The organism is Roseovarius tolerans (assembly GCF_900109855.1).
GTDB lineage: Bacteria > Pseudomonadota > Alphaproteobacteria > Rhodobacterales > Rhodobacteraceae > Roseovarius > Roseovarius tolerans.
In genome coordinates this window covers 279,537-335,363 of the sequence record NZ_FOBO01000001.1, presented here as the reverse complement: position 1 = coordinate 335,363, position 55,827 = coordinate 279,537, and the positions used below count along the sequence as shown (strand labels likewise).

The following is a 55,827-nucleotide window of genomic DNA, read 5'->3' as shown; positions in this document are numbered from 1 at the left end:
CTTTTCGTGTCGCGGAAGTCGCAAGTGTCGCAGCCCCCTAGCGCCAAAACCAGAACCGCAGCCTAGGCCCCACTTTTGACAAATACCGAGCTTGTAGTGGGGCGCAGGATTTTGGAGCGGCATGGGCCAGACGGGCGGGATAGGTTGGCATAAGCTGGACGAGGGATTAAGATGAAAAGTAGAGATTTGGACCGCAAGTTTATCCCCGACATCGCGCGCGCGCGGGGTGGGGTATTAGAGCCGCCATCAACTCTATCGCCTTTGAGTGCCATCGTTTGCGGAGCCAAAACTCGGAAGGGAAAGCCCTGCCAAGCAAAGGCCATACCGGGCAAAACGCGATGCAAGTTTCACGGTGGTGCCAGCACCGGACCGCGGACGGACGACGGGAAGGCCCGCATCGCAGAAGCGCAACGCCGGCGGTGGGCCGCGCACAAAGCCTCAAAGAAAAAGACCCAGAAACTTGTTGGTACCAAAACCCAAGCCATAAAGAACTGCTGCGAGTAGTGCTTGCAATGGCAACGATGAAAGTAGAAAATCCCGGTAACTCACCCCCATTTCGCGCAGCCTTTCCACTCGCTCCGGTGGGGTATGCATTCCAATAAAGGTGTTCACGACCGCCAATGGCACTGCGAACCAAATGGAGTATTGCATGAACCCCAAGGCGATCAGTGCGATAAGTGATAGAGTTCCGATCACAATATTTCCACTCTCAAATCCGCCTACTTAGCAGGGCTCGGCTTGCTTGCAGCGACCGCCGCAGAGTTCCTCCAAAAATCATTATTCAACTCGACTGCGGCCGGAGTTCAGTGCAGCGCTCGCCTGCATACTTTCGGGCTGAGAAATTCGGCTGGTTCGATATGGGCGGCAGGCCTTTAATCCACGGGTCGTCGCCAAACGATACATAGCTCTCAAACATCTCATCGGCCGACTTGGCATCATTGGCCTCGAGGAAATCATCGACGATTTTCCGGCAGGCTGTAACTGCCGCATCGTAGCTGTCGAATGTCCCGAGGACGTATCGCTCGTCCTCATCCATGTAGTGGAAATTGTCGTCAACGTAGACGGTCCAAGCGCCCTTTGGATTGTGGAGCAATTCATGCTCGCTGAGGTCGGCGTGTTCTGCCCGAGTTTCGGTGCGTCCTCTGTTCTCTAGAACTTTTCGTTGAAGGTGCATCCAATTCACTTCGTGGACAAGTTCCAACGGGTCCGCATCGTCGTCTCGAACACGGTAAATCGTTGCGTTTCCCGGATAGTCGTTGAAGTGCCATTCCATGACCCCACCGGGCGCTTCGTCACGAACTATCACCGGAAAACCCAACAATAGCCCAGCCCATGCTGCGGCGTGAAGTCGCGCAGTTTTTTCTGCACCGTCAGGTAGCTTGGCCTTAAGCTGGACGATCTGGCTCGGCTGCACCGCGTGCTGAGCAAGCCTTACAAATTGCGCAGTACATGCTGGTGAATGTGTGCCATTTCTTTCAAACAAAAGGTTTTGGATGTCTTGGGCTGCCAGTCTTACAGCGTCACTCAGTACGGATCTTTGGAACAACTGTGTCCAGAAATCTTCCGCTATTGAATAGAAAAAGATCCGCCCTTGGTGCTCAACATAGTATCCCTCCGTTAAGCCAAAGACCGCAGCGTTGCTTAGGATTTCTTGCAGATTAACTTTGCGTTCCGATGTAATCATATCGTCGACCTGAGAAGTTAGTTCACGCATTCTCTCTGGTTTGATGTTCTGAAATGTCTCTCGCAGCTTTTCAGGGTCCATACCTGCCCTTCGACCGCCTTCGAGCAATCCATCCAAGTATTGATTGCCCTCAGGTTCTGATGATCTGTACGAGCTTAATCCTAGCGATTTCCAAGCCTCAGGATTTCTTGCCTCCAGATTCTGCATGATTTTTTTCTTTGCAATGCGAACAATCTCACTGGCTTCTGAATCGCCAAGGCCAAATTTCTCTTCCAGTTCGCTCTTCGCCTGATAGGGGTATGCGTCACTCCTTAATGCTATAATGGCGTACTCGAGAGGGTCGCCATTAGGACCCCCATTCACAGTTGTGAGACCCGCGAAGCCAGAAGTCGCGGCGCTCTCTGGGGGCCTGAAGCTTTTGTTTTCTTGAACAGGAATGGCTGTGCCCAAGAAATGATCGAGGTATATTTCCCATCCCTCGTTTGGTGTGAAAATCTTATCAAAGGGGAGTAACCGTTTGCTAGCACTCCCAAATTGGGATGCGAACGCTTTGCGTGCCTTCAAGTCTGCGTCGTATTCGCGCCGGAGGCTCCGGTTCATTTCCAGCGCATCCCCGATAATCATTGAAGGCAAGGGCTCACCCGAGCGAAGGTAAATCAGATAACCACTGCTGGTTTCGAGATTATCCTTATGTGCAGACGGAAATGGGGATGCAGACGTTAGTCCTGCTTCGATGGAGTTCTCTTCCAAATCCAATAGATGCCTGCAAGCCAAGTGATTTTGCGTTGCTAACTTAACTTGTTCTTTCCATTTTCGCTTTTTCAGAAAACCAAAAATGCTAAATCCCTCCGCTCAATGCGATCGCAAATTAGCATGTTGATGTAGGTATGTCATCCGGAACGTTCCGAGAGGATCTCGGTCGTTGCGGGGGAAGGATTGGGGGAAGTAAATCCTCACCAATCAAATAAAACTAACTATATCAATGGGATACGCAGTCTTTATGGCGGAGAGAGAGGGATTCGAACCCTCGAGACGGTTTCCCGCCTACACACTTTCCAGGCGTGCGCCTTCGACCACTCGGCCACCTCTCCGTTGCGCGGTTTCTAGACGCAGGACCGGGGGATTTGCAAGAGGCTGTCTTTCGCGATGCGGTGATGATTGTATCTTTCCCGCAATTTCCTGATACTCAGGCTGGATAATCCGTCCCACACGCAAAGATGACAGCGACGAGCCCCAAGTGACAGCCCAAAACCCGACACCGCGCACAGACCACCCGCCCGCCTCCGAATTGCAGCGCATTCGCACCGTGGCACAGATCATCATCGCCTTCGCGGTGGTGCTGTTCCTGCTGGTGCAGGCGCGCTTCCTGCTGATCTCGCTGGCCACCGCGATCATCCTGTTCAGCCTGACCTCGGACGCGATCAATTCCATCGCGCGGATGCGGGTCGGACCGGTGCGGGTGCCCAACTGGCTGGCGAGCATCGTGGCCCTGCTGATGATCTCGACTGCCCTGCTCAGCCTGACGGCGATCATATTGTCACAAGCCAATACCGTGCTCTCGACCACGCTGGCCTATACCGACCGCGCGCCGCAGGCGATTTCCGCGATGTTCAAATGGCTCGGGCCCGATGCCGAAGCGGCGGTATTCAACTCGGTGGCGACGCTCGACGTGGCGGGCTATCTGCGCACCATCGCCGGACAGGCGGGCGGCCTGATGCAGGGCACGGTGCTGGTCATTCTCTTCGTGGGCTTTCTCTTTGCCGAACGGGTCTGGTTCGGCACCAAGCTCCAAAGCCTGTTCGGCGATGCCGTGCAGGCCGAGAAAGTGAGCCGCATCATCGGCTCCATCATCCACCGTGTGAACTATTACCTGCTGGTCAAGACACTGGTGAGCGGGGTCACCGGGCTACTGGTCTACGGCATCGCGCGGTTCTTCGAGCTCGATCTGGCTGCGGCCCTCGGGATTCTGACCTTCGTGCTGAATTACATCCCCTCGATCGGCTCGATCATGGCGACGGTCCTGGTGGCGCTGGTGGCCTTCGTGCAGCTGGCGGATGGCACACTGACGCTGGCGATCTTCCTCCTGGTGGGGGCGATCCAGTTCTTCTTCGGCAATATCATCGACCCGATGCTGATGGGCCGCGCGCTGCGGGTGTCGTCCTTCGGCATCATCATCAGCCTCGCCTTCTGGGCGGCAGTCTGGGGAATACCGGGGATGTTTCTGGCGGTGCCGATCATGGTGGCCCTGATGATTGTATGCAGTCACGTGCCGGGCCTGCGCGCCGTCGCGGTGCTTTTGTCACGCGAAGGCTTGCCGGAAACCGACTCCGATCTCGACATCGCGCTGCCCAAGGCCCAGCGGCGGCGGGCGGGCTGAGCGGGGCTGTCGTTGCAAGACGCCAGGATTGAGGGGTTTGAGCGGGCATCGCACTTTGCCAGAAGGTGCCGCGCGGGCAGGCTTCAAAGACGGCTCAACGCCATTCCTCACCCCTCCTAAAAACGGCCGCACCACGCCCCTACCCGTCCAGATGCAGATAGACACGGCGGTTCTGACGCCCCTTCTTCTCGATCTTCCCCAGGCGCAGCGCACCGATTTCGCCGGTGCGCGCCACATGGGTGCCGCCGCAGGGTTGCAGATCGACCTCGCGCTCGCCCTGCCCGATCCGGATGAGCCGGACCTGGCCTGCCCCCTTGGGCGGGCGCACCGACATGGTCTTGACCAGCCCCGGATTGGCGTCGAGATCGGCATCGGTGATCCAGTCTTCGGTCACCGCCAGATCACGGTCCACCAGAAGATTGAGATACTCTTCCAGCGTGTCGCGGTCCTCGGGAGCCTCGGCCATGTCGAAATCCAGCCGCGACCGCGTCTCGCCCACGGCCCCGCCGGTGACCGGCAGCGGAATGACCACCGACAGAAGATGCAGCGCGGTGTGCATCCGCATATGCCGGTGCCGCCGCTCCCAGTCGAGATGCTGGCGCAGGTCCGTCCCGACCGGCGGCAAGACCTGCGGCTCGGCGGGGACCAGCGCGATCTGCGCGCCCTCGCCCTTGACGCTGGTCGCCACGGTCAGACAGCCCTGCCCCCAATCGAGCCGTCCGCTATCGCCCGGCTGACCGCCCCCGGTAGGGTAAAAGAGCGTCCGGTCAAGCACGACGCCACCCTCGGGCGTGTGCGCCACGACACGCGCATCGGTCTCGGCCAGATAGGGATCATCAAGAAACAACCGATCCGTCATCGCCCGTCGCCCTCGCCGCCTGCCGCATCCGCGTCGAAATCGGCCTCGGTCTTCTGCACCGGGGCAGCGCTCGCAGGTGTCGCCCGCGCCGAAGGGGTGGCGGGCGCGCCCGTCTCTCCGGCCATGGCGGCGGGCATGGCATTGCGGAACCACACATCCTGTTGCGGAAAGGGGATCTCGATGCCCGCCTCGCCAAAGCGGCGGGCGATTTCGTGGTTCATGTCGGAATGCACCGTCATCACCCAGTTCACATCGCGCAGTATCGCCCGGATCTCGAAATCAAGCGAACTGGCGCCGAAGCCGCGAAACACGATATTGGGCGGCGGGTTCATCAGAACCATCGGATGCTCCTCGGCCACCTCCTTGAGGATCTGCTCGACCTTGCGGGTGTCGGTGCCATAGGCGACGCCGACCGGCACGATCACCCGGCCGACCGTGTTGCCGCGCGTATAGTTGGTCACCGTGCCACTCACGAAATCGGCATTCGGCACGATCACGTCGGTGCGGTCGAAGGTCTCGATCCGGGTCGAGCGCACCGAGATCGACTTTACATAGCCGTGCTGCCCGCCCACCTCGATCCAATCACCCTCGGAAATCGGCCGCTCGATCAGCAAGATGATGCCCGCGACGAAATTCGACACGATGTTCTGCAGGCCGAAACCGATACCGACGGAAAGCGCACCGGCAACGATGGCGAGCGAACTGAGATCAATGCCCGCACTGGTGATCGCGATCAGCGCAGCCAGGAAAATCCCGACATAGCCAATGCCCGACACGATGGCGTTGCGCCCGCCGGTATCGAGCTTGGTCTTGGGCAGGATCGTGTTCCTGAGCGCACCCTGCAACAGCCGCGTTGCCAGATAGCCAAGTGTGAAGACCAGCGCAAAGGTCAGAAAGATCGCCGGAGAAATCTGTGTACCGCCGAGGGAAACACCCTCGGTGAAGCGTGTCCAGAACTCCAACAGCTGCGCCGGGCGCGCGCCCCAGATCAGCGCGAAAACCGGCAGCGACAGCAGCACAAGCACAAAGCCCGCGAGAACCGGAAGCAGAGATTCCCGCGCCTTCTCGCGATTGCCGGTGATCATCACGTAAAGCTCTGTCAGCAGGCGTTGCAGAACCAGAAGCGACGCCAGCAACATGAGCGACAGCGCGGCAGGCAGCATCATCGCCTGCGCGGCCTTCACATATCCGACGGCGGCCAGAACCGGCGCCAGCAGCGCCAGCGCGGTCAACACGCGTGACAGCAATCGCGCAATGCGGTCCCGAAATCCCGCTTCAGCGTCCGCAACGCTTTCGCTCGCGCGGCTGTGCAGGTTCAGCAGGCTGGCCAATCGCCACAGCAACAGCCCGGTCAGCGCCAGCACCGGGAACACCACGACATTGGTCGCCTCTTCGCTCCAGCTTGCGCCCTCGGCCACCGCTTGAATGAAATAGAAGGCCGCGACCACAAGCCCCATGAGCGCCCCGTAAAGGCGGCCCGAATAGCGGCAGCGGTCATCAAGGTTGAGCACCGGACCACGCGGCTCATGCCTCGGGAAAACCCGCTGCGCCAACCAGCGTGCCAGAAGAAAGATGAACGCGGCAGGCAGCAGGTTGGACAACAGAAGATCGGCATGCGTCCCGGTCAGGCCCGTGGCCTGCACCGCGCGCACCAGCGCATAGACACCGGCATAGGGCAGGAACCATTCACCAAGCGAAATCAGAAACGTGCTGATCCAGCGACCGGCGCTCGGCTCTTCCTGGCTCAGTTGTCGCATCAGGCGGGTCGACCAATGCCGCCCGCGCGCCAGCAGGATAAGCCCCAGAAGCAGCCAGGCCACGACCGCCGGAAGGCTGTCATTCAGCACCGAACGCCCGACCGGGCTGTTCCATTCAAGCACGATCTCGGAGCGCACCGACTCGGCCAACCCATAAGTCGCGCGCAGCGCTTCCGGCCAATGCAGCGGATTGACCGGCATCGGCCCCAGCCGCAGCAACTCGGCCGTTTGCCGGTCACGGATCAGCTGGTCGATCCCATGAATGAGGCCATCGGCCCGGCTTCGGGCAAGATCCGCCGTGCGCACAGGTGCCTCCAGCCGGGTCAGGCGGCGATTCAGCTCCTCGCGCTGCGCGGCCACCTCGTCTGCTTCATTGCCATCCTCGGGCACAGGCCCAAGTGCAGCAAGCTGGTCGCGCACGGTCTTTATCGGGGTTGCGTTGACGCTTTGCGCGTCGATGAACTTCTGTCGGAAATCGACAAGCAGACTGCGCAAATCCTCGAGGATCTTGGTATCGACCCGACCGCTTTCCAACGCATTCTCGACCCGGTCGGCCAGCGCTTCCCAGGCCTCGTAATCAGGTCCGCCCAGCGATTGCTGCGCCTGAGCCATCGGCGCAAAGGACACCGCGCCGATGCCGCCACAGGCCAGGGCCAGAACCAGCGAGAGGAGGCGCAGAAACCGTATCACTCCGCAAACACTCCGGGAATAGAGCGCGGCGCCTGATCGAGCCAGGCAGGCGTCGGCAGACCCTTTTCGCGCAGGAACTCCGGGTTGAACAGTTTCGACTGATAGCGCGTGCCATAGTCGCACAGGATGGTGACGATGGTATGTCCCGGCCCCATCTCGCGCGCCATGCGCATCGCACCCGCCACGTTGACCCCGGTCGAGGCGCCCATGCACAGCCCCTCATGCTCGAGCAGATCAAAGACGATGGGCAGCGCCTCCTCGTCGGGGATCTGGCAGGCGAAATCGGGCGTGAACCCGTCGAGATTGGCGGTGATCCGCACCTGACCGATCCCTTCGGCGATGGACGAGCCTTCGCTCTCCAATTCGCCGCTGGTATAATACGAATAGAGCTTGGCCCCCATCGGATCGGCAATGCCGACCTTCACGCCCTTGGGCTGCAATGCCATGCCGACACCGGCCAGCGTGCCCCCCGAGCCCACGGCACAGACGAACCCGTCGACCTTGCCACCGGTCTGCTCCCAGATCTCGGAACCGGTGGTCTCGACATGCGCCTGACGGTTCGCCACATTGTCGAACTGATTGGCCCAGATCGCGCCATACGGTTCTGTTTTGGCAAGTTCATTCGCCAATCTCTCCGAATAACGGACAAAATTGTTCGGATTTGAATAGGGTGCGGCAGGCACCTGCACCAGGTCCGCCCCCGCAAGACGCAGCATGTCCTTCTTTTCCTGGCTCTGCGTTTCGGGGATGACGATCACCGTCTTGAAACCAAGCGAGGCCCCCACCAGCGCCAGCCCGATCCCGGTATTGCCCGCCGTGCCCTCGACGATCGTGCCACCCGGCTCCAGCTCACCGCGCGCAATGGCGTCGCGGATGATAAAGAGCGCAGCGCGATCCTTGACCGATTGGCCGGGGTTCAGAAACTCGCATTTCCCGAAGACATCGCAGCCGGTTTCCTCACTCGCGCGGCGCAGCCGGAGTAGCGGGGTGTTCCCGACGGCGGCGGCCAGATCCTGTGCAATGCGCATTCCCGTTGCTCCTATGCTCGGCATGTTCCCTCGGGTTTAGGCCCTCAGTTGACGGAACTCAAGCCGATGCGCGCAGCCGTGCGCGTTCCCGCTCCAGCCAGATCAGGCTCAGCACCAGCGGCCCGTTATTGGCCTCGCCACTGTGCAAGAGGGCCATCGCCCGATCGAAATCAATCACATGGCTGCGGATGTCCTCATTCTCGGTCTCCAGCCCGCCCTGTCCCTGCGCGACATCCGGCAGATCACAAAGCCCCAGGAAGAGGTGAAACACTTCGGTGGAATAACCCGGCGTGCAGTAATGCGTCGAAATCTTCTCCAGCCCGCGCAGATCGAGCCGTGCCTCCTCGCGACATTCGCGCAGGGCGGTCTCTTCCGGCGTTTCGCCCGCGTCGATACGGCCCGCCACAGGTTCCAGCATCCAGGGACGCGGATCGCCGCGCCCATAGGGGCCCATCCTGAACTGCTCGATCAGCAACACCCGGTCGCGCAGCGGATCATAGGGCAGCACAAGCGCCGCGTCGGTCGCCACGAACACCTCGCGATGCAGGACGGGGCTGAGCGTGCCGTCAAAACGCGGATGGCGCAGGTGATAGCCCCGCGTGCGAAAGAACCCGGCATGGGGCGTCTCGACACGCAGTGCCTCGACGCTGTCCGCGCCGGTGGCGCTGCGCAACTCGGCAGGCACCGCGTCGCAGGCGGCGACCCGTGCGGCGGCGCGAGACAGGATCATCGCCCGCGTGGTCGCCAGATCGGCCGCCGGACGATGCGCCATATCCTCCACGATCTCGCGCACCGCCTCGCACAGCGTCATCCGCGACGATCCCGACCAGCAATCAGCCTGCCAGGCCAGCGTGCCGGGCCGTCCGGCGAATGCGCGCGCCGGGATATCCTGCCCCTCGCAAGACAGCCGCACCTGCTGCACGGGGCCAAGACCCAACACCTCACCGATATACAGCAACCGCGCGACCGCCTCCGCATCACTGACGATCCGCCCCCGGACAGCCCCGACCCCGCCGCCGAGGCCCGGAAGGGGCAGCGATGCGGGCGCAGCGCTCAGGTCGTGATCGGGCAGCACCGCCTCCGGCACAAGGCCGGGGCGGTCAGCCCCCAAAGCCGCCGTCAGAAAATCCTGTTCTGCCATCGGCCCGTAAAGGAAAAGCGGGACGGTCATGGCCAGCGGCGCGCCACCCACTCCGAGATCACGCCGACCAGCACGCCGCCTGCCAGCAACGCACCAATCAGCGTCCCGTCAACCATGGTCAACGCGTATTCCGTCGCCAGTTCGAACATCGAGGTGATGCCCTCGACCGCGCCGTCATAGCGATTGTCGAGCGCCCGCTTTAGCATTTCGTTCAGGCTCTGCAGGAAGATCGCCCAGAACACCAGCGCTCCCAATCCGGTCAGCCCCGCGCTGAAGCCTTCGGCATAGCCGCGCCCCAGCCGCGTGCCCGTCACCCGCCAACCGCAGACCACACCAAGAACCACATTGACGTAATTGAACCAGCCGAAATTCGTGTCCTCTGGCATCAGAGGGCGAAACAATTCGGACCCGACCCAGCCCACGATGCCGAGCCCGATCGCGGCAGCCAGCTTGCCCATGGTGGGCATACGGTCGGTTACAGGCATCTATCCGGGCCTTGCGATGGTGATCTGTGTCACATCGCAACTACCCCCTTTGAAGGCCCCCGCGCAAGAGGTGAGATAGAAATTCCACATCCGGCGGAACCGCTCGTCAAAGCCCATATCGGCGATCTCGCCCCATTTATCGTTGAAGCTCTGGTGCCAGCGGCGCAACGTCTGGCTATAGCTTTCCCCGAACTCGATAGAGCCCGCGACGGTCAGACCGGCACGCTCGATCTGCTGGCGCAGGACCGTCGGGCTGGGCAGCATGCCCCCCGGAAAGATGTATTTCTGAATGAAATCAACGTCGTTACGGTAACTATCCCACCGGCTGTCCTCAACCGTGATGATCTGCAAGGTCGCCTGCGCCCCGGGGCTGAGCCGGTCGCGCAGGCTCTCGAAAAACACCGGCCAGTAGCGCTCGCCCACGGCCTCGAACATCTCGATACTGGCTATCCCGTCATAAGTGCCGCGCTCGTCGCGGTAATCCTGCAATTTCAGCGTCACCCTGTCCGACAGCCCGGCCCGGGCGATGCGTTCGCGGGCATATTTCAGTTGTTCCTCGCTGATCGTGAGGCCGGTCACGCGCAGCCCGCGCTCTCCCGCCGCATATTCCGCAAAGCCGCCCCAGCCACAGCCGATCTCCAGCACATGATCGCCGGGCTTCACCGCCATCTGATCGACCATGCTGGCATATTTCGCGATCTGCGCCTGCTCCAGACTGTTGCGGCCCTCGTCGAAAATGGCGCTGGAATAGGTCATCGTGTCATCCAGCCACAGCCGGTAGAAATCATTGCCAAGATCGTAGTGATAGCTGATGTTGCGCCGCGCCTGTGCCTTGGAGTTGCGCTTGAACCAAAAGCGGATGCGCTCGTAAAGCTGCGCGATTTTCTGGCCGGGATAGCCGTTGTAGATCCCGTCATCATCATTCAGCAGATCCATGAAGGATTGCAGGTCCGGCGTCGACCAGTCACCGTCGAGATAGGCCTCGCAAAATCCCAGATAGCCCTCGCGCACCAGCCGCGCAAACACCTCCGGGTCGTGGATCTCCAGCACCGCCACCGGGCCGGGGCGCGGCCCTTCGGCGCGAAAGATGCGGCCGTCCGGCAGCACGATATCAAGCCGCCCGGCGCTGATCTGGCGGGCCACGGCGAAAGAGCGAGCGAAATAGCGTGGCAGGTCGGTCTGGCCGGTGGTGTCGGTCAGGATCATGCGGTTGGTTCCTCGTGTGTCATCGTCAAGGCTAAGGGCGTCGGCCCCGGTAGAGCAAGATTTTTCAACTGTGGCGATGCCCATTCAAAACACCCGTGCTTGATAGGCGGCCAGCGCACGTTCGCGCCCCTCTTTCAGCCCCACCACCGGGGCCGGATAGCGATCCTGCGGCGACAGACCCCAGGCACGCGGGATCGCATCAAAGTAGGACAGCGCCGTCTCGCTCGGGCTGCGCGTACCTTCCGCGATCCAGCGGCGGATATAGGCACCTTCGGGATCGAACTTGTGCAGCTGCGTTTCAGGGTTGAAGACCCGGAAATAGGGCGCCGCATCCGGCCCGCAACCCGCCGCCCATTGCCAGCCCATGGCATTCGAGGCCGGATCCCAGTCGGTCAGGCAATCGGCGAACCACTCAAGGCCGATCTTCCAGTGGGTCATCAGATGCTTGGTCAGGTACGACGCCACGATCATCCGGGCGCGGTTATGCATGGTGCCGGTCACATACATCTCGCGCATCGCGGCATCGACAAAGGGCACGCCGGTGCGCCCCTGTTTCCAGGCGATCACCTCGGGGCGCGCCGCATCCTCGTTCCACGGAAACGCATCCCATTCCTCACGCCAGTTGCCGCTCGCGATGCGGGGCGTGTGATAGATCAGGTGATAGGCAAACTCGCGCCACACGAGCTCCTTCAGCCATGTCTCGGCCCCGCCCCTGCCCTCATGCAACGCGCGCAAACCGGCATGCCAGCACTGGCGCGCCGATATCTCGCCATAGGTCAGGTTCTCGGACAGGCCCGAGGTGCCGGGCTTGGCGGGCAGATCGCGGTCTGTGGCATAATCGGCAATCGTTCCGCCAACAAAGGCCCCAAGCCTCCCCTGCGCTGCCGCCTCGCCCACGCATTGATGCGGCAGGCAAACCTCGGCCCCGCGCTGCATGGCGGCCCCAAGGTTCCAATCCTCCAGACGCTCACTTTCAGGCCATGCCTCGGGTGCGGGAATGCGCTGTGGCGTGCTCTCGGGCGCGGGCACATCGCGATCCTTCACCGCGCGCCACATCGGGGTATAGACCTTGTAGAACCCACCCTGCTGCGTCTCGACCGTCCAGGGCTCGAACAGCAGATGCGCGTTGTGGCTCTCGGCCTCGATGCCACGCTCTTTCAGCGCGAATTTGATCGCACTGTCGCGGGCAATCGCCTCGGGGTCATATAACCGGGACCAATGCACCGCCGCTGCCCCCGTTTCCTTGATCAGGTCGAGCAGCACATCGCACGCGTCGCCGCTGCGCAGGATTAAACGGCTGCCCTTCGCCGTCAGCGAGTCCGCGAGGTCACCAAGGGAACGCCCAAGCCGCCATTTCGGGGCCGAGCCAAGCTGCGCAACGCTGTCATCGTGAATGAACACGACAATGACAGGCCCGCCCCGCGCGCAGGCCGCCGTCAAGGCAGGGTTGTCGCTCAGCCGCAAATCACGGCGGAGCCATACGATACTCGGTGTTATGTCGGTCATCCCCTGCCCCGGTGTTTCAGTGTCTTACGCAAGGCCGCCGGGGCCGGATCAAAGAATATCGTCGAGCGCGGTCAGAAGCTTATCCACCTCCGCGCGCGCCGTGTAATGCACAAAGCTGAGCCGCAGCACGCCCTTCTCGGTATCCACGCCCATGGCCTGCAGCGGCCGCACCGCGTAGAAATCGCCGCCCCCCGCCATGATGCCACGCGCAGCAAGATTCGCCGCCGCCTCGGCCCCCGGCCGATTGAGGGCAACGGCCACGGTCGGGGCCTTGGCCGCAGCATCGGTCGGCCCGATCAGGCGCACGGAATTGCGGTCCTTCAGATAATCGAGCAGCGGCTGCAACAGCGCCGTTTCATGCGCGCGCATCAGGTCATGCACGCCCGCATTACGCGCATCCGCCTCGCCCTCGATCCCGTGATGCGCCGCAAGCGCGTCGATGTAATCGGCCATGCCGGCGCTTGCCGCGATCTGCGCGTGATCGGGGCCTGCCGGGGTGAACCGCTTGTAGAGCGCATCGGCGTTGAAATAATGCGCCTGATTGGGCAGCAGGTTGCCCAACTCGCGGCGCATCACCATGATCCCCTGATGCGGCCCGTAGGTCTTGTAGGCCGAAAAGAGATAGATATCAGGGCCCATGCCGCCCACATCCGGCAGACCGTGCGGCGCATAACTCACCCCATCGACGCAGACAAACGCCCCCGCCGCATGGGCCAGCGCGGTGATTTCCACCACCGGGTTGATCGCCCCCACCACGTTCGAGCAATGCGGAAAACACACCAGCCGCACACGCTCATCCAGCAGGCTCTCCAGATCGGCGGGATCGAGCAATCCGCTATCCGGGTCGATCCGCCACTCGCGCAGCTCGAACCCCTCATCGGCCAGCCGCCGCCACGGCCCGGAATTGGCCTCGTGATCCTGATTGGTGACGATGATCGCATCGCCCGGTTCCATCCATTGCCGGAACGCCTGCGCCAGAACATAGGTGTTCTGCGTGGTCGAGGGGCCAAAGCTGACCTCGTCGGTGGCCACCCCCATCATTGCCGCCAGCCGCTGCCGCGCCTCGTCCATCTCTTCACCGGCCAGACGGCTGGCCTCGTATGGGCCATAGGGCTGCACTTTGCGCTGCCGGTAATACCGCTCCAGCCGGGCAATCACCGGCGCACAGGTATAAGACCCGCCCGCATTCTCGAAAAACGCCTGGCCCGTCAGCGATGGCTCCGAAAATGCCGGAAACTGCGCGCGCACGAATTCATTGTCCAGTATCACGACCCCAAGTCCCCCATCATGATGTCGGCATAGCAAATAGCAAAGCCCCCCGGGGTGCAACACCCGGGGGGCCTCTCATTGGGTTAGGTCAGGCTTGGGTCAGCGCTTCTCGGACGCCAGCCCCTTCCAGATCGCGTAGCACATCACCAGAAGCACCAGCGTGAACGGCAGACCCGTCGAGATCACCGCCGATTGCAGCGCCGCAAGGCCACCGCCGATCAGCAGCACAACCGCGACCGCGCCCTCGAAGATGCACCAGAACACACGCTGTGCGACCGGTGCGTCGACCTTGCCGCCCGCCGTGATCGTGTCGATCACGAGCGACCCGGAGTCCGACGAGGTGACGAAGAACACGATCACCAGGATGATCCCGATCACCGAGGTGATCGTCGCCAGAGGCAGTTCCGCAAGCATCTTGAACAGCTTGAGTTCAAGCGCCGCATCCTGCGCCCCGGTATAGCCATCGGCCACCACCTGATTGAGCGCGGTGCCCCCAAAGACCGTCATCCAAAGGATGCAGACCGTCGTCGGGATGATCAGCACGCAGATGATGAACTCGCGCACGGTGCGACCGCGGCTGACGCGCGCGATGAACATGCCCACGAAGGGCGACCAGGAGATCCACCAGGCCCAGTAGAACGACGTCCAGCCCTGCATGAAGTTGGTATCTTCGCGCCCGAACGGGTTGCTCAGCGCAACGACATTCTGGAGATAGGCCCAGATGCTGTCGAAGAACAGCGTCAGCAGGAAGATCGGCCCGCCCACGAAGAACACGAACAAGAGCAGGATCGCGGCCAGCCCCATGTTGATCTCCGAGAGCACCTTGACGCCACCGTCAAGGCCACGCACGACCGAAACCAGCGCGACAGCCGTGATCGCCGAAATCAGGATCACCAGCAGAAGCGGGTTGTTGGCCACGCCCGACTCGTCGCTATTGCCATAGGTGATGCCCATGAAGGACCGTGTGCCCTCTGCCGCGTCACCCGACCCGAAGAGGAAGGTCAGACCCGAGGCCGTCTGTTCCGCACCAAAGCCGAGCGAGGTCGCCAGACCGAAGAGCGTGGCAAACACCGCCAGCGTGTCGATGATGTGGCCCGACCAGCCCCAGACACGCTCGCCCAGAAGCGGGTAGAACGCCGAGCGCAGCGTCAGCGGCAGGCCTTTATTGTAGGAGAACAGCGCAAGTGCCAGCGCCACCACGGCATAGATCGCCCAAGGGTGCAGACCCCAGTGAAAGATCGTCGCCGCCATGCCAAGCCGCTGTGCCGCCGCCTCATCACCGCCTGCTGCACCCAGAGGTGCCCAGTCGGTGCGCGCGCCGTCTTCCATCGCGGTGCCGCCGAGAGACGACGAGAAGTGGCTCATCGGCTCCGAGACACCGAAGAACAACAGGCCGATACCCATGCCCGCCGCAAACAGCATCGCGAACCAGCCGACATAGCTATAGTCAGGCGTGGCCTCCGTACCGCCCAGCCGGATCGAGCCATAGGGCGTCACGATCAGCAGCAGGCAGAAGATCACGAAGATATTCGCGGCCCCGAGGAAGAACCAGTCAAAGCCCTTGGTCACCGCCGAAAAGAGCCAGCTGAACACGCTCGACGCCTGCTCCGGCAAGGCCAGCGTGTAGAACACGAAGGCCACGACCGCGAGGCCCGAGATCATGAAGACGGGGTTGTGAATGTCGAGGCCGAACGGCCCGATCCTGGTCGTGATGTTGTCCTGACCGATTTCGTAATCGGTCTCGATGATATCCGAGTGGCCTTCCGGCTCCGGGATACCCTGGTTGGTTGTTTCGTCGGCCATTGAGGCCCTCCCTTGTCCCTTTGCCATGTCGCGTAACACACCCCGATCACCCCTTTCACAGGCGGGCGCGGGCGCACGCGGCGCGCTGGCATTTTCAGCATTCAGAACCGGAAGGCACTCTTACCCGGGACGTCTTCAGGTGAAGGCCCCCGATCCCATTCGCCTGTTGAGGGTAACAAGCCCGGTTGCGTAAACGCAACCAATCAGCGGAGGATTGGGTGTGAAAAGCGACACTTTGAAAGGTGTCGATTGCTAAGACCGACCCGGATTCTTTCGCTCAGGGCGAGTTTCAACCGGTATTTTTCGCGCGATAGTGGCGCAGGACATGCACCCGGATCGCCGAGGCAAGCCCCGCCTCGATGCCGCGCTCCGCGTCGATCCGCGCGGCCAGAGCGTTCAGCGCGATGCCCTCCTCGGCCGCGATCTCGCGAAATGCGCGCCAGAACTCCTCCTCCAGCGAGACGCTGGTGCGATGGCCGCGCAGGGTCAGCGAATGCTTGACCGGGCGCGCACTCATGGCCGACCGTGCCAGGGGGCGCTGCCCCCATCGCCGCAGGCGGCGATTCCCCCGGAATATTTGTCGCAAGATGAACCCTGCATCAGTCTTTGTCCCGGCGGTGAAGGTCAAGGATGCTGCGCGCCTGTTCGGCTTGCGTCTCTTCAAGGGTCTTCTGCGCCTTGGTGCGCCCGAAGCGCGTGGCGTTCTCGTCGGCGCGGGCTTTGTTCACAGCCCGCGCCTTATCCTTGCGCACCCGGTTCAGATTGACCGGCCTGTCGCTCATTTCGGGCCGATCATGTCTTCGGGGCGCACCACGCGGTCAAAGGTCTCCGCATCCACAAAGCCGAGCGCGATCGCCTCTTCCTTCAGCGTGGTGCCGTTCTTGTGCGCGGTCTTGGCGACCTTGGTGGCATTGTCATAGCCGATGGTGGGCGCGAGCGCCGTCACCAGCATCAGCGACTCCGTCATCAGCTTCTCAATGCGCGGCTCGTTGGCTTCGATGCCCATCAGCATCCGCTCGGTAAAACTGTCGGTGGCATCGCCCAGAAGCTGTATGGATTGCAACAGGTTATAGGCCATCATCGGGTTGTAGACGTTGAGCTCAAAATGCCCCTGGGAGCCTGCGAACTTGATCGCCGCGTCATTGCCCATGACATGGGCCGCAACTTGCGTCAGCGCCTCGGCCTGCGTCGGGTTGACCTTGCCGGGCATGATGCTGCTGCCCGGCTCGTTCTCTGGCAGGATCAATTCGCCCAGACCCGAGCGCGGCCCGCTCCCCAGAAACCGGATATCATTGGCGATCTTGTAGCAAGAGCCCGCCACCGTGGCGAGCGCCCCCGACAGGAACACCATCGCGTCATGCGCCGCGAGCGCCTCGAACTTGTTGGGGGCTGTCACGAAGGGCAAGCCCGTGATCTCGGCCATGTTGGCCGCGACCGTCTCGCCCCAGCCATGCGCGGTGTTGAGTCCGGTGCCCACGGCGGTGCCGCCCTGCGCCAACTCGTAAATGCCGGGCATGCAGGCCTGCACCCGCGCGATCCCCTGCCGGACCTGGTGCGTGTAGCCCGAAAACTCCTGCCCCAGCGTCAGCGGCGTGGCGTCCTGCGTATGGGTGCGGCCGATCTTGATGATATCCTTGAACTCGGCGGACTTGGATTCGAGCCCCGACGCCAGCTTGTCCAGCCCCGGCAGCAGCACATCACGCACGCTCATCGCGGTGGCGATATGCATGGCCGTGGGGAAGGTGTCGTTCGAGGACTGCCCCATGTTGCAGTGATCGTTGGGATGCACCGGGTCCTTCGAGCCGATCTCGCCACCAAGGATCTCGATCGCGCGGTTGGCGATCACCTCGTTGGAATTCATGTTGGATTGCGTGCCAGACCCCGTCTGCCAAACCACCAGCGGGAAATTGTCGTCGAACTTGCCCTCGATCACCTCGCCCGCCGCCTGAATGATCGCATCCGCGAGCCGCACATCGAGCTTGCCTGACGCCTTGTTGGCCTGCGCGCAGGCCTGCTTGATCACACCAAGGGCGCGCACGATGGCCACCGGCTGCTTCTCCCAGCCGATCGGGAAATTCATGATCGAGCGCTGTGTCTGCGCGCCCCAGTATTTATCGGCGGGCACTTCGAGAGGGCCGAAACTGTCGGATTCGGTGCGGGTGGCGGTCATTGCGGGATCTCCTTGACGGTTTGCCCCGTTCATAGCGAAGCCGGGCAAAAGATCAATACTGTATACAATGGAATACCGGTGAGCGCAGCGACGACCCCGCCCTATTTCCGAAAGCTGTCCAGACTGACCACATCCGCCTCGGTGGGCGTGTCGTCCTCGGCCTCCAGATCGTCGGCATCCTCCTCGTCGCCGTCGTCCTCAACCTCCTGCGTCTCGAAGCGCAGGCCAAATTCCACCGACGGATCGACAAAGGTCTGGATCGCGTCATAGGGCACATAGAGCCGCTCCGGCGCATCGCCGAAATTCAGCGTGACGCTGAACCCGTCATCCGTCACCTCCAGCCCGTCATACCAATGCTGCATGACCACCGTCATCTCGGACGGGTAGCGGTCGCGCAACCAATCGGCGAGTTCCGCCTTGGGGTGGGTGGTATCAAACGTGATGAAGAAGTGATGCGCGCCGGGCAGCCCGTTCATCTGCACGTCGGTCAGAACCTCCTGAATGAGGCCACGCATGGCGCGATGCATCAGGTTTCCGTAATCGATCGAGCGCGACATTCTTTACCTCGGGAGAGTTACAAGGATCAGCATAGGGGATTCGGGACAAAACAAAAGACCCGCAATGTGCCCCTCAGATCAATAGATGCCACGCCCCCGCGAGCACCGCAAGCAGCGCCAGAACCCGGACCATCGACAGCCGCGCGCCCAGCAACAGCGCCGCCGCCAGCAGCACGAAACCAAGGCTGAGCGGGCTGAATGTCCCCCAATCCGGCACCGGGCCAAACGCCGTCTCGCGCACCCGGCCAAACAGCACATGCAGCGCGAACCAGACCGAAAGGTTCAGGATCACACCCACCACGGCCGCCGAAATCCCGGCCAAGGCCCCCTTGAGGCGGGGCCTTGCCAGGATCTGCTCGATATAGGGCGCACCAGTGAATATCCATAGAAAACAGGGCGTAAACGTAACCCACAGCGTCAGCAGCGCCGCCAGCACGGCCATGCCCACCCCGCCCTGCGCATAGCCCGCCAGCAGGCCCACAAACTCGGTCACCAAGATCAGCGGCCCCGGCGTCGTCTCCGCCAGCCCGAGCGCGTCGATCATCTGCGCCGTGCTCAACCAGCCCTTGGTCACCACCACCGTCTCGGTCATATAGGCCAGCACCGCATAGGCCCCGCCAAAGGTCACCACCGCCAGCTTGCTGAAAAAGAGCGCCAGATCGGTCAGGAACGTGGCCCCCGCCGCCCACGCCACCAGCACCGGCGCGGCCCAGAGCGCGCCCCAGGTGGCAACGGTCATCAGCGTGCCGCGCAGGGGCACGGCGGGCGCGGGGATGGCTGTCTCGGCCTCTCCGCGCGCGCTCAGATACCCCCAGAGCGCCGCCGCAGCGATGATGATGGGAAAGGGCACCGACAGCACGAACATCGCCACAAAGGCGAGCCCGGCCAGACCCCAGCTTGCCCGGTCCTGCAGTGATTTGCGGGCGAGGTTCAAAAGCGCCTGCAACACAATCGCCACCACGGCCGCCTTGATCCCGACAAACAGCGCCTGCACCAGCGGCACCCCGCCATAGAGCGCATAGCCCAGCCCGAGCGCCAGGATCACCAGCGCGCCCGGCACCACGAACAACAGCCCCGCGATCAGCCCCCCCGGCACACCCCGCAGCCGCCAGCCCGCATAGGTCGCCAGCTGCATCGCCTCCGGGCCCGGCAGCAGCATGCAGAACGACAGCGCGCCAAGGAATTGCCGCTCCTCCAGCCAGCCTCGACGCTCCACCAGTTCGGCATGCATCATCGAAATCTGCGCCGCCGGCCCGCCAAAGGACAAAAGGCCGATGCGCAGGAAACTGCGGAAAATCTCGGAGAGGGGCGGCGCGCTCATGCCGGTTTGTGACCCGCACGTCCGCCTTGCGCAAGTCAAAGTTCCATGACGCGTAGCACGATATGATAAGGGGAAAGTGCAGGCTTCCGCAGCATTCGCAAGGTTCCGTTGGATATCAAGCGGATGCGATTTACAGCGGAAACCGGACAGAAGCCGAACAAGGCCAGAACGAAACATGTGACTGTAAAACCGTTCTGACCCCCAAGACAAAAGAAAACCCCGGCGCGCTGGCGGGCGCAACCGGGGTCAATAATGCTGTTCAAAACACTCCCCTGCACAATACGACACCCGGCATCATCATGCAAGGGCGGACGGTTATCGTCGACGAAAAGCCCGATGGCTGGCACATCGTTCTGATTGAAGATGACGTGTTCCATTTGCTGCGCGTCTTGGCCTACGGCGGACGCGGTATTGCTAGATTCCATGCTCAGGCGTTTGCCGACCATTACGGCGCTTCCTGCCCCGAGGGGGTGCGCTGATGAGGGACACTGTGAACGAAACCGGCCTGATCGAGCGCGTGGCGCTTGATCTGCTGGGCGAGCCGAACCACAGCCTGTCGTCGCCTGGCAACATGCGTTTCGGCACGCATGGCAGCATGTCGATCAAAAAGGCCGACGACACATGGTATGACCATGAGGCCAAGGACGGCGGCGGCGTTTTCGACTTTGTGGCCCGCGAGCAAGGCGGAACGCGGGCCGACGCGGCGCGGTGGTGTACAGAGCGGGGCCATATCGCGCCAGATAACGCCGGGACGTGGGATTACCGCGACGAACACGGGACGCTGCTCTACCGTGTCATCCGGTCTGAGCCAAAGAGATTCAAGCAACAGGCGGCGGATGGGTCATGGTCGATCAAAGGCGTGCGGCGCGTGCCGTATCGTCTGCCCGAATTGCGGGCGGCTGATCCGACATCTGTGGTTTACATCGTCGAGGGCGAGAAGGACGCGGATCGTCTGGCGGCTTTGGGGTTGGTGGCGACAACCAATTCAGGCGGCGCTGGAAAATGGCTTCCCGAATTTTCCGATCACCTCAAGGGACGGCGCGTCTGCATTCTGCCCGACAACGACGACGCGGGCCGAAACCATGCTGCACAGGTGGCGAATACGCTGGTGGCGCGTGGGATTGATCATCGTATCGTGGACCTGCCCAATCTGCCCGAGAAAGGCGACGTGTCCGATTGGCTGGATATGGGCGGCACACCGGCGGCGCTGATCCAGCTTTATGATGCGCCGCGAGGGCCGGGTGACGGCGACTGGCTGGCACGGATTCCACCGCGCGGATCATACGTCCCTGCCGGGATGACGCCCCTGCCAGCGTCCGGCCCGACAATCATTCAATCGGAACCAAATCGGGAAAGCCAATTCTATTCGGCTGCATCGCTCAACGGGAAAGCCGTCCCGGCCCGGCAATGGCTGGTGGACGGTCTTGTGCCTCAAAAGACGGTAACGCTGTTCAGCGGCGACGGGGGCACGGGCAAGAGCCTGCTGGCCCTGCAACTGGCGGTCGCGGTATCGACCGAGCGGGCATGGATCGGCAATCCGGTATCGAAAGGCCGGGTGATTTATATCAGCGCCGAAGACGACGACGACGAATTGCACCGTCGCGTTGACGATATTTTGCGGGCTGAGGGGTGCAGCTATAGCGCCCTGGCGGGCCTCACATTGCGTTCACTGGCGGGCGAGGATGCGCTCTTAGCTGTCGATAGCCAACTCGCCTTAATGAAGACGGCGCTGTTCGAGGAACTGGACGCGCGGGCGGCTGAGGATACCCCGGCGCTGATCGTGATCGACACCTTGGCAGACGTGTATCCCGCCAATGAGAACGACCGGGCCAAGGTGCGGCAATTCGTGGGCATCCTGCGCGGTCTGGCGCTCAAGCGTAATTGTGCCGTCATGCTACTTGCGCACCCGTCTTTGACCGGCCTCAACAGCGGCACGGGCACGTCAGGATCGACGGCATGGAACAACTCTGTGCGGTCGCGGCTCTATCTGTCTCGGATCAGTGACAACGGCTATGAGGCTGACCCGGACGCGCGGGTGCTGACCACGATGAAGGCCAATTATGGGCGCATCGGTGGTGAGATCAATGTCAGATGGCAGGCCGGTGTGTTCGTCGCTCAGGCGTGGCCCACGGGGTTTGAGGCGCTGGCAGTGGGTGCCAAGGGTGAGCGGGTATTCCTTCAGCTACTGGATCAGCACATCGAGACCGGTGTGCGCGTGTCGCAATCTGGCGGACGCAATTATGCGCCCAAGCTGTTCGCAGAGCATCCTGACAATGAGGGCTGCACCCAACGTGCATTCCGCACGGCCATGTCCAGCCTGTTCGCCCGCAAGACAATCACAATCAGTGAGGATGGCCCGCCGTCTAAGCGCCGTTCATTCATCATGAGGGCGGCACAATGACATATTTCCAACCCCCTGCCATAGTCGTTCCAACCCCGTTCCAACCCCCTGTTCTTACACAAAGCCATATAAAAGGGGGGGTTGGTAGCCCTTGGGGCGCTACCGCCCCTCTTGGTTCATTGCGTCACTGCGTCAGTAAATTACTGGAACGCATCCGTGCCGCGCCGTCGATGGTCCCAATGCCCCCTTTCAATAACCCCCGGGGGGTCGGGGGGCTGGGTCTTCATTCCACACACACGGCCCGGTGGCAGGAATGAAGCGGTCCACCCAAGTCAAGCGGTTCTGCAAGTCCCTGACGGTCCCCACGGGGCGGCTGGCAGGGCGTGCGGTCAAGCTGGCACCATATCAAAATCGTTTCATCGACGGGGCGTTCGCTGACGGGGTGAACGTGGCGTGCCTGTCCATCGGTCGCGGCAACGGCAAGTCGGCGGTCTCGGCCATGCTCTGCGCCGGTGAATTGCTGGGCGCATGGTCGGACGCGCCTGAGCGTGAGGTGATCATCGCGGCCCGAACTCAAGAGCAAGCAAAAATAGCTTGGAATTATTGCGCGTCATTTATCGCCACCCTGCCCGACGATGTGCAGAAGCGGATCACGATCCGGCGGCAACCCCGTTTTGAAATCCAGTATGACGACCACAACGGCCCGCACCTGATCAAGGCAATCTCTGCTGACGGCAAGTCTGCGCTTGGGTCCAGCCCGACGCTGGCGGTGCTGGATGAGCGCGGGCACTGGCCCATTGCCCAAGGGGACGAACTGGAAGCGGCGCTGTTGACGGGCCTTTCAAAGCGCGACGGCAAGGCGCTGATTATATCCACCAGTGCCAGCAATGACATGCACCCGTTCTCGCTGTGGCTGGATCGGGATGCACCCGGCGTCTACCGCCAAGAACACCGCCCGACACCGAACCTTCCTGTTGATGATGTGGACAGTCTGGCGATTGCCAACCCCGGTTCACGGCATGGCATCGGCCCGACGATGACGCGGTTGAAAGAGGACGCGGCGCTGGCCTTGGCCCGCGGTGGTTCCGCCCTGTCGCGGTTCCGGCTGCTGTCTCGCAATGAACGGGTGTCTGAGGACAACCGGGATGCACTGCTTGATTTGAACGAATGGCTGCAATGCGAAACCGACGATCTGCCACCCCGGCGCGGGCCGGTTGTGATCGGGCTGGATCAGGGCCAGTCGGCATCCATGAGCGCCGTGGCCTATCTCTGGCCAGACACGGGGCGGCTGGAAGCCTGGGGCGCGTTCGGCACGATCCCGACACTTGAGGCCCGTGGGCAGGCGGATGCTGTCGGTGATCTTTATTCGCAGATGCACAAGCGCGGCGAGCTGGCGTTGATGGGGCAGAAAACCGTCCCGCTGGCGCAATGGCTGCGCCGGGTTGTCGGTCACGTCGAGGGCGAGACGGTCGCGGCGATTGTCTGTGATCGGTTCAAACAATCCGAGATCGGTGACGCGCTGGCAGAGATCGGCAACCGCGCGCCGGTGATCTGGCGCGGCATGGGGTTCAAAGACGGCAGCGAAGACGTGGAGCGTTTCCGCCGCTTCATATTCGACGGCAACCTGCACGTTTCCGAAAGTCTGCTGTTGCGTCACGCCATAGGTGAGGCGGCGGTGTTCATTGATCCGGCCGGAAATTCCAAGATCGTCAAGGGCCGGTCGATGGGCCGGATCGACGCCGCTTGTGCCGCTGTCCTGGCGGTTGCTGAGGGCGCGCGGATCATGGGCAGGCCACAACATAAAGGAGGGCGCATCGCATGGGGATGACTTCAACGGCCACGCGGCTGATTGCCCGGTTCGGGCAGGCGGCAACACTTACAAAACCGGGCGCACCATCCGGCCCGCCATGGGCACCTGTTCCCGGTGCGCCGGTTAATCATTCCGTGACAGTCGCGGTGACGAATTACACGATTGAGGAAATTGCCGGTCTGTCCATCGCGGGCGATGACCTGCGGGTGTTCATGACGGCGGGTGTTGCCCCGAACACGTCCGACACGCTGACAATCGGCGGGGTCAACTATGGCATCCACCGCGTCGGCGTCCTGGGGCCGGATGGCGTTGTGATTTGCTACGAATTGCAGGTGCGGCGATGAGCAAGCTGCGCAACGAATACAAGCGGCATAGCGCCAAGGTGACGCGCGGCCCGCGTTGGAAGGCCCTGCGGATGCAGGCGCTTGACCGTGACGGCTGGGCCTGTGTCCAGTGTGGCACACGTCACTGGCTGGAATGTGATCACGTTCTGCCGGTCAAGACACACCCTGAACTGTCTTACACCCTGTCAAATTTACAGATGCTTTGCGGTGCCTGCCATGCCCGCAAAACCCGAATTGAGGTGGGGCATACGCCTCTAACCCCAAAACGCCAGCAATGGCGTGACCTGCTGCGCGAAATGCAGCGTAACCCCCACGAGCATAAGGAAAACAATCATGCTGACTTCTAAGAAACTGGAACTTCGCCGGTCTGAAATCCGTCAAAACCTGTCGGAACTGGCGAACATCGAAACCCCGTCTGCGGATGAAACCCGCAAAATGACTGATCTGGATACAGAGTATCGGGCCAAAGAGGTGCAGTATCGCGCTGCACTGGTGTCTGAGGACGAACAACGCACCGAAGCCAAAGGCGAACTCGAAACCCGTTCCGAAAAAGAGTGGAATGAGGTCATGTCCGGTTTCGAGATGCGCCAAGTCGCGCTGTCTCTGGACGAAGGCCGTGCCCTGTCTGGCCAGACGGCGGAGATCGTCACGGAACTGCGGTCGCAAGGCGGCTATCGCGGCATTCCCGTGCCCTACGCGGCGCTTGAAACCCGTGCGGGCGAAACCATTGCCAGCGGCACCCCTGATCCGATTGTTACCCGTCCCCTGATCGAGCGTTTGTTCCCGGCGTCTGTCGCGGCGCAGATGGGCGTCCAGATGATCAATATCGGCACCGGCGGACAGGAAACCCCTGTCACCACGTCGGCAATCTCTGCGGGTTGGCAGGCAACCGAACTGGCCAACGTGCCCGGGCCGTCTGCCTACACGACGCTGGACCGCCCGTTGAAGCCTGATCACACGTTGGGCATCCAGATGCGGATCAGCCGCAAGACGCTGCTGCAATCCGGCGCTGCTCTTGAGCAAGCCATTCGCCGCGACATGGCGGGCGCGATGCAACAAGAGATGGATCGTGCCATTTTCAACGGCTCGGGGTCCAGCGGCGAGCCTACCGGCGTCTTCACCGGCGCGGCGGCTTGGGGCATTGCTGAAACCGATCTGAGCGCAGCGGCGTCCTGGGCGGCTATCCGCACTGAGGTTGTGGCGTTCATGACGGCCAATGCGGCAACCGGTCCCGGCGCGGTGCGCCTGTTAATCCGTCCTGAGGTCTGGGACGCGATGGATGGCGCGTTCATCAGCGGCACGGCAGTGACCGAGTGGGAGCGGCTGACGAAATACATCAGCACGGTTGTCATGTCGCACAACGCCTTGCCTGCCCCGGCTGGTGATCCGCTGGAAAGCAAGGCGCTGCTGACAACCTCTGCGGGCGGTGTTGCGCCGGTGTTCGTGGGCCTGTGGGGGGCGGTCGATCTGATCCGTGACCCGTATGCAGATGCGCAATCCGGTGGCCTGCGCCTGACTGCATTGTCCACCATGGACACCACAATCAGCCGCGCGGTTCAAACCCGCGTCCTGACAGGTATCCAGTAATGCTCTGGGGCGGTCATAGCGGCGGTCTGGAATTACGCAAACGGGCATCCGGCGCATTGGCGCTGCAAGGCCGCTTTCCATATAACAAGCGGGCGGTCCTCAGTGATGGGGGCCGTTCCGGCAGGCCAAGAAAAGAGGCGATTGCATCCCGCGCATTCGCCTATCGCGTGGATGATCCAAAAGAGGACATTCATTTTCTGGTGGGGCATAGCTTTGACAAGCCTTTGGCCAGCCGTGGCGCGGGAACGCTGGATCTTGCGGACAGTGACGATGCGCTGTCCTTCACCGCGACGATCACGCCGGAAATGCAAGAGGTGTCCTATGTGAAGGATATTCTGGCAGGTATCGCGGCGGGGCTGACTGTCGGCATATCGCCGGGGTTCCGGTTGCCACCCAAGCGGGCGGTGCCTGAGCCTGAGCGGATCGAGGATGAGGGCAGCGATCCTGAGAACGGCGAACACAACGCCATTATCAGGACGGTTTTGCAGGCGCTTTTGTATGAAATGAGCGTCGTGACGCGGCCCGCATATCCCGAGGCGCAAGTCGAGGCGCGGAATTGGTCGCAACCCCCTCAGGCCCGTGTGTTCCTTCCCAAGCGGCAGTTGATTGCGAGGTATCGCTGATGATTGATCTGATCAAACAATTTGAGGCGGTCCCGGCTGAATACCCAACGGCACCCGCTGGCCTGTCTACGGCAGCGGCGGCGCTTGATGCTGCGATGATCTGGGCACGGATTGAAGCCTACACCGCGCACCGCTTCACAGTGCGGGAAGTGGTGTGGACGTTGATGGGCGGCGGTGGCGATCAATTCAACCCGCGTCTTGCGCCTGTGGTGTCGCGTGTGGCGCATGTCTGGGACGGCGCGGCATGGGAGGCCCTGACGCTGCTGGACGGGCCTCTGGGCGTCTGTCTGCCGCGTGATGGCACCTATCGGATCACGGCGCAGGTTGGCGCGGGTGATGTGCCTGCGCCCGTCTCTGAGGCGTTCCGGCGGCTTGCGGAATACCTGGCAGATGATCCGGGCACGGCGGGGGCGTCCCGAACTTCCGTGGAGATCGGGCCGATCAAGGAAGCGATGGATCGAAACCCGGCGTGGGTCGCCAAGGCGTTGCAAAATTCAGGCGCTGGCGATCTGCTGCGCAATTATCGGAGGGCTTGAATATGTGGCCATTCAAACGAAAAGAACCTGAGACCGAAACGCGGTCCAGTGGCACCGGCTACACCACGCAAGTGATGCAGGCGCGGGCCGATTATATCGGCGGCGTTGATGGCGTTGCCGAACTCACTGGCACGGTGCAAGGCTGTGTAAGCCTCTGGGAGGGCGGTCTGAGCCTTTCAGATGTGGACGGCACCGACATGTTGACCCCTGCCATGCTGGCGCTTGCTGGGCGCTCTCTGGCGTTGCGCGGGGAAGCTGTCTTTGTGATCCGAGAGGATGGGCTGTTGCCGTGTTCGGATTGGGATTTGACCACACGCTATTCCAAGCCCACGGCCTACCGCGTCGGCATCGCTGATACCGGCGGCGGCAAGACTGAAACCGTCCTTGCTGGCGAGGTTCTGCATCTGCGGATTGGGTCCGATGTGTCTATGCCCTATGTCGGACAATCGCCATTGCGGCGGGCGCGGTTGACGGCTGGCCTATTGCAGATTGTCGAGACCGCCTTGAGCGAAGTTTACGCCAACGCGCCGCTTGGATCGTCTGTCATTCCGTTCCCCGAGGCACCCGATCAGGACATGAGCGATCTGGCCCGTGGGTTCCGTGGGTTCCGGGGCAAAATGCTGGTGCGCGAGTCCGTCAACGTGACGGCGGCGGGCGGGCCTGCACCTCAGACTGATTTGAAGCCAAGCGATGTGTCGCCCGATCTGAGCCGGGCGATGACAAAGGAAACCTTGGCGGCATCGCGGTCCAGTATCGAGATGGTGTTCGGTGTTCTGCCCGGTCTGAGCAATATCAGCACAACCGGCCCGATGGTTCGCGAGGCGCAGCGCCACCTTGCCCAATGGGGGCTAATGCCGATTGCCGCGATGATCGGACAAGAGGCGTCTGAAAAGCTGGGCCAGCCTGTCACGCTGGACGTGATGCGCCCGATGCAGGCTTTCGACGCTGGTGGCCGTGCGCGGGCGCTTGGCGCGATTGTGCAGACGATGGCGCTGGCGAAAGAGGCCGGTGTTGATCCGTCCGAGGCGTTAAAGCTGGTGGATTGGAAAGAATAGGCCACTATCGACAACGTGTATTATTGCACGCCGTTGTTTGCCGCATACCATTCTTCACGAGTTGCCTTGAGATCGATCATTGCGAGCATCGTTATCATGGATTGAATCTTATCCAATGATCCTTGGATTTGATCTTGGGACAATGGTTCGGCCCCCGCTTGAATGTCCTCTGGGGTAAGCGGCTCCAACTCATACTTGAGAGAGAAAGCAATCGCAGAAATCTCTGCCAACTGGTCCAAGATATTTGCAAGCTGTTCGCCCTTCATGGGTCTGTCATCGCGCGTCATTTTCTTCCTTTCTAAAGACCGTCTGCGAAATTGATAACTTGTTGAGGATCAGCTCGCAAGAAGTTTCATCGGACCCGAACACCAATGGGCTTGCGCTTATCCCCATTGGGGTGCTATACCAATGGAAGAGAGGTAGACAAAACATGCCAACACCCGGACAACTGACCAAAAAAGTAGCCCATACTTTAGGGCTTGAGGACGCCAGCGTTGCAAACGCTTGGCGCGTTCTGCGTGAGCATGGTCTAGTTACAAAGGGCGGGCGTGGGCGCAGTGCGGCAACGGTCACTGACCGGGACGCCGCAATCCTGATCACTGCAATTTGTGGTTGCGATACAGTTAAGGGCGCGGCTGACTTAATTGCCCGCGCGGCAAGCGGCACTGCCTTTTCCCATTATTATCGCGGGTGGGACAGTGAGCCTGTGGGTTCTGAGCGTGACCTCTACGAAACGTCCCCTATTTGGAAAATGGATCGTATGGGCATTTCCCAAGTGTGCAACTTGCCCGGCAGCCATTCCTTTGTTGATCTGTTGCAAGGGATGATCGGCTTTATGGGTGGTGCTCGATACAGCACCGACCCGACCGACGAAGCCGAGAAGAAACCTGTTTTGCAGGTTGAACGTCTTGACTTCATATTTTCTTTTGAATCCCCAAACGAAATATTTTCCCTGACTATCAAAGGGAAATCAGTTGACGGGGAATTGTATTATGAAGCCCAAAAATACGGCGGTAGGTCGATCCAATACGACCTCCGCAATGTCACTGACGAAGGCCGGTCCGAAATGCGTGACCGCCATTCTTCAAGCAAGAATGTCCTGCTGCGCACCGGTGATCTGAATACGGTTCGAAGCTTTGGAAACACAACTATCGCTGAGATTGGCCGTTTCGTGGCAGGGGTGGATCAGTGATGACCAACCGGCGCGTCATCCTTGGTGATCGGCCACCTTCCTACGTCAGCAAGGCGACGCTGGCGGCTGAGTTGGATGTTTCCGAGTCAACCGTTGACGCGCTGGTCCAGCGTGGCGTCCTGCCTAAGCCGGTCAGGGTGGGTGGGTCCGTTCGGTGGAGTTGGGCGCAGGTCGATGCGTCCCTTGCCGCGACCAATACAGCGGCAGAGGCTGATCCATTCATGCAGGGGGTGGGAAATGTCTAAGGTTTCCCTTCCACGTCATGTCCATGTCGTCGTGTCTCGCGGGCGCGAGTATTTCTACTTCCAGACGGGGCGAAGCACGCCGCACGCGGGTGAGCGCATCCGTCTGCCGAACGATCCGACCACGCCCGAGTTTTGGAACGCGATCAGACAGGCGCAGGGATTGGTCGGCCCGGTCCCGACCGACACGATAGGCGCGCTGATCAACGCTTATGAAACGGCATGGCCTGGTCTGCCGCGCAAGCTAACCAAAGGCACGCAAGATCAATACAGGCGTCACCTCAAGCATGTCCGCACCGCATGGGGCGATCTGCCAGCGGCCAGCCTGCGCCCGTCGCACGTCTTGGCCCTGATCGAGAAGATCGGCGCGGATCGACCGGGCACGGCGAACAACACGCTGGACGCGCTGCGCGCAATGTGTCGCTGGGCGATGGGTCCACGCGAGATGCTGGAGCGTGACCCTACACAGGGTGTTCCGCACTTCGACAAGGGCGAGGGGCATCGGCCCTGGACGCCTGAACAGTTGAAAATTGCCGATGAGCATTTCACCGGCACCCTGCGCCGCGCCTATCTCTTGGGACGTTGGACCGGGCAGCGGATCAGCGATGTGGTGCGGCTGGGCTGGACAGATATCGACGAGGGCGGGTTCAACCTTCCTCAGAAGAAAACCGGCGTGCAGCCGTGGTGTCCGATCTTCCGCGAACTTGAAGCCGAGATGCACAGTTGGGAAAAGCGGCCCGGCCCGTTCCTCTTGCAGGAAACCGGCAAGAACGCCGGAAAGCCCGTCACCACGAATCAAATGTGGAAAATCTTCGACAAGGCGCGCGAGGATTTTCCCGAACTTGAAGGTGCGGTCTGGCACGGGCTGCGCGCCAATGCCGTGATCCGGCTCAGGCAGGACGGGTACACCGGCCAACAGATCAGCGACATGGTGGGAATGTCGGTCGAGATGATCGAACGCTACAGCCGATATGCTGATCGGAAGGCGGGCGGTCAGGCGGTTCTGCGCGACCTACTGGAACGCAAGCAGGACAAAACTGTAAAACACTGAGAAACTGTAAACAAAAAAGAGTAGGAAAACAGATGCTTAACAGAATGGAAGATAAGTGCAGGCTTCTGTTGCCAGGTGCCTGCGAACCCCGCCTTACGCGGCTAGGCGCAAGGGCTTAAGTTTCGGTCTCGTTACTGCTTACGCAGCAACGGCGACCGGAGCACGGTTGTCATTTGCAACTGTACGTTTCGGACCGATAACGGTGGTACCTCACCGGGACAAAGCATAACCCCTTTAGACGTTCGTCGATCCTGTTTCGGCCCCATGATCCCCAAATGAAGGATGATTGGTGGAGCCGCCGGGTACCGCCCCCGGGTCCGATCCGCTTATTACGAGCGCGTTTATGTCCATAGTCCCCGTTGCCGGGAACACCCCTTACATAGGGGCTTTGGCCGGGCTTGCAAAGGGGTCAGCGCGGCGAAATCGACAGCCAGATACCGTCGCGCCCGCGCACCGTCAGATGCGCCACCGGCATTGCGGGGCGGTCCGGCACCGCATCAAAGCGATAGGCCCGCACCAGCATCGCCAAGAGGAGCGGCCCCTCGATCATCGCAAACCCCGCCCCGGTGCAGACCCGCTGCCCGGCGGAGAACGGGATATAGGCGGTACGCAGGCAGGTCTTGCCATTCTCGGTCCCATAGCGCGCCGGGTCAAAGCCGTCGGGATTGTCCCACAGCCGTTCATGCCGGTGCAGGTGCCAGGGGCTGATCACCACCTGCGCGCCCGGTTTGATGTCGCGATTGCGAAAGCGTTCGGGGCACGTGCTCTCGCGCACCATCATCGGCACAGGCGGATAAAGCCGCAGCGTCTCGCGAAACACATCCCGCGCCACGCGCAGCCGCGACATGTCGGAGAACTCGGGCGCGCGGGTGCCGAATACCGCCTCGGCCTCCTCGGCAAGCCGCTCCTGCCAGTCAGGGTAGAGCGCCAAAAGGTAAAGCGCCCAGGCCAATGCCGACGCACTCGTCTCATGCCCCGCAAGAAAAAAGATCGCCACCTGATCGACCATTTCCTGCGTGTCGAACCGCGCGCCGGTTTCGGGGTCGGCGGTGGTCATGATCTTGGTGGCCAGATCGTCAGGCGCGGTCCCGGCTTCGATTTCGCCCATGCGCTGCGCCGTCAGCTGCGTGATCAGCGCGCGGATGCTGCGCGCGGTCTCTCGCGTTTTCCGGCTGTGAAAGCGCGGAAACCAGCGCGGCAGTGGCACAAAGGCCGCGAGGTTCAGCACCGGCTGCGTGCGCTGATGCGCCTTGAACTGCTCGAACACCGCGCTCGCGGTCTCGTTCTCGATCGGGATCGAGAACAGCGTGCGAAAGATCACGTCGGCGGCGGCGTGGCTCGTCTGCGGCTCGATATCGCGCGGGGTGCCATCGGCCAGCGGGGCCAGCCGCGCCACCGCGCCCTGCCCGGCCCTGACCATCGCCGCAAAGGTATCACGCAGCCGCCCGCCCTCGAAGGCCGGGTCAATGATGCGCCGCTGCCGCTTCCATGTCTCGCCATTGGTGACGAATACCGACTGCCCCAGCAGCGGCCGCAACCCTTCGGACACCCGCGCAGATTTCGGGAAATCGTCGGGCCGCGCGCGCAGCACCAGATCGACCAGTTCGGGCTGATTGCAGAGATAGGAGCGAAAGAACGGCGTGCGAAATTCGGCCATCCACGCGCGGTAGAGCCGCGCAGGCTGCGCCGAGAGCAGATCCGCCCGAAAGAGCCGCATGTAGCGCCACAGTGAAACACGATCCGGCCGCGCGGGGGGCTTGGGCGGCCTCATGGCGCAAGGCTCGTGTGGCCCGAGGTGGCCCGCTCGATCCGGCTTTTGGATGGGGGACGCCCGGTAAAGCGTTGCGCAAGGGTCTGCGGCCCTGCGGTGATCCGGAAATAGTCGTAATCTTTGGGCCGGTCAAAGGCGCAAAGATATTGAAAATGCAGCCGAAAAAACCGCCAGCGCAGGGCGCGCCACCGCTCGGCACTCAAGCTTTGCGTGAACGCCGCCGAGATCACCAGCGGCCAGCGCTTGCCCTCAGGCGCGACGCCACTCACGCTGACCGGATCACACAGCGCAAAGGCGCAGCCATCGCCCGGCGCGGTCACGTCAAGCCAGAAGAGTTCCTCGCGCGTGCTCAGATAGGCCAGATCGGCGCGCAACCGGTGTGCGCGCGGCAGAAACGACACCATCGGCACCACCTGCCCGAGGCTGAGAAACGACAGCGCTGGGCCGTCCACAGGCACCTGCCCGGCGCGGATCAGATCGGCGAGGATCGACACACCCAGATGCGCGCCCGAAGAATGCCCAACGACCAACACCTCGTCGCTACCGCCTTGTAAAGCCAGCGCAATCTCGGCGGTAAATTCGGCCATCCGCGCCTCCAACTCGGGCGGATTGGCCCCCAGATGCCGCGCCGAATAGGCGTAGTCATGCATCAGGTAATAGGCAAAAAACCGGCCATCCATCCGCCGGAACCATTCGAGGATAAGCGGCACCACGACCAGCCCGCCCCAGGCCGCCAGCGGATGCAAGAGAGCCAGAGCCTGCCCGATGATCCGCGCCGCCAGCAGCGCCAGACCAAGCTGCGTCAGCAGAAATCCCACCGGGTAAAGCGCCGCAATCACCGGACCTTTTCGCAAACGCATCAGTCGAAACAGCGCGCCGGTGCCGATATAGGTGGCGGCGGTGCGGACCAGCTGCGCATAGGTCGCAAGAATGCCCTGATCCATGCTGTCCTTGACGATGTCGGACCAGACCAGCACCTCGACCTGTGTCTCAACCTCGGCCCCATCCATGCCCGCCTTTACGCCCCAGCCGAACCGCGCCTTAGCTTCACTCGGCAAGATACTGATTTCATATCCGAAAATACCCGCCTGCGCGGCGCTTTCCTTGCGATAAAGCTCGCGGTAGCGGCGCGGTGGGATCGGATCGTAGCCCGGAATGTAAAACACGCGTCTGCATCGCACAGTTGCGTTAACGGGGGCGTTGCTGCTCATGACCAACCTCTTGTCGGCCAGAGCCTAGCGCGAAAATCGGGCAAGCGTAAGGCGCTATCCAAGCACGGCGAGGGCCGGGAACGTCTCCAGCAGCCAGAAGGAAAACGCCGAGAAACCGCCGGTTAGCATCAGCAATCCGATGGTCCACAACAGCAGGCCCATCACCCGCTCGATCTGTTCCATATGCCGCTTCATCCAGCCCATAAGCCATTGAAGGCGCGGCAGGAATGCGGCCACAAGAATGAACGGAACCCCCAGCCCGATGGCATAGACCGCCAGCAACGAGGTGCCGCGCGCGACATTGGCCTCGGAGGCGGCAAGCGACAGGATCGCGCCCAGTTGCGGGCCGATGCAGGGCGTCCAGCCAAAGGCGAAGGCGAGGCCAAGGATATAGGCCCCGAAGGACGATCCGCCCCGGTCGCCCGCATCAAGCCGCGCCTCACGGTCGAGAAACTTGAACCGGTAGACGCCCACGAAATGCGCCCCGAAGGCCATCACAAGTATGCCCGCTACCGTGTTGAAATAGCCTTGATATTGCAGGAACACCGTGCCGATCGCCGACGCGGTGAAGCCCAGAAACAGGAACACCGTCGACAGCCCCAGCACAAAGAACAACGCGGGCACCACGGCACGGGCGCGTTGACTGCCGCTCTCGGTCAGGTCATTGAGGCTGACACCGCTGATATAGGCGAGGTAAGGCGGCACGATGGGCAGCACGCAGGGGCTTAAAAACGAAATGATTCCAGCAACTAAGGCCACGAGCATGGCCGGCAGCAAAGCGGCGTCTATGATTTCGATTCCGAACATGGGGTCACACATAACCCGTCCACCCCGCCGCGTCACGCAGCAAAGGGTCACATCCTTGTGGACAGGCTGTAACAAGGCCGCTATCTGATCGGCCATGACCCCGAATGACACCCTCGACGCCTGTGGCCTTCTGTGCCCCCTACCCGTTCTCAAGCTGCGTAAGCGCTTGAAATCATTGGACGCGGGCGCGCTGATCGCGCTTTACGCCGATGATCCGGCGGCGGTGATCGACGTGCCGCATTTCTGCGCCGAATCCGGCCATGAGCTGATCTCGTCCAGCGACGAGGCCGGGGTTCAGACCTATCTCATCCGCAAGACGGGCTGAGGCCCAAGACAAACGCCGCGCAACGAGGGTTGCGCGGCGTTTGTCGATTTCAGCGTCCGACTGTCACATTTGGACCGTGACCGGGCGAGGCGTTAACCGCCCAGTGACCACCAGCCGCGCCGCTTGGGCTTGGCCGGTGCCGAATCTTCGGTTACGGTTTCGGCTTCCGGCTCGGGCTCCGGGGCCTTGGCGGGCTCTTCCGCGACCGGCTCGGGCGTCGGCTCCGGCTGCGGTGCGGGCTCCGGTTGAGGCTGAACCTCTGCCGCTGGCTCGGGCGCGGGTGCCGGTTCCGGCTCGGGGATGGGATCAGCCGCAGCGGCGACCTCTTCCACGACCGGGCTCGCCTCGGGCTCTTTCTTCTTGCGCGAGACAGAGCGCGAGCGTGGCTTGGGCTTGGGATCTTCCTGAGCCATGTCTTCGGGCTTGGCCTCTGCTGTCGCCTCGGCGTCTGCCGGGGCCGCGTCGCCATCTGCCTTGGCCGGTGCCTTCTTGCGCGAGCGGCTGGGGCGTTTGGGTTTCGGCTTGGGGGCCTCTGCCTCGGCCTGTTCGGCAACTGGGGCGGTCTCGGCGGCGGCAGACTGTGCCGCGCTATCGCCACTGGCCTCGACCGGCGTCTCCTGGCCCTGATCTCCAGCCTCACCCGAGGTCTCGGTCTGGCCGTTCTCCTGCTGCCCCTCGCCACCATTCTTGGGCTTGCGGCGGCCACGGCTGCGCGAGCGGCGGCGCTTTTTCTTGGGCTTGTCGTCGTCATCGCCATTGGCTTCTGGAGTGGTCCCGGGCGTGGGCTCCACCTCGTCGGCGATCACGTCCTCCTCGGTCTCGTCGATCTCGACCATCAGCGCCGCCCCGGCAGAGACGAACTGCGCCGCATCGGGCTCGGGCACGGTGCGCGTCGCGGTCTTGAACTTCTCCATCGTGAAATCGGGGCTGACCAGCGTCGGATCGCCCTCAATCCGGACGGAAAGGCCATAGCGCGCCTCGATCTGGGCCACGTGGTCGCGTTTCTGGTTCATCAGGTAGTTGGCGATGCCCACCGGGCATTTCAGCAGAACCTCGCGCGAGCGGCGGCGCACGCCTTCTTCCTCGACCTGCCGCAGGATCGACAGCGCAAGGTTGTCATCCGAGCGGATAAGGCCGGTACCATGGCAGGTCGGGCAAGGCTGCGTGGTCGCCTCGATCATGCCGGGACGCAGACGCTGGCGCGACATTTCCATCAGGCCAAAGCCCGAGATGCGCCCCACCTGGATGCGGGCACGGTCGGTTTTGAGCCGCTCCTTCATGCGCTTTTCGACTGACGCATTGTTGCGCCGTTCGTCCATGTCGATGAAGTCGATCACGATCAGCCCGGCAAGATCGCGCAGGCGCAACTGACGGGCAACCTCGTCGGCGGCCTCGAGGTTGGTCTTGGTCGCGGTTTCCTCGATCGAGCCTTCCTTGGTGGCCCGACCCGAGTTGACGTCGATGGCGACAAGCGCCTCGGTCACACCGATCACGATATAGCCGCCGGATTTGAGCTGCACCGTCGGATTGAACATGCCGCTCAGGTAGCTTTCGACCTGATGGCGCGCGAAAAGCGGCTGCTGATCGACATAGTGTTTAACGTTCTTCGCATGGGACGGCATGATCATCTTCATGAAGTCCTTGGCGATCCGGTAGCCCATTTCCCCCTCGACCAGAACCTCGTCGATCTCGCGGTTATAGAGATCGCGGATCGAGCGTTTGATCAGGTTGCCTTCCTCGTAGATCTTGGCGGGCGCGATGGATTTCAGCGTCAACTCGCGGATCTGCTCCCACAGCCGCTGGAGATATTCGTAATCGCGCTTGATCTCGGCCTTGGTGCGCTTGGCGCCTGCCGTGCGGATGATCAGGCCCGCGCCCTTGGGCACGTCGATCTCGGTGGCGATCTCCTTGAGCTTCTTGCGGTCGGCCGCCAGCGTGATCTTGCGGGAAATGCCACCACCGCGCGCGGTGTTGGGCATCAGTACGCAGTAACGACCGGCGAGGCTGAGATACGTGGTCAGCGCAGCGCCCTTGTTGCCGCGCTCTTCCTTGACGACCTGCACGAGCATGATCTGGCGGACCTTGATCACCTCCTGGATCTTGTAGCGCCGCGCGCGCGGCTTGCGCACCGGGCGCAGGTCCTCGCTGTCATCCTCATCGGCGACGGATTCGATACTGTCATCGTGGCTGGCGTGATCGCGGGTATCCCCGTCATCCTCGTCGCCCTCGGACGTCGCGCTGTCGGCACCCTGTTCTGCGGCGCAATCTTCGGCGGGTTCCTCGACCGGGGTCTCGGCCACGCGCTCCATCGGCGACGTGCCTTCCTCCTCGGTCTCGTCCTCGTTGAGGTCGATGGTCTCCATCCCCGAGATGTCACCGGTGGTCACCGCGTCATCCGAGACGGTCTTTTCAGCCTTGGGTTTCGCGCGCGACCGCGACCGGGAGCGAGAGGAGCGCTTGGGCTTTTCCTCTTCTTCCTGCTGAGCCTGCGCAAGCGCCTCTTCCTCGGCCATCAGCGCCTCGCGGTCGGCGACCGGAATCTGATAGTAATCAGGGTGGATTTCCGAAAAGGCGAGGAAACCGTGCCGGTTGCCACCGTAATCGATGAACGCCGCCTGCAGTGACGGTTCGACCCGGGTTACCTTTGCGAGATAGATGTTGCCAGCAAGCTGGCGCTTGTTCTCGGATTCGAAATCGAATTCCTCGACCTTGTTTCCGTCGACCACCACGACGCGGGTTTCCTCCGCGTGGGTGGCATCAATAAGCATTTTCTTGGCCATGTTTTCCGTATGCATCGCGGCGCGGCACACGCCCCCGGAGGAGCGGCGCGTTGCGGCTGATGTCTGATAGGGGCGATAGCGGGCGTGCGCATGGGCGGGACGCATGTGGTCCCTGCCTGTATGACGCTGTAAAGTCTCGCGCGCTTCATCGCGGTTCTTCTTCTCCGGCCCTTGCGGGCCAATTCAAGGCCTGAGGCACCTTGTCGGGGTTTCAGGCGTGTATGCAGCCCCGGTCCGGGGCCCAATCGGTCTGTTCGGCCCTCGCGGATTTGTCGGTCCGGCAGGAGGCTGAAACAGCGAATCTCTTGTGGTCGGGGCAAAAAATCGCACCCGTCACCGCAATCTCACACTAATGCGTTGCGGGCGGCAATTACAATGGAGAAAATGCACAGCCGATGTAGCACCACCCGGCCGAGGACACGGCACCGACGCGCGTGGCACGGCCTCTCCCGACCCGGCATCCCCGTGCGGCACCGGCGACGATTGCGCAGATGCTGCTGGGTTGGTAAAGCATATTTACCAATTTTCCGGAGTGCCCCATGCCCGTCATCACCAATATCGACGATCTCAAGCGGATCTACCGCCGCCGCGTGCCCAAGATGTTCTACGACTACGCGGAGTCGGGCAGCTGGTCGGAACAGACCTTCCGCGAGAACACCTCCGATTTCGACCGCATCTATCTCAAACAGCGCGTCGCCATCGACATGACCGGGCGCAACCTCGCGACAAAGATGATCGGGCAGGACGTGGCGATGCCGGTGGGCCTCGCGCCGGTGGGCCTCACCGGCATGCAGCACGCCGATGGCGAGATCAAGGCGGCCCGCGCAGCCGAGAAATTCGGCGTGCCCTTCACGCTCTCGACCATGTCGATCTGCTCCATCGAGGATGTGGCGGAGCACACCGAAAAGCCGTTCTGGTTTCAGGTCTACACGCTCAAGGACGACGATTTCATGCAGCGGCTGTTCGATCGGGCGCGCGATGCCAAATGTTCGGCGGCGATGATCACGGTCGATCTGCAGATGCTGGGGCAGCGGCACAAGGACCTCAAGAACGGCCTCAGCGCCCCGCCCAAACTGACGCCGGCCAGCGTCGCCAATATGATGACCAAGGTGCATTGGGGCCTTGGCATGCTGGGCACCAAGCGGCGCAGCTTCGGCAATATCGTGGGCCACGCCAAGGGCGTGACCGATCCCTCCTCGCTCTCGGCCTGGACATCAGAGGCGTTCGATCAGGCGCTCGACTGGGACCGCATCCGCGTGTTCCGCAAGATGTGGGACGGCCCCCTCATCATCAAGGGCATCATGGACCCGCGCGATGCGCTTGAGGCGCTGAACGTGGGGGCAGACGCGATCATCGTGTCGAACCACGGCGGGCGGCAGCTTGACGGCGCGCTCTCAGCCATCCGCGCCCTGCCCGCGATCATGGATGCGGTGGGCGACAAGATCGAGGTGCATCTCGACAGCGGCATCCGCTCGGGTCAGGACGTGCTCAAGGCCCTCGCCATGGGCGCCAAGGGCACCTATATCGGGCGCGCCTTCGTCTACGGGCTGGGGGCGATGGGCGAGTCCGGTGTCAGCAAGACACTGGAGGTGATCTGCAAGGAACTCGATACCACCATGGGCCTCTGCGGGCGGCGCGACGTGCATGATCTCGACCGCGATATCCTGATGGTGCCCAAGGGGTTCTCGGGCGAGTGGGAGTAACGCCCCGTGGCCAGTGCCGGAATTTGAGTATTTTTGCCAAAAAGAAGCCGCAGGCCATGCCGTTTGGCCCTTTTCAAGCAAGCCAGCGTGCTCTATAGGCGCAATTTCACGCGGGGCTACAGCCTTGGAGGAGCCCCGCTCTAACCTATGGAGAATTCAAAATGGCTGGAGAAATTCCTGATCTTCACGCCCAGGAACGCACGGGGACGGGCAAGGGCGCCGCTCGTGCGGTGCGCCGTGCGCATCTGGTTCCGGGTATCGTGTTCGGTGGCGACAAAGAGCCGCTGGCAATCCAACTGCCCTATAACGCGCTGATCAAGCGCCTGAAGGCGGGACGCTTCAAGTCCACGCTCTTCAACCTCAAGGTCGATGGTCACGAGGATGTGCGCGTGATCTGCCGCGACGTGCAGCGCGATATTGTCAAGGACCTGCCGACGCATGTCGATTTCATGCGCCTGCGCCGGACCACCAAGATCAACCTCTTCATCCATGTCGAATTCGAGGGCGAGGAAGAATGCGCGGCACTCCGCAAGGGCGGCGTTCTGACCTTGGTGCGCCCCGAGATCGAACTTGTGGTGACGGCGGGCGACATCCCCGAAAAGATCACCGTCGATCTGACCAAGATGGAAAACATCGGCGACACGCTGACGATTTCCATGGTTGACCTGCCCGCGGGCACCAAGCCGACGATCGACCGCGACTTCGTGATCTGCAACATCTCCGCCCCCTCTGCGCTGCGCAGCCAGGAGGATGACGAGGATGAAGATCAGGTCGACGAGGTCGAAGCTGAAGAGGTCGCCGCGGAGGAGTAATCCGCCACCTCATCGCGACACGAAACGACGCGGCCCCGGAAACGGCGGCCGCGTTTTTCGTTTATCGCCCGCGCACCCGGCGAAAGCACAGGATACGCCCGCGCGAGGGCCCCGGATCATAGGTCAGCCCCGAGGCCGACATGCAATCCACGATCCGCTGGATCACGGTGTCGGGATAACGCCCCGGATGCAGTTCCATCATCACCGAATGAACATGATCCGGCCAGGGCGCATCGAATAGATGTTCCTCGGCCCCTTCTATATCCATGATCACCAGATGCGGGCGCACCGTGTCCAGCAAGGCATCGAGCGCAAGCCTCGGCACCTCGACCACCCGCTCCGGGGCGCTGTCCTCATCGGCGATATGTCCGGCCCAGAATGTGCGCGCCCCGTCAAAGGCGATGGCCCCCGCGTCGCCCGCCCGCCCCGTCACCGCGCCATGCAGCAGCGTCACAGCCTCCGCCCCGTTGCGGTCGAGATTGGCGCGGATCACCGGCAGCATCACCGGGTTGGCCTCGACCGTGGTGACATTGGCCGGTCCCGCCACCCGCGCGCAAAGCGCCGCGATATAGCCGATCCCCGCGCCCAGTTCCAGCACCCGCTGGCCTTCGCGCAGGCGCATGCGGGCGGCGGCGGCCTCCTGTCCCTCGTATTTGCCCGAGGCCAGTTTTGCCGCGATCCGGTCATTGATCAGGCTGTCGGGCACATCGAGCGTCAGGTCATCGATCTCATACTCTGCCATGCCGCCCCGCCGCTTGGTTGATTCCGTCAGGCCAAGGCCCTAGACCATCCTAGAGTGACGCGGGAGAAATGGGCAATGCAGCTCTTTGTGGGCCTCGGCAATCCGGGGGCGAAATATGCGGGCAATCGCCACAATATCGGCTTCATGGCCGTCGACCGGATCGCCGGGGATCACGGGTTCGGCCCGTGGCGGGCCAAGTTTCAGGGCCATGTCACCGAGGGCGTGCTCGAGGGCGAGAAGGTAATCCTGCTCAAGCCCGGCACCTTCATGAATCTCAGTGGCCAGTCGGTGGGCGAGGCGATGCGGTTCTACAAGCTGACGCCCGGCGACGTGACCGTCTTTCACGATGAGTTGGACCTTGCCCCCGGCAAGCTGCGCGTCAAGACCGGCGGCGGGCACGCGGGCCATAACGGATTGCGCTCGATCCATGCCCATATCGGCGCCGAGTATGCCCGCGTGCGGCTCGGCATCGGGCATCCGGGACACAAGGACCGGGTGGCGGGCTATGTGTTGCAGGATTTCGCCAAGGCCGATCAGGACTGGCTCGACGACATGATGCGCGGCATTGCCGATGGCGCGCCGTGGCTGGCACAGGGCAAGCCCGACCGGTTTCAGAACGCGGTCGCGCAGCGCATGACCCCGCCCCGCCCCAAGCCCGAGCGCAAGACCAAGCCGGTGCCGGACCCGGAGCCGCCCCAAGAAGCCCCCGAAGACACCCGCAGCGCGTTGCAGAAACTCGCGGACAGGTTTCTCTAGGCCGCGCGACCCCGCCTGTCACAACGGCTCGATATCGCCCTCCGCCCGCAGCGCATGAAACGCCGTTTCCCACGCCGCGAACCGCCACTCAGAAATCGCCGCGCGCATGCCCGCCATGATCTCCTGGTAATAATGCAGGTTGTGCCAGGTCAGCAGCATGCCCGAGATCATCTCCTGACTGCGGAACACATGATGCAGATAGGCGCGGCTGTAATTGCGACAGGCCGGGCAGCCACAGGCCTCATCGAGCGGCCTGGGATCATCCTGATGCCGGGCGTTCTTGATGTTGACCTGCCCACGTCGCGTCCATGCCTGCCCGGTGCGCCCCGAGCGCGATGGCAGCACGCAATCCATCATGTCGATGCCGCGCTTCACGGCCCCCACGATATCGTCGGGCTTGCCCACCCCCATCAGGTAGCGCGGCTTGTCCTCGGGCAAAAACCCCGGCGCGTAATCCAGCACGCCGAACATCGCCGCTTGCCCCTCGCCCACGGCCAGACCACCGACCGCATAGCCATCAAACCCGATCCCGGAAAGCGCGGCGGCACTTTCCTCGCGCAACTCGGGCGTGACCCCGCCCTGCATGATCCCGAAAAGCGCATGGCCAGGCCGATCCCCGAACGCCTCTTTCGAGCGCGCCGCCCACCGCATGCTGAGCTGCATGCTATCGGCCACAGCCGTGTCACTCGCAGGCAGCGCCGGGCATTCGTCGAAACACATCACGATATCCGACCCCAGCAGCCGCTGGATTTCCATCGACCGCTCCGGCGTCAACTCATGTTTTGATCCGTCGATATGACTGCGAAACGTCACCCCCGCCTCGGTCAGCTTGCGCAGCCCGGCAAGGCTCATCACCTGAAAGCCGCCCGAATCCGTCAGGATCGGCTTCTCCCAGTTCATGAACCGGTGCAGACCGCCCAGGTTCGCCACCCGCTCCGCCCCGGGCCGCAGCATCAGGTGATAGGTGTTGCCCAGAAGGATATCCGCGCCGGTGGCGGCCACGCTCTCGGGCATCATCGCCTTCACCGTCGCCGCCGTGCCCACCGGCATGAAGGCCGGCGTGCGGATCTCGCCGCGCGGTGTGGAAATCACACCCGTGCGCGCCAATCCGTCAGTTCCCTTGAGTTTATAGTTGAATAATGCTGTCATCTTGGCCCCATAGCGCGAGACAGGTCATATCCGACGAATCCGCGCCCATGACAAGGAGCCATAGCCCATGAGCGATACGCCAGACACGCCCCAGCCCCTCCAATTCGGCTGGGAGGAATGGATTTCGCTCCCCGATCTGGGCGTGCCCGCATTGAAGGCCAAGGTCGATACCGGCGCGCGCACTTCAGCACTGCATGCCTTCGACATCGAAACCTTCGGGCCGTCCGCGAAACCCAAGGTGCGTTTCACCGTACACCCGATTCCGGGCCGCGACGATCTGATCATCCCCTGCTCCGCCACCATTCTCGACCGGCGCGAGGTGGCCTCCTCGAATGGCGAGCGCGAATTGCGCTACGTCATCCAGAGCACCTTGTCGGTGAACGGCGACAGCTGGCCGATCGAGATCACCCTCACCAACCGCTCGACCATGGCCTCGCGCATGCTGCTCGGGCGGCAGGCGCTCAAGGATCACATCTCCATCGTCGCCACCGACCGCTTCCTGCAGCCCGAACTCAGCTATGACGTCTATCACACCTCGAAGATGCGCGCCGCACAGCCCAAACGCGCGCTCCGCATTGCCGTGCTCAGCCGCGAGAACAACTACTCCACCCGCCGCCTTGTCGAGGAAGGCGAATCCCGCGGCCACACCGTCGAGGTGATCGACACCACGCGCTGCTACATGGCGATCAACGCACTGGCACCGGAAGTGCATTACGACGGCAAACGCCTGCCGCGCTATGACGCGGTGGTGCCGCGCATCGGGGCCTCGGTCACCGCCTACGGGGCCGCCGTCATTCGCCAGTTCGAAACCATCGGCACCTACAGCGTCAACACCTCGGCGGGCATCATCGCCAGCCGCGACAAGCTTTACGCCCATCAGCTGATGGCGCGCGCGCAAGTGGGCATGCCCAACACCGCCTTCGCCGCCTCCCCCAAGGACACCGCCAACCTCATGGGCCTCGTCGGCACGGCGCCTCTGATCGTCAAACTGCTCGAATCGACACAAGGCAAGGGCGTGGTGCTGGCCGAAACCAAGAAGGCCGCCGAATCGGTGATCGACGCCTTTCGCGGTCTCAAGGCCAATTTCCTCGTACAGGATTTCGTCAAGGAAGCGGCGGGCGAGGATATCCGTTGCCTCGTGATCGGCGGCAAAGTCGTGGCCTCGATGAAACGCACCGGCGCCGAGGGTGATTTCCGCTCCAACCTGCATCGCGGCGGCTCAGCCAAATCGGTGCGCATCACCAAGGCAGAACGCGACACGGCCATTCGCGCAGCGCGGGTGTTCGACCTCAACATGGCGGGCGTCGATCTCCTGCGCTCCGAAACCGGACCCAAGGTGCTGGAAGTGAATTCCTCCCCCGGCTTCGAGGGCATCGAGGGCTCCACCGGCAAGAACATCACCGGCGCGCTCTATGACATGATCGAGGCGCGGGTGCGTCCCGCCCCGGTCCGCCGCCGCAAGTCGGCTGGAAAATCTGACGGCTAGGCCCGGGTCGCATGCAACCGCCCCTCTGGACGTGAGGGTTTATAAAACTTATATGTTTGCTCAGGATAACCGCAGGACACGATCATGATGAATTCATCCGAGCCGCTTGAAGGGGCCCCTCTCATCGCCCCCTCCAGCACCGACCACCCGCTCTACGATCAGGTGGTCGAGGCGTGCCGTGGCGTCTATGACCCCGAGATCCCGGTCAACATCTACGACCTTGGCTTGATCTATACGATTGATATTGATGGTGAAAACGCGATCAACGTCACCATGACCCTGACCGCGCCGGGCTGCCCGGTCGCAGGCGAAATGCCCGGCTGGGTCGCCGAGGCGATCGAGCCGCTGGCGGGCGTCAAGCAAGTCGATGTGCACCTCGTCTGGGAGCCGCCCTGGGGCATGGACATGATGAGCGACGAAGCCCGGCTTGAACTGGGTTTCATGTAACGAAACCAAGCGACTGAAAGGCAAACCTCATGTTTGGCATCCCCGGAAAGCAGGCGGTCTCGATGACCCCTACCGCCGCCACGCAGATCGCGAAACTGATGGGCCGGGACGGCCATCAGGGCTTGCGCATCGGCGTCAAGAAGGGCGGCTGCGCGGGCATGGAATACACGATGGAGTATGTGACCGAAGTCGACCCCCATGACGAAGTGGTCGAACAGGACGGCGCGCGTGTGATGATCGCGCCGATGGCACAGATGTTCCTCTTCGGCACCGAGATCGACTACCAGACCTCGCTGCTGGAATCCGGGTTCGTGTTCAACAACCCGAACGTGACCGAGGCCTGCGGCTGCGGCGAGTCGATCAAGTTCGAAGGCATGTGAGCTTCGGCTCGCAGCCCATTGTTTCAAAAACCATAATCAGGGTCATGAGTGCATGAAACGCAAGCTCGCCGCAGGCAATTGGAAGATGAACGGCACCAATGCCAGCCTCGGCGAATTGCAGACCCTCACCACCGCGCATCATAACCCTCGCGTCGACATCCTGATCTGCCCGCCTGCCACCCTGATCGTGCAGGCCGCCGCCCTCACCGCCGACAGCCCGCTGATGATTGGCGGACAGGACTGCCACAGCGCCCCCTCCGGCGCGCATACTGGCGACATCTCCGCCCCGATGCTGGCCGATGCAGGGGCCACGGCGGTCCTGCTCGGCCATTCCGAGCGCCGCGAAAATCACAATGAAACCAGCGATTTGGTGGCCGCAAAGGCGCTTGCCGCTTGGTCCGTAGGCCTCACCGCCGTGATCTGCCTTGGCGAGACCCTTGCACAGCGCGAGGCCGCGCAAACCCTCGACGTGATCGCCACCCAACTCGACACATCACTGCCCGACGGCGCAACCGGTACCAACATCGTCATCGCCTACGAGCCCGTCTGGGCCATCGGCACCGGCCTCACCCCCAGCACCGCCCAGATCGCCGAAGTGCATGATTTCCTGCGCGCTCGCCTCAAGGATCTTCTGGGCGAGCCCGAAGCCAACGCCATCCGCCTGCTCTATGGCGGCTCGGTCAAGCCCGCCAATGCCGACGAACTCTTCGCCACGTCAAATGTCGACGGCGCACTCGTCGGCGGCGCGAGCCTCAAATCCGCCGACTTCTCACCGATCATCTCGGCACTTGAGGAACACCCCACAACCGATTGATATCAAATCGGAAGTATCGTCGTGGATTTGATCTCTTCCATCGACAACAGCGCCGTGACGTTATGCACCTTCACCTCCGAAATCAGCGCCTGATAGAACACGTCATAGGCCCGCGCATTGGCCACCCGCACCTTGAGGATATAGTCGATATCCCCCGCCAGCCGATGCGCCTCCATCACCTCGGGCCGGGCATTAAGCGCATTCAGAAACTGCCCCTGCCAGCCCGCATCATGCTCTGACGTGCGGATCAGGACAAAGAAACACGCCTCAAACCCAAGCGCCTCGGCATCCAGCAGATAGGTCTGCTGTCGGATCACCCCGCCCTCGCGCATCTTGCGGATCCGGTTCCACACGGGCGTCTTGGAACTGCCCACGGCCTTGGCGATATCGTCCAGCGATTGCCCCCCGTCCTCCTGCAACTGCACGAGGATTTTCCGATCAAGATCGTCGAGACGGACAGTCATTCCAAGTTTCCCTTTCCGATGGAATATTCAACCCAACCGCCACGACGACAGGAACATATGTCCTTATTAACGCGGCCATATGGCGTTCGACCGGGAATATTTCCTATATTGCAGGTGAAGTCAAACCGCATGCAGAAGGCCGCGCCATGTCCCTCAACACGCTCCACCCCGGCACCGTCGCCTTTGTCGGCGCAGGCCCCGGCGACCCCGACCTGCTCACCGTCAAGGCCCTGCGCGCGCTGCAACAGGCCGATGTGGTGATCCATGACCGGCTGGTCGCCCGCGACATCCTCGATCTGGCCAACCCCGACGCGCAACGCCTCAACGCAGGAAAGGAAGGCTTCGGCCCCTCCATGTCGCAGGATGACATCAACGGCCTGATCGTCGCACAGGCCCTCACCGGCGCGCGCGTCGTCCGTCTCAAAGGTGGCGATCCCACCGTCTTCGGCCGGCTTGATGAAGAACTCGACGCGATCACCGCCGCTGGCATCGACTGGCATGTCGTGCCCGGCATCACCGCCGCCTCCGCCTCGGTCGCCGCCATCGGCCAAAGCCTGACCAAACGCGGCCGCAACGCCGCGGTGCGCTTTCTCACCGGCCACGACATGAAGGGCTTTGCCGATCACGACTGGCGCACGCTGGCCCGGCCCGGCGAGGTTGCGGCGCTCTACATGGGCAAGAAATCCGCCCGCTTCATCCAGGGCCGCCTGATCATGCACGGGGCCGACCGCGCCATGCCCGTCACCGTGATCGAGAACGCCTCGCGCCCCGATCAGCGCGTGCTCTCCACCACGCTGGAGCGGCTGCCCGCCGATCTGGCCGAGGCAAATCTCACCGGCCCCGCGCTCACCTTCCTCGGCCTCGCGCCCCGCGCCGCCGAAGTGGCACTTGTCCAATCGAAACAGGAGCTTGCCTGACATGCCCCGAGACTTTACCCCCAAGGTCGTGACCGCCAATGCCCTCATCGAGGGCGATGTCGTCTACCTCACCGCTGATGACCAATGGACTCGGCATCTGTCAGAGGCCGAGGTACTGACCGACGAGGCCGATGCCGACTATCGCCTTTTGCAGGCACAAGCTCGCGCGAACGAAATCGTCGGCGCCTATCTCGCCGATATGCGCCCCGGCCCCGACGGTCCCGAGCCCACCCATTTCCGCGAGGATTTCCGGCGCACCGGACCCTCGAACCTTTTCCACGGTAAACAGGCCGACGGCCTGAACCGCGCCTGACCCACGCGACACGCGCAGGAGAAAACCATGTATCAATACAACGACTTCGACCCCGCTTTTATTGCAGAACGCAACCGACAGTTCCGCGCCCAGGTCGAGCGTCGGATCGACGGAAGCCTGACCGAGGACGAGTTCAAGCCGCTGCGCCTGATGAACGGGCTCTACCTGCAACTGCACGCCTACATGCTGCGCGTGGCGATCCCTTACGGCTCGCTCGACCCGGCGAAACTGCGCCAGCTGGCCTATCTGGCCGAGCGGTGGGACAAGGGCTACGGCCATTTCACCACCCGTACCAATATCCAGTATAACTGGCCGCAACTGCGCGATATTCCCGACATGCTCGACGCGCTGGCCGAGGTCGACATGCACGCCATCCAGACCTCCGGCAACACCATCCGCAACGTGACCTCGGACCACTTCGCAGGCGCCGCGGCGGATGAGCTGGAGGATCCGCGCCCGGTGGCCGAACTAATCCGGCAATGGTCCACGGACCACCCGGAATTCCAGTTCCTGCCGCGAAAGTTCAAGATCGCTGTGATCGCCAGCGACTCTGACCGCGCGGTGATGAAAAGCCACGATATCGGCGTCAAGATCGTCGAGCGTGACGGCGTTCGCGGCTATGAGATCTGGGTCGGCGGCGGCATGGGCCGCACGCCGATGGTCGCGAAACTGCTCAAGGATTTCGTGGCCCGCGCTGACCTTCTGCCCTATCTCGAATCGATCCTTGCCACCTACAACCGTTTCGGCCGCCGCGACAACAAGTACAAGGCGCGGATCAAGATCACCGTGCATGAGAACGGGCTCGATGAGATCCGCGATCTGGTCGAGGCCGAGTTCCCGCGCCGTCGCGCGGCTTTTTCGGGCGTCGATCAGGTCTGGCTCGACCGGATCAACGCCGCCTTCGTCACCCCCACCCTGCCCGAGCGTGACGCACATGCCTATTACGCCGCGCGCGATGCCGATCCGGTGTTCCGCGCCTGGGCAGACACGAACATTGTCCCGCACAAGCACGCCGATCACGGTATCGTCACCATCAGCCTCAAGGCGCATGGGGCGACACCGGGCGACGCGTCTGCCGCGCAGATGCGCCTCGTCGCCGATCTGGCGGAACGCTACGGCCACAATGACATCCGCGCCAGCCATGCACAGAACCTCGTGCTGCCGCATGTGGCGCTGGCCGATATCCCGGCCGTCCATGCCGCGCTGCGCGAGGCGGGGCTGGCCACCGGCAATATCGGGCTCGCGTCGGATATCATCGCCTGCCCCGGCATGGATTACTGCGCGCTCGCGACCGCCCGTTCGATCCCCGTGGCCCAAGGCATCGCCACCCGGCTGGACGCGCTCAAGATCGAGCATGACGTGGGCCATCTCCAGATCAAGATCTCGGGCTGCATCAATGCCTGCGGGCATCACCATGTGGGCCATATCGGCATTCTCGGCCTCGACCGCGCGGGGGTGGAAAACTACCAGATCACCCTCGGCGGCGATGCGTCGGAAAGCACGGCCATCGGCACCCGCACCGGGCCCGGTTTCGCCTATGACGAGATCGTGCCCGCCATCGAGCGTCTGATCTTCGCCTATCTCGACCTGCGCGAGGGGCCCGAGGAGACATTCCTTGAGGCGTACAACCGTCTCGGCCTCGCCCCGTTCAAATCCGCGCTCTACGATCACGAGGCCCGGGCCCATGCCGCAGAGTGATCTGTACGCCCGGGTGCGCGCGCTCAACGACCGCTATCGCCATCACTCGGCGATCTCGGTGCTGGAGCACGCGCTGCGCGACCCCCAGGCGGGCAAGCTGGCGCTGGTCTCCAGCTTCGGGGCCGAATCGGTTGTGCTCTTGCACATGGTCTCCGTCACGCAGGCCGCGACGCCGGTGATCTTCATCGACACCGAGATGCTCTTTGCCGAGACGCTGGTCTATCAGCAGGAACTGGCAGAGCGACTCAACCTACGCGATCTGCGCATCATCCGCGCAGATGACGCAGAGCTGAAGGCGCAAGACCCCGACGCCACCCTGCATCGACGCGATACCGACGCCTGCTGCGCCCTGCGCAAGACCCGCCCCCTGCAACGCGCTCTCAGCGGTTTCGACGGTTGGATCACCGGGCGCAAACGCTATCAGACCGGCACCCGCGCCACCCTCGACTTCTTCGAGATCGAGGAAGGCACCAATCGGATCAAGGTCAACCCGCTGGCCCATTGGGCCCGCGACGACATCCGAACCTACATGGAGGAAAACCGCCTGCCCCGGCATCCGCTGGTCAGCCGGGGTTATCCTTCGATCGGCTGCATGCCCTGCACGACGCCCGTGAAACCGGGCGAAGACCCAAGATCTGGCCGCTGGCGCGATCAGGACAAAACCGAATGTGGCATCCATTTTGTGAACGGCAAACTGGTGCGAAAAGGAGTTTCCGCATGACTGTCATCGTCACCGACACGGGCTTCGGCCCCGAGACCTGGACCACCCCCATCGTGCCTCTGGAAGAGGCCCGCAAGGGCGTGGGCATCACCCTGCCCTCCAGCGCAGACCCGCTGGAACTGGCCGGTCGCCTGCCCGACGTGCAGATGATCAAGGTCCATTTCCCCAGCTTCGCCGATGGGCGCGGCTTTAGCATCGCCCGGCAATTGCGCCTGATGGGCTACACCGGTCGGCTGCGCGCCTATGGCCATGTGATCGCTGATCAATACGCCATGGCGCGGCGTGCGGGCTTTGACGAGGTCGAGATTTCCGATGATCTGGCCGCCCGGCAGCCCGAGGATCAGTGGCTCTCCCGCGCCAACTGGCAGGCGCATGACTACCAATCACGGCTGCGCCACGTCGCCGCAGAATAACCCTTTCACCTGACCTGAATCAAAGATTAGAAGAGGATGTCGGTTTAAATGACCGGCAGTTGACACCATGAACGAGATGACCGCCGTGACCCAAGCGACCGCGAAAGCGCCCAAAACCCTCGCGATTCCCGATGCTCAGACCGTGACAGAGGTGAAACACTGGACCGACCGGCTGTTCTCGTTCCGCGTGACCCGGCCCGCCTCGCTGCGGTTTCGGTCGGGCGAATTCGTGATGATCGGCCTCATGCAGACGGACGAGAAAACCGGCCGCGAAAAGCCGCTCCTGCGCGCCTATTCCATCGCCTCGCCGTCCTGGGATGACGAGTTGGAATTCTACTCGATCAAGGTGCAGGACGGCCCGCTGACCTCGCGGTTGCAGCATGTCGAGGTGGGCGACGAGATCATCCTGCGCCCCAAACCCGTTGGCACGCTGGTGCATGACGCGCTCCTGCCCGGCAAGCGGCTGTGGCTCTTTGCCACCGGCACCGGCTTTGCCCCCTTCGCGTCGCTGCTGCGCGACCCGCAGACCTATGAGGATTACGACGAGGTGATCATCACCCATACCTGCCGTGAGGTGGGCGAATTGCAATACGGGGCCGAGTTGATCGACAGCATCCGCAACGACGAAATGCTGGCTGAACTGATCGGCGAAGGCTTTGCCGACAAGCTGCGCTACTACCCCACCACCACCCGCGAAGAGAGCCCAAAGATGGGCCGTATCACCGACCTGATGCGCTCGGGCGAGGTGTTCGCCGATCTGGGCGTTGCCCCCCTCGCCCCAGAAACCGACCGCGCCATGGTCTGCGGCAACCTTGCGTTCAACCTCGAAATCAAGGAGATGCTGGAGGATTACGGGCTGCGCGAAGGGGCTAATTCAGACCCCAAGGAATACGTGGTCGAAAAGGCGTTTCTCGACTGACGCCTACCACACATGCCCGTCACCATCGGGCTCGACCCGAGGGTCTCCCGTAACCAGAGACATGCCGAAACAGCCACAAAAAAAGCCCGCGCAAGGTGTTCCTTGCGCGGGCTTTTCAACGGTATTCCGGCTGGCTCAGTAGCCAAGCGCCTGACGTGCGGCCTGAAGCGCGGATTGCAGAAGCTCCGGATTGTCCTGCGCCGCCCGGATGCCCTCGATCAGCAGGTTTTCCTGCATCGAGCCCAGATCGGACTCCTCGATCAGACTGCGCACGCGCTCCATGTCGAAGCCGTCCACAGTCAGCGCTTCGGGTGCCTGCTCGGCTCCGCCAGCAGCTGCATCGCCCGTGACGGTCTCACCTGCGTCGGTAGCGGCCTCTTCGGTGGCCTCGGCTGCGCCATCCGCAGCCCCCTCGACGGCAGAATCGGCTTCGGTCGCCGTCTCGGTCGCCGCGTCGACCGCCTCTTGCGAAGCGGCTTCGGTTTCAGCAGCAGCGTCAGAGGCGGCTTCTGTGGTGGCATCGACGGCCTCTTCGGCGCTTTCGGTCGCCGCCTCGGTCGCGCCGCTCGCAGCATCGGTTGCCTCATCAGCGGTCCCGGTGGCCACGTCCACTGCCTCTTGTGCGGCCTCCTGAGCCGCTTCGCTCGCCTCGGCGGCCGTCTCTTCGGCAGCCTCGACAGCGCCCTCGACAGCATCGGATGCTTCGCTTGTCGCATCGCTCGCGGCCTCTTCAACCGCCTCTGCCGCCTCTGTGGCGGTGTCCTGTGCCGCGTCGACCGCGTCACCCGCCGCATCCGCTGCCGCGTCGGCGGTCTCGCCCGCAGCCTCAGCCGCATCTTCCAGCGCTTCAGGCGCCTCGACGTCCTGCTGCGTGGCTCCGCTCACGTCGTTCACGACCTCATCGACAGACTTGCCGGTAAACAGCATGTAGCCGCCACCCAGCACGATGACCGCCAGAACGATCCAAATCAGGTTTTTCATACCCATCTCCCAGAATAACAGACAGGCCCTCGCGTTAATCGCCACGGCCTTTTGTGACACTCCTTCCCAGATGCCGCGTGCAAAGAAAAGCCGCAAGGGGGAAATGGTGCTCGTTCGGCTCATATCAGCCGATTTTGCGGCTTGAAAGCCGCCGCACCGGCGTTTACCTTGCACCGTCAAATTCACCCGACAACGTTCAACAATCGAAGGATTGAAGCCATAGCCCGCAGACCCCATAACGCGCCGCCCACTCGTGACACCGGTCCCCGGATCAACGACCGCATCCGCGCCGACGAAATCCGCCTGATCGGAGCAGAAGGCGAGAACGTAGGCGTCGTCACCCCACGCAGGGCGCTAGAGATGGCAGAGGAGGTCGGGCTCGATCTGGTCGAAATCTCGCCAAGCGCCAATCCGCCGGTCTGCAAGATCATGGATTACGGCAAGTACAAGTACGAACAGCAAAAGCGCGAATCCGAAGCGCGCAAGAAGCAAAAGATCATCGAGGTGAAGGAGGTCAAATTTCGCCCCGGCACCGACACGCACGACTACGACGTCAAGATGCGCAACGTGCTGAAATTCCTCGAAGGCGGCGACAAGGTGAAGATCACCCTGCGCTTCCGTGGCCGCGAGATGGCGCACCAGGATCTGGGCCGCAATCTGCTCGAACGGATCGCCGAGGACGTCAAGGAGGTTGGCCGGGTCGAGAACATGCCCAAGATGGAAGGCCGCCAGATGATCATGATCATCGGACCGGGCGCGAAATAATCCGCCCCGGCACCGCAGCACCACGCGACCCCCGGCCATCGGTCCGGGGGTTTCATTTTGCCTGCTTGCACCGCCCGGCTGATCGCGTAGGATCAGCGACCGTGAACTGATCGGAGCCGTCCATGTCGCCATTCGAATACAAGGTCCTGCCGGCCCCGACCCGTGGCCGCAAGGCTGCCGGGGTCAAGACCCCCGAAGCCCGCTTTGCCCTAGGGCTCGAAGACACGCTGAACGAGATGGCCCGCGATGGCTGGACCTATCTGCGCAGCGATATCCTGCCAAGCGAGGAACGTCAGGGCCTGACCTCGACGCACACCGTTTACCGCTCGGTGCTGGTCTTTCAGCGCGAGCTCAGCCTGCGCCGCGCCCCTGAACCGCCGGTGTCACAAGAGGCCGTGACCGCAGAGCCGCTCGCACAGAGCCTGTCCCCATTGCCTGATCGCGATTGATCAAGGCAGGGGCTCTGGGCAGGTCCCGGGCACACATGGCATCCGTGACCGGCCCACACCGGTCACCCGCGAAAAAGCGCCGCGCTCTCGGAAAATTTTGCGCTGCCCCCCTTCAATTCGACGCGTTTTGGCATACACTCTGCGTCCTGACTCTCAAAGGTGTGCTCGATGTCCAAATCAGATCCTTTCGGTTTCGATATGTCGGTCTCTTCGGCCAAGAAGAAGAACCCGCGTGGTCGGCGTGGCATGTCGGGTGCATCCGAAACCTCGACCCGCGTCTGCGATCATGACGGGTGCAACGAACCCGGCAAGTATCGCGCACCCAAGGCGCCGGACGTGCTGGACGACTATTTCTGGTTCTGCCAGCAGCACGTGCGCGAATATAACCTCAAGTGGAACTTCTTCGACGGCACCACCGAGGCGGAACTGAATGCGCAGATGTCCAAGGACAAAGTTTGGGAGCGCGAAACCAAGCGCTTCAACGACCCTGAGGCTCGGGCTTGGGCACGGCTGGGCATCGAGGACCCGCATCAGGTGCTGGGCGGCAACGCCACGCAAAACCCCGGCAAGAGGAAGGGCGGCGGGCGCAAACTGCCTCCCACAGAGCGGCGCGCCATCGAGATACTCGAGGCCGAGGACACCTGGACCAAGGCCGAACTGCGCAAAGCCTACAAATCTCTGATCAAGGTGCTGCACCCCGACATCAACGGCGGCGACCGCAGCCAGGAAGAGCAGTTGCAACAGGTCGTCTGGGCCTGGGACCAGATCAAGGAAAGCCGCAATTTCAAGTAGCGGCACCGCCTGTGTGACCAGATCACAGACACCAGAGACACCAACGCGCATGATTAAGAGGTCGCTGCGGGAATGACCCGCAGCCCTCATTCAAAAGGTGCTCTCATGCTCAAGAAAAACGTCGGCACGCTCGATCGCGCGCTGCGCATCATCCTCGGGCTTGGCCTGCTGGCCGGGTTCTTTCTCAACCGCGACGGGGCCTATAGCTGGCTCTACCTGATCGGCATCATTCCGCTGGTTACAGGCCTGATGTCGTCCTGCCCGCTCTATTCGATCTTCGGGCTCTCGACCTGCCCCCTAAAGAAACAGTAAACAATAGAGACGGAGTGCGCCATCACTGGTCAAACTCCAAAGTCGCGTCCCGGCGGGCCATCATTACTCACGGATTCATCCGGGGCTGGCCGGGGCGCGCGCATCATCTCATTCGACAAGATCGTGGCATTGTCCCGTCATCCTCGGGCTTGACCCGAGGATCTCCACGTTCGGCGGGGTCACCCGGTCACGCTGAACGATGACGGCAAGCGCCACTCTATTCCGCTGCCAACTTGCGCGCGTTCAGCATGTCCTTGAGGTAACGCCCGGTATGGCTGCGCGGCTCATCCGCCACCGCCTCGGGCGTGCCCACGGCAACGATCTCGCCGCCGCCATCGCCGCCCTCGGGGCCGATGTCGATGATGTGATCGGCGGTCTTGATGACGTCGAGATTATGCTCGATCACCACCACGGTATTTCCGGCCTCCACCAACTCGTGCAACACTTCCAACAGCTTCTTCACATCCTCGAAATGCAGGCCCGTCGTCGGCTCGTCGAGGATGTAGAGCGTGCGCCCGGTCGAGCGTTTGGCGAGTTCCTTTGACAGCTTCACCCGCTGCGCCTCACCACCCGAAAGCGTCGTCGCCTGCTGGCCCACCTTGATATAGCCGAGACCCACGCGCATCAGCGCATCCATCTTCTCGCGGATCGAGGGCACCGCCTTGAAGAACTCCTGCGCCTCTTCCACCGTCATATCCAGAACGTCCGCTATGCTCTTGCCCTTGAAGCGGATTTCAAGGGTCTCGCGATTGTAACGCGCGCCCTTGCAGGTCTCGCATTCGACATAAACGTCGGGCAGGAAATGCATCTCGATCTTGATCACCCCATCGCCCTGGCACGCCTCGCAGCGCCCGCCCTTGACGTTGAACGAAAACCGCCCCGGCTTGTAGCCGCGCGCCTTGGCCTCGGGCAGCCCGGCGAACCAGTCGCGGATAGGCGTGAAGGCCCCGGTATATGTCGCCGGGTTACTGCGCGGCGTGCGCCCGATGGGCCGTTGGTCGATGTCGATCACCTTGTCGAGGTGTTCCAGCCCCTTGATCGTCTCGCAGGGCGCAGGCACCTGCCGCGCGCCGTTCAAACGCATCGAGGCGGTCTTGAACAGCGTCTCGATAGTGAGCGTCGACTTGCCCCCGCCCGACACGCCCGTCACGCACACAAACTTGCCTAGCGGAAACTCGGCGGTGACGTCTTGCAAGTTGTTGCCCGTCGCCTTGACCACGGTCAGTTTCTTCTTGTTGCCCTTGCGCCGCTTGGGCGGAACCGCGA

General features: G+C 62.5%; 57 protein-coding genes, 1 tRNA gene and 1 other RNA gene (1 of these 59 cut by a window edge). 31 read left to right on the top strand and 28 right to left on the bottom strand.

Translation table 11 applies throughout. From position 1 onward, the window contains the following. Positions 1-171: 171 nt before the first annotated feature. Complete coding sequence (locus tag BMX04_RS19725) at positions 172-504, top strand: HGGxSTG domain-containing protein (RefSeq protein ID WP_074784647.1); 333 nt, start codon at positions 172-174, stop codon at positions 502-504. On the opposite strand, the gene BMX04_RS19295 is transcribed toward BMX04_RS19725, so the two are convergent. From BMX04_RS19295 to BMX04_RS01675, 3 genes are all read right to left on the bottom strand, one after another. Beyond that, a complete protein-coding gene (locus BMX04_RS19295; RefSeq protein WP_160316343.1) occupies positions 439-696 on the bottom strand; it encodes a hypothetical protein in 258 nt (85 codons plus the stop codon). The two genes, BMX04_RS19725 and BMX04_RS19295, sit on opposite strands and share 66 nt — an antisense overlap. A gap of 85 nt (positions 697-781) precedes the next feature. Further along, positions 782-2,434 carry a hypothetical protein gene (locus tag BMX04_RS01680; protein ID WP_152911572.1) on the bottom strand — a complete coding sequence of 551 codons (1,653 nt, stop codon included), beginning with the start codon at positions 2,432-2,434 and terminating at the stop codon, positions 782-784. Positions 2,435-2,685: 251 nt separating this feature from the next. Next, positions 2,686-2,775: transfer RNA gene (locus BMX04_RS01675), tRNA-Ser, on the bottom strand. 215 nt (positions 2,776-2,990) lie between these two features. Here BMX04_RS01675 and BMX04_RS01670 point away from each other — a divergent pair. Then, the gene (locus tag BMX04_RS01670) at positions 2,991-4,061 is read left to right on the top strand and encodes an AI-2E family transporter (protein WP_074784717.1); all 1,071 of its coding nucleotides are present in this window, start codon (positions 2,991-2,993) and stop codon (positions 4,059-4,061) included. Between the two features lie 139 nt (positions 4,062-4,200). On the opposite strand, the gene BMX04_RS01665 is transcribed toward BMX04_RS01670, so the two are convergent. The 14 genes from BMX04_RS01665 to chrA form a co-directional block, all read right to left on the bottom strand. Continuing rightward, a complete protein-coding gene (locus BMX04_RS01665) occupies positions 4,201-4,920 on the bottom strand; it encodes an alanyl-tRNA editing protein (protein WP_074784645.1) in 720 nt (239 codons plus the stop codon). Then, positions 4,917-7,367 carry a DUF3772 domain-containing protein gene (locus BMX04_RS01660; protein ID WP_074784643.1) on the bottom strand — a complete coding sequence of 817 codons (2,451 nt, stop codon included), beginning with the start codon at positions 7,365-7,367 and terminating at the stop codon, positions 4,917-4,919. The genes BMX04_RS01665 and BMX04_RS01660 overlap by 4 nt, the downstream gene beginning before the upstream one ends. Then, complete coding sequence (locus tag BMX04_RS01655) at positions 7,364-8,395, bottom strand: cysteine synthase A (protein WP_074784641.1); 1,032 nt, start codon at positions 8,393-8,395, stop codon at positions 7,364-7,366. Before BMX04_RS01655 ends, BMX04_RS01660 begins: the two co-directional genes overlap by 4 nt. A 58-nt stretch (positions 8,396-8,453) precedes the next feature. Further along, entirely contained in the window at positions 8,454-9,536 is a 1,083-nt protein-coding gene (locus BMX04_RS01650) for an NUDIX domain-containing protein (protein ID WP_074784715.1), read from the bottom strand. Positions 9,537-9,562: 26 nt separating this feature from the next. After that, positions 9,563-10,021 carry a TrgA family protein gene (locus BMX04_RS01645; RefSeq protein ID WP_074784639.1) on the bottom strand — a complete coding sequence of 153 codons (459 nt, stop codon included), beginning with the start codon at positions 10,019-10,021 and terminating at the stop codon, positions 9,563-9,565. Further along, entirely contained in the window at positions 10,022-11,227 is a 1,206-nt protein-coding gene (locus BMX04_RS01640) for an SAM-dependent methyltransferase (RefSeq protein ID WP_074784637.1), read from the bottom strand. 84 nt (positions 11,228-11,311) lie between these two features. Continuing rightward, positions 11,312-12,733 (bottom strand): cryptochrome/photolyase family protein, encoded by a 1,422-nt coding sequence (locus tag BMX04_RS01635; protein WP_074784635.1) that lies wholly within the window; start codon positions 12,731-12,733, stop codon positions 11,312-11,314. Positions 12,734-12,781: 48 nt separating this feature from the next. Beyond that, entirely contained in the window at positions 12,782-14,002 is a 1,221-nt protein-coding gene (locus BMX04_RS01630) for an aminotransferase class V-fold PLP-dependent enzyme (RefSeq protein WP_074784633.1), read from the bottom strand. 99 nt (positions 14,003-14,101) lie between these two features. Further along, the gene (locus tag BMX04_RS01625) at positions 14,102-15,805 is read right to left on the bottom strand and encodes a BCCT family transporter (protein ID WP_050662399.1); all 1,704 of its coding nucleotides are present in this window, start codon (positions 15,803-15,805) and stop codon (positions 14,102-14,104) included. A 289-nt stretch (positions 15,806-16,094) separates the two neighbouring features. Beyond that, positions 16,095-16,322 (bottom strand): ribbon-helix-helix domain-containing protein, encoded by a 228-nt coding sequence (locus BMX04_RS01620; RefSeq protein WP_050662400.1) that lies wholly within the window; start codon positions 16,320-16,322, stop codon positions 16,095-16,097. An 82-nt stretch (positions 16,323-16,404) separates the two neighbouring features. Next, a complete protein-coding gene (locus BMX04_RS01615; protein ID WP_074784631.1) occupies positions 16,405-16,587 on the bottom strand; it encodes a DUF4169 family protein in 183 nt (60 codons plus the stop codon). After that, positions 16,584-17,975 carry a class II fumarate hydratase gene (gene fumC, locus BMX04_RS01610; protein ID WP_074784629.1) on the bottom strand — a complete coding sequence of 464 codons (1,392 nt, stop codon included), beginning with the start codon at positions 17,973-17,975 and terminating at the stop codon, positions 16,584-16,586. The genes BMX04_RS01615 and fumC overlap by 4 nt, the downstream gene beginning before the upstream one ends. 101 nt (positions 17,976-18,076) lie before the next feature. Beyond that, positions 18,077-18,532 carry an SspB family protein gene (locus tag BMX04_RS01605; protein WP_050662403.1) on the bottom strand — a complete coding sequence of 152 codons (456 nt, stop codon included), beginning with the start codon at positions 18,530-18,532 and terminating at the stop codon, positions 18,077-18,079. Between the two features lie 73 nt (positions 18,533-18,605). Next, entirely contained in the window at positions 18,606-19,853 is a 1,248-nt protein-coding gene (gene chrA, locus BMX04_RS01600; RefSeq protein WP_074784627.1) for a chromate efflux transporter, read from the bottom strand. A gap of 62 nt (positions 19,854-19,915) precedes the next feature. Here chrA and BMX04_RS18975 point away from each other — a divergent pair, with 62 nt between their 5' ends. The 9 genes from BMX04_RS18975 to BMX04_RS01555 all read left to right on the top strand — a co-directional run bounded on the left by BMX04_RS18975 (position 19,916) and on the right by BMX04_RS01555 (position 28,149). Beyond that, entirely contained in the window at positions 19,916-20,332 is a 417-nt protein-coding gene (locus BMX04_RS18975; RefSeq protein WP_139194461.1) for a hypothetical protein, read from the top strand. After that, on the top strand, positions 20,332-22,254 hold the full coding sequence (locus tag BMX04_RS19595; protein WP_244888449.1) for an AAA family ATPase: 1,923 nt from the start codon (positions 20,332-20,334) through the stop codon (positions 22,252-22,254). Before BMX04_RS18975 ends, BMX04_RS19595 begins: the two co-directional genes overlap by 1 nt. 253 nt (positions 22,255-22,507) lie before the next feature. Then, on the top strand, positions 22,508-24,022 hold the full coding sequence (locus BMX04_RS01585; protein ID WP_074784623.1) for a terminase TerL endonuclease subunit: 1,515 nt from the start codon (positions 22,508-22,510) through the stop codon (positions 24,020-24,022). Beyond that, positions 24,013-24,348, top strand: coding sequence for a hypothetical protein (locus BMX04_RS01580; RefSeq protein ID WP_074784621.1), 336 nt, complete (start codon positions 24,013-24,015; stop codon positions 24,346-24,348). The genes BMX04_RS01585 and BMX04_RS01580 overlap by 10 nt, the downstream gene beginning before the upstream one ends. Continuing rightward, the gene (locus BMX04_RS01575; protein WP_074784620.1) at positions 24,345-24,695 is read left to right on the top strand and encodes an HNH endonuclease; all 351 of its coding nucleotides are present in this window, start codon (positions 24,345-24,347) and stop codon (positions 24,693-24,695) included. The genes BMX04_RS01580 and BMX04_RS01575 overlap by 4 nt, the downstream gene beginning before the upstream one ends. Next, entirely contained in the window at positions 24,682-25,935 is a 1,254-nt protein-coding gene (locus BMX04_RS01570; protein WP_074784619.1) for a phage major capsid protein, read from the top strand. Before BMX04_RS01575 ends, BMX04_RS01570 begins: the two co-directional genes overlap by 14 nt. Positions 25,936-26,075: 140 nt before the next feature. Continuing rightward, on the top strand, positions 26,076-26,558 hold the full coding sequence (locus BMX04_RS01565; RefSeq protein ID WP_276325606.1) for an HK97 family phage prohead protease: 483 nt from the start codon (positions 26,076-26,078) through the stop codon (positions 26,556-26,558). Continuing rightward, positions 26,558-27,094, top strand: a complete 537-nt coding sequence (locus BMX04_RS01560; RefSeq protein WP_074784617.1) for a hypothetical protein — start codon at positions 26,558-26,560, stop codon at positions 27,092-27,094. Before BMX04_RS01565 ends, BMX04_RS01560 begins: the two co-directional genes overlap by 1 nt. A gap of 2 nt (positions 27,095-27,096) precedes the next feature. Next, positions 27,097-28,149: a phage portal protein gene (locus tag BMX04_RS01555; protein ID WP_074784616.1), complete on the top strand. Its 1,053-nt coding sequence runs from the start codon at positions 27,097-27,099 to the stop codon at positions 28,147-28,149. Positions 28,150-28,169: 20 nt separating this feature from the next. Here BMX04_RS01555 and BMX04_RS01550 read toward each other — a convergent pair whose 3' ends face one another. Further along, positions 28,170-28,436, bottom strand: a complete 267-nt coding sequence (locus tag BMX04_RS01550) for a hypothetical protein (protein WP_074784615.1) — start codon at positions 28,434-28,436, stop codon at positions 28,170-28,172. A gap of 143 nt (positions 28,437-28,579) precedes the next feature. Between BMX04_RS01550 and BMX04_RS18970 the strand changes: the two genes are divergently transcribed. Further along, a complete protein-coding gene (locus BMX04_RS18970) occupies positions 28,580-29,341 on the top strand; it encodes a hypothetical protein (protein ID WP_139194460.1) in 762 nt (253 codons plus the stop codon). A gap of 237 nt (positions 29,342-29,578) precedes the next feature. Continuing rightward, positions 29,579-30,634, top strand: a complete 1,056-nt coding sequence (locus tag BMX04_RS01535; RefSeq protein ID WP_083398044.1) for a tyrosine-type recombinase/integrase — start codon at positions 29,579-29,581, stop codon at positions 30,632-30,634. A 54-nt stretch (positions 30,635-30,688) separates the two neighbouring features. Here the strand turns inward: BMX04_RS01535 and ssrA are convergent. From ssrA to BMX04_RS01515, 4 genes are all read right to left on the bottom strand, one after another. Next, positions 30,689-31,043: a transfer-messenger RNA gene (gene ssrA, locus BMX04_RS01530) on the bottom strand. Then, positions 31,044-32,405: a cytochrome P450 gene (locus BMX04_RS01525; RefSeq protein WP_074784612.1), complete on the bottom strand. Its 1,362-nt coding sequence runs from the start codon at positions 32,403-32,405 to the stop codon at positions 31,044-31,046. Continuing rightward, on the bottom strand, positions 32,402-33,616 hold the full coding sequence (locus BMX04_RS01520; protein ID WP_074784611.1) for a hypothetical protein: 1,215 nt from the start codon (positions 33,614-33,616) through the stop codon (positions 32,402-32,404). Before BMX04_RS01520 ends, BMX04_RS01525 begins: the two co-directional genes overlap by 4 nt. 54 nt (positions 33,617-33,670) lie before the next feature. Continuing rightward, positions 33,671-34,423, bottom strand: a complete 753-nt coding sequence (locus BMX04_RS01515; RefSeq protein WP_074784610.1) for a cytochrome c biogenesis CcdA family protein — start codon at positions 34,421-34,423, stop codon at positions 33,671-33,673. Positions 34,424-34,517: 94 nt separating this feature from the next. Here BMX04_RS01515 and BMX04_RS01510 point away from each other — a divergent pair, with 94 nt between their 5' ends. Beyond that, on the top strand, positions 34,518-34,748 hold the full coding sequence (locus BMX04_RS01510) for a sulfurtransferase TusA family protein (RefSeq protein WP_074784609.1): 231 nt from the start codon (positions 34,518-34,520) through the stop codon (positions 34,746-34,748). Between the two features lie 92 nt (positions 34,749-34,840). Here the strand turns inward: BMX04_RS01510 and BMX04_RS01505 are convergent, their stop codons facing one another. Next, positions 34,841-37,528, bottom strand: coding sequence for an Rne/Rng family ribonuclease (locus tag BMX04_RS01505; protein WP_074784709.1), 2,688 nt, complete (start codon positions 37,526-37,528; stop codon positions 34,841-34,843). A gap of 539 nt (positions 37,529-38,067) precedes the next feature. Here BMX04_RS01505 and BMX04_RS01500 point away from each other — a divergent pair. Both BMX04_RS01500 and BMX04_RS01495 read left to right on the top strand, forming a co-directional pair. Beyond that, a complete protein-coding gene (locus tag BMX04_RS01500; protein WP_074784608.1) occupies positions 38,068-39,231 on the top strand; it encodes an alpha-hydroxy acid oxidase in 1,164 nt (387 codons plus the stop codon). Positions 39,232-39,392: 161 nt separating this feature from the next. Continuing rightward, entirely contained in the window at positions 39,393-40,043 is a 651-nt protein-coding gene (locus BMX04_RS01495) for a 50S ribosomal protein L25/general stress protein Ctc (RefSeq protein ID WP_074784607.1), read from the top strand. A gap of 61 nt (positions 40,044-40,104) precedes the next feature. Here the strand turns inward: BMX04_RS01495 and BMX04_RS01490 are convergent, their stop codons facing one another. After that, a complete protein-coding gene (locus BMX04_RS01490; protein ID WP_074784606.1) occupies positions 40,105-40,785 on the bottom strand; it encodes an FkbM family methyltransferase in 681 nt (226 codons plus the stop codon). Positions 40,786-40,860: 75 nt separating this feature from the next. Between BMX04_RS01490 and pth the strand changes: the two genes are divergently transcribed. Beyond that, positions 40,861-41,541, top strand: a complete 681-nt coding sequence (pth, locus tag BMX04_RS01485; RefSeq protein ID WP_074784605.1) for an aminoacyl-tRNA hydrolase — start codon at positions 40,861-40,863, stop codon at positions 41,539-41,541. Positions 41,542-41,559: 18 nt separating this feature from the next. On the opposite strand, the gene tgt is transcribed toward pth, so the two are convergent. After that, on the bottom strand, positions 41,560-42,690 hold the full coding sequence (tgt, locus tag BMX04_RS01480) for a tRNA guanosine(34) transglycosylase Tgt (protein WP_074784603.1): 1,131 nt from the start codon (positions 42,688-42,690) through the stop codon (positions 41,560-41,562). A 67-nt stretch (positions 42,691-42,757) separates the two neighbouring features. Between tgt and rimK the strand changes: the two genes are divergently transcribed. The 4 genes from rimK (at position 42,758) to tpiA (ending at position 45,817) form a co-directional block, all read left to right on the top strand. After that, the gene (rimK, locus tag BMX04_RS01475) at positions 42,758-44,176 is read left to right on the top strand and encodes a 30S ribosomal protein S6--L-glutamate ligase (RefSeq protein WP_050662414.1); all 1,419 of its coding nucleotides are present in this window, start codon (positions 42,758-42,760) and stop codon (positions 44,174-44,176) included. 84 nt (positions 44,177-44,260) lie between these two features. Next, positions 44,261-44,623 (top strand): SUF system Fe-S cluster assembly protein, encoded by a 363-nt coding sequence (locus tag BMX04_RS01470; protein WP_050662415.1) that lies wholly within the window; start codon positions 44,261-44,263, stop codon positions 44,621-44,623. A 29-nt stretch (positions 44,624-44,652) separates the two neighbouring features. After that, the gene (locus BMX04_RS01465) at positions 44,653-45,003 is read left to right on the top strand and encodes a HesB/IscA family protein (RefSeq protein ID WP_050662416.1); all 351 of its coding nucleotides are present in this window, start codon (positions 44,653-44,655) and stop codon (positions 45,001-45,003) included. A gap of 52 nt (positions 45,004-45,055) precedes the next feature. Continuing rightward, complete coding sequence (gene tpiA / locus BMX04_RS01460; protein WP_074784601.1) at positions 45,056-45,817, top strand: triose-phosphate isomerase; 762 nt, start codon at positions 45,056-45,058, stop codon at positions 45,815-45,817. A 2-nt stretch (positions 45,818-45,819) separates the two neighbouring features. Here the strand turns inward: tpiA and BMX04_RS01455 are convergent, their stop codons facing one another. Continuing rightward, complete coding sequence (locus tag BMX04_RS01455) at positions 45,820-46,281, bottom strand: Lrp/AsnC family transcriptional regulator (protein WP_074784599.1); 462 nt, start codon at positions 46,279-46,281, stop codon at positions 45,820-45,822. A 146-nt stretch (positions 46,282-46,427) separates the two neighbouring features. Between BMX04_RS01455 and cobA the strand changes: the two genes are divergently transcribed. The 6 genes from cobA to BMX04_RS01425 all read left to right on the top strand — a co-directional run bounded on the left by cobA (position 46,428) and on the right by BMX04_RS01425 (position 51,262). Next, on the top strand, positions 46,428-47,198 hold the full coding sequence (cobA, locus tag BMX04_RS01450) for a uroporphyrinogen-III C-methyltransferase (RefSeq protein ID WP_074784597.1): 771 nt from the start codon (positions 46,428-46,430) through the stop codon (positions 47,196-47,198). Position 47,199: 1 nt separating this feature from the next. Continuing rightward, a complete protein-coding gene (locus BMX04_RS01445) occupies positions 47,200-47,511 on the top strand; it encodes a DUF2849 domain-containing protein (protein ID WP_074784595.1) in 312 nt (103 codons plus the stop codon). Positions 47,512-47,538: 27 nt separating this feature from the next. Then, positions 47,539-49,209, top strand: a complete 1,671-nt coding sequence (locus BMX04_RS01440; protein ID WP_074784593.1) for a nitrite/sulfite reductase — start codon at positions 47,539-47,541, stop codon at positions 49,207-49,209. Then, positions 49,196-49,930 carry a phosphoadenylyl-sulfate reductase gene (locus tag BMX04_RS01435; RefSeq protein ID WP_074784591.1) on the top strand — a complete coding sequence of 245 codons (735 nt, stop codon included), beginning with the start codon at positions 49,196-49,198 and terminating at the stop codon, positions 49,928-49,930. Before BMX04_RS01440 ends, BMX04_RS01435 begins: the two co-directional genes overlap by 14 nt. After that, positions 49,927-50,343, top strand: coding sequence for a DUF934 domain-containing protein (locus tag BMX04_RS01430; protein ID WP_074784589.1), 417 nt, complete (start codon positions 49,927-49,929; stop codon positions 50,341-50,343). The genes BMX04_RS01435 and BMX04_RS01430 overlap by 4 nt, the downstream gene beginning before the upstream one ends. Positions 50,344-50,410: 67 nt before the next feature. Beyond that, positions 50,411-51,262: a ferredoxin--NADP reductase gene (locus BMX04_RS01425; RefSeq protein WP_074784587.1), complete on the top strand. Its 852-nt coding sequence runs from the start codon at positions 50,411-50,413 to the stop codon at positions 51,260-51,262. A 135-nt stretch (positions 51,263-51,397) separates the two neighbouring features. Here the strand turns inward: BMX04_RS01425 and BMX04_RS01420 are convergent, their stop codons facing one another. After that, entirely contained in the window at positions 51,398-52,243 is an 846-nt protein-coding gene (locus tag BMX04_RS01420; protein ID WP_083398043.1) for a translation initiation factor 3, read from the bottom strand. A 141-nt stretch (positions 52,244-52,384) separates the two neighbouring features. Here BMX04_RS01420 and infC point away from each other — a divergent pair, with 141 nt between their 5' ends. The 4 genes from infC to BMX04_RS01400 all read left to right on the top strand — a co-directional run bounded on the left by infC (position 52,385) and on the right by BMX04_RS01400 (position 54,561). After that, on the top strand, positions 52,385-53,008 hold the full coding sequence (infC, locus tag BMX04_RS01415; RefSeq protein ID WP_074784583.1) for a translation initiation factor IF-3: 624 nt from the start codon (positions 52,385-52,387) through the stop codon (positions 53,006-53,008). A gap of 122 nt (positions 53,009-53,130) precedes the next feature. Continuing rightward, positions 53,131-53,457, top strand: a complete 327-nt coding sequence (locus BMX04_RS01410) for a DUF4177 domain-containing protein (protein ID WP_074784581.1) — start codon at positions 53,131-53,133, stop codon at positions 53,455-53,457. A gap of 168 nt (positions 53,458-53,625) precedes the next feature. Then, entirely contained in the window at positions 53,626-54,249 is a 624-nt protein-coding gene (locus BMX04_RS01405; protein WP_050662427.1) for a J domain-containing protein, read from the top strand. A 105-nt stretch (positions 54,250-54,354) separates the two neighbouring features. Further along, entirely contained in the window at positions 54,355-54,561 is a 207-nt protein-coding gene (locus tag BMX04_RS01400) for a YgaP family membrane protein (protein ID WP_050662428.1), read from the top strand. Positions 54,562-54,778: 217 nt separating this feature from the next. Here BMX04_RS01400 and uvrA read toward each other — a convergent pair whose 3' ends face one another. Then, a protein-coding gene (uvrA, locus tag BMX04_RS01395) for an excinuclease ABC subunit UvrA (RefSeq protein WP_074784579.1) crosses the window boundary here: on the bottom strand, positions 54,779-55,827 show its 3' end. It continues 1,810 nt past the right edge of the window; the window shows 1,049 of its 2,859 coding nt (coding positions 1,811-2,859); the start codon falls outside the window, past its right edge; its stop codon occupies positions 54,779-54,781.

Excerpts from the sequence above, each read along its gene's own strand:
- BMX04_RS01490 (WP_074784606.1), bottom strand. The coding sequence starts at position 40,785 with ATGGCAGAGTATGAGATCGATGACCTGACGCTCGATGTGCCCGACAGC.
- BMX04_RS01510 (WP_074784609.1), top strand. The coding sequence starts at position 34,518 with ATGACCCCGAATGACACCCTCGACGCCTGTGGCCTTCTGTGCCCCCTA.
- BMX04_RS01400 (WP_050662428.1), top strand. The coding sequence starts at position 54,355 with ATGCTCAAGAAAAACGTCGGCACGCTCGATCGCGCGCTGCGCATCATC.
- BMX04_RS01650 (WP_074784715.1), bottom strand. The coding sequence starts at position 9,536 with ATGGCAGAACAGGATTTTCTGACGGCGGCTTTGGGGGCTGACCGCCCC.
- BMX04_RS01620 (WP_050662400.1), bottom strand. The coding sequence starts at position 16,322 with ATGAGTGCGCGCCCGGTCAAGCATTCGCTGACCCTGCGCGGCCATCGC.
- BMX04_RS01465 (WP_050662416.1), top strand. The coding sequence starts at position 44,653 with ATGTTTGGCATCCCCGGAAAGCAGGCGGTCTCGATGACCCCTACCGCC.
- BMX04_RS01495 (WP_074784607.1), top strand. The coding sequence starts at position 39,393 with ATGGCTGGAGAAATTCCTGATCTTCACGCCCAGGAACGCACGGGGACG.
- BMX04_RS01445 (WP_074784595.1), top strand. The coding sequence starts at position 47,200 with ATGCCCCGAGACTTTACCCCCAAGGTCGTGACCGCCAATGCCCTCATC.
- BMX04_RS01505 (WP_074784709.1), bottom strand. The coding sequence starts at position 37,528 with ATGGCCAAGAAAATGCTTATTGATGCCACCCACGCGGAGGAAACCCGC.
- tgt (WP_074784603.1), bottom strand. The coding sequence starts at position 42,690 with ATGACAGCATTATTCAACTATAAACTCAAGGGAACTGACGGATTGGCG.
- BMX04_RS01580 (WP_074784621.1), top strand. The coding sequence starts at position 24,013 with ATGGGGATGACTTCAACGGCCACGCGGCTGATTGCCCGGTTCGGGCAG.
- BMX04_RS01615 (WP_074784631.1), bottom strand. The coding sequence starts at position 16,587 with ATGAGCGACAGGCCGGTCAATCTGAACCGGGTGCGCAAGGATAAGGCG.
- BMX04_RS01570 (WP_074784619.1), top strand. The coding sequence starts at position 24,682 with ATGCTGACTTCTAAGAAACTGGAACTTCGCCGGTCTGAAATCCGTCAA.
- BMX04_RS01425 (WP_074784587.1), top strand. The coding sequence starts at position 50,411 with ATGAACGAGATGACCGCCGTGACCCAAGCGACCGCGAAAGCGCCCAAA.
- BMX04_RS01635 (WP_074784635.1), bottom strand. The coding sequence starts at position 12,733 with ATGACCGACATAACACCGAGTATCGTATGGCTCCGCCGTGATTTGCGG.
- BMX04_RS01640 (WP_074784637.1), bottom strand. The coding sequence starts at position 11,227 with ATGATCCTGACCGACACCACCGGCCAGACCGACCTGCCACGCTATTTC.
- rimK (WP_050662414.1), top strand. The coding sequence starts at position 42,758 with ATGAGCGATACGCCAGACACGCCCCAGCCCCTCCAATTCGGCTGGGAG.
- BMX04_RS01560 (WP_074784617.1), top strand. The coding sequence starts at position 26,558 with ATGATTGATCTGATCAAACAATTTGAGGCGGTCCCGGCTGAATACCCA.
- BMX04_RS01500 (WP_074784608.1), top strand. The coding sequence starts at position 38,068 with ATGCCCGTCATCACCAATATCGACGATCTCAAGCGGATCTACCGCCGC.
- BMX04_RS01455 (WP_074784599.1), bottom strand. The coding sequence starts at position 46,281 with ATGACTGTCCGTCTCGACGATCTTGATCGGAAAATCCTCGTGCAGTTG.
- BMX04_RS01435 (WP_074784591.1), top strand. The coding sequence starts at position 49,196 with ATGCCGCAGAGTGATCTGTACGCCCGGGTGCGCGCGCTCAACGACCGC.
- BMX04_RS18975 (WP_139194461.1), top strand. The coding sequence starts at position 19,916 with ATGATAAGGGGAAAGTGCAGGCTTCCGCAGCATTCGCAAGGTTCCGTT.
- BMX04_RS01430 (WP_074784589.1), top strand. The coding sequence starts at position 49,927 with ATGACTGTCATCGTCACCGACACGGGCTTCGGCCCCGAGACCTGGACC.
- BMX04_RS01405 (WP_050662427.1), top strand. The coding sequence starts at position 53,626 with ATGTCCAAATCAGATCCTTTCGGTTTCGATATGTCGGTCTCTTCGGCC.
- tpiA (WP_074784601.1), top strand. The coding sequence starts at position 45,056 with ATGAAACGCAAGCTCGCCGCAGGCAATTGGAAGATGAACGGCACCAAT.
- BMX04_RS01625 (WP_050662399.1), bottom strand. The coding sequence starts at position 15,805 with ATGGCCGACGAAACAACCAACCAGGGTATCCCGGAGCCGGAAGGCCAC.
- BMX04_RS01605 (WP_050662403.1), bottom strand. The coding sequence starts at position 18,532 with ATGTCGCGCTCGATCGATTACGGAAACCTGATGCATCGCGCCATGCGT.
- pth (WP_074784605.1), top strand. The coding sequence starts at position 40,861 with ATGCAGCTCTTTGTGGGCCTCGGCAATCCGGGGGCGAAATATGCGGGC.
- BMX04_RS01555 (WP_074784616.1), top strand. The coding sequence starts at position 27,097 with ATGTGGCCATTCAAACGAAAAGAACCTGAGACCGAAACGCGGTCCAGT.
- BMX04_RS01525 (WP_074784612.1), bottom strand. The coding sequence starts at position 32,405 with ATGAGGCCGCCCAAGCCCCCCGCGCGGCCGGATCGTGTTTCACTGTGG.
- BMX04_RS01550 (WP_074784615.1), bottom strand. The coding sequence starts at position 28,436 with ATGACGCGCGATGACAGACCCATGAAGGGCGAACAGCTTGCAAATATC.
- BMX04_RS01520 (WP_074784611.1), bottom strand. The coding sequence starts at position 33,616 with ATGAGCAGCAACGCCCCCGTTAACGCAACTGTGCGATGCAGACGCGTG.
- BMX04_RS19725 (WP_074784647.1), top strand. The coding sequence starts at position 172 with ATGAAAAGTAGAGATTTGGACCGCAAGTTTATCCCCGACATCGCGCGC.
- chrA (WP_074784627.1), bottom strand. The coding sequence starts at position 19,853 with ATGAGCGCGCCGCCCCTCTCCGAGATTTTCCGCAGTTTCCTGCGCATC.
- BMX04_RS01470 (WP_050662415.1), top strand. The coding sequence starts at position 44,261 with ATGATGAATTCATCCGAGCCGCTTGAAGGGGCCCCTCTCATCGCCCCC.
- cobA (WP_074784597.1), top strand. The coding sequence starts at position 46,428 with ATGTCCCTCAACACGCTCCACCCCGGCACCGTCGCCTTTGTCGGCGCA.
- BMX04_RS18970 (WP_139194460.1), top strand. The coding sequence starts at position 28,580 with ATGCCAACACCCGGACAACTGACCAAAAAAGTAGCCCATACTTTAGGG.
- BMX04_RS01420 (WP_083398043.1), bottom strand. The coding sequence starts at position 52,243 with ATGAAAAACCTGATTTGGATCGTTCTGGCGGTCATCGTGCTGGGTGGC.
- fumC (WP_074784629.1), bottom strand. The coding sequence starts at position 17,975 with ATGACCGCCACCCGCACCGAATCCGACAGTTTCGGCCCTCTCGAAGTG.
- BMX04_RS01655 (WP_074784641.1), bottom strand. The coding sequence starts at position 8,395 with ATGCGCATTGCACAGGATCTGGCCGCCGCCGTCGGGAACACCCCGCTA.
- BMX04_RS01645 (WP_074784639.1), bottom strand. The coding sequence starts at position 10,021 with ATGCCTGTAACCGACCGTATGCCCACCATGGGCAAGCTGGCTGCCGCG.
- BMX04_RS01665 (WP_074784645.1), bottom strand. The coding sequence starts at position 4,920 with ATGACGGATCGGTTGTTTCTTGATGATCCCTATCTGGCCGAGACCGAT.
- BMX04_RS01585 (WP_074784623.1), top strand. The coding sequence starts at position 22,508 with ATGAAGCGGTCCACCCAAGTCAAGCGGTTCTGCAAGTCCCTGACGGTC.
- BMX04_RS01440 (WP_074784593.1), top strand. The coding sequence starts at position 47,539 with ATGTATCAATACAACGACTTCGACCCCGCTTTTATTGCAGAACGCAAC.
- BMX04_RS19595 (WP_244888449.1), top strand. The coding sequence starts at position 20,332 with ATGAGGGACACTGTGAACGAAACCGGCCTGATCGAGCGCGTGGCGCTT.
- BMX04_RS01575 (WP_074784620.1), top strand. The coding sequence starts at position 24,345 with ATGAGCAAGCTGCGCAACGAATACAAGCGGCATAGCGCCAAGGTGACG.
- BMX04_RS01535 (WP_083398044.1), top strand. The coding sequence starts at position 29,579 with ATGTCTAAGGTTTCCCTTCCACGTCATGTCCATGTCGTCGTGTCTCGC.
- BMX04_RS01410 (WP_074784581.1), top strand. The coding sequence starts at position 53,131 with ATGTCGCCATTCGAATACAAGGTCCTGCCGGCCCCGACCCGTGGCCGC.
- BMX04_RS01515 (WP_074784610.1), bottom strand. The coding sequence starts at position 34,423 with ATGTTCGGAATCGAAATCATAGACGCCGCTTTGCTGCCGGCCATGCTC.